This window comes from Nonomuraea sp. CA-218870, from assembly GCF_050936535.1.
Taxonomy (GTDB): domain Bacteria; phylum Actinomycetota; class Actinomycetes; order Streptosporangiales; family Streptosporangiaceae; genus Nonomuraea; species Nonomuraea corallina.
The window spans coordinates 943,312-998,679 of sequence record NZ_JBNJMN010000001.1; the positions used below are offsets into that span (position 1 = coordinate 943,312).

The window sequence follows — 55,368 nt, forward strand, 5'->3', positions numbered from 1 at the left end:
GCCGCCGCGGCGAAACGGCGGAGCGCCGGCATTGATCTTTGTGGTACGCAGCGATCTGGCGTATCCACAAGAAACAAGAGAGGCCGCCTCCGATCTTCGGAAGCGGCCTTTCTGCCTGCGGCAATACTGTCGGGGTGGCGGGATTTGAACCCACGACCTCTTCGTCCCGAACGAAGCGCGCTGCCAAGCTGCGCTACACCCCGGTGCACGTCGTCCTGCACGTGCGTGGAAAGTCTAGCCGACTTCGGGGGTGCTTGTGACCACTCGGGTGGTCTCAGCGCCGGGGCACGAGGGTGAGCAGGGACGCCTCCGGGAAGCAGGCGAAGCGGGCCGGGGCGTACGGGGAGGTGCCGAGGCCGGCGGAGACGTGCAGCCAGGCGCTGTCGTGGCGGCTGAGGCCTTTGACGCGCTTCCTGTCGATGCCGCAGTTGGTGACCAGGGCGCCGTAGAACGGGATGCAGAGCTGGCCGCCGTGGGTGTGGCCGGCGAGGAGGAGTTGGTAGCCGTCGTCGGCGAAGCGGGTCATGTTGCGCGGCTCTGGGGAGTGCATGACGCCGAGGCGGAGGTCGGCGTCGGCGGGGGCGGGGCCGGCCACGAGGTCGTAGCGGTCGCGGGAGATGTGGGAGTCGTGGATGCCGGCCACGGCCACGTCGAGGTCGCCGACCTTGATGCGGGCGGTGGTGTTGTTCATGTCGAGCCAGCCCTCCGCGGCCATGCCGGCGCCCAGCTCCTCCCAGGGGAGTGACGGGGTGTGCTGGCGGCGCTCGTTGCGTGAGGTGCGCCAGAGGTAGCGCAGGGGGTTCTTCGGCTGGGGCGCGTAGAGGTCGTTGGACCCGTACACGAACAGGCCGGGGCGGCGTAGCAGCGGCTCCAGCGCGTGCAGCAGCGACGTGACGGCGTCGGGGTGGGCGATGGAGTCGCCGGTGTTGACCACCAGGTCGGGCTCCAGCGCGCCCAGCGAGCGCACCCAGTTGATCAGCATGGTGCGGCGCGGGGTCAGGTGCAGGTCGGACAGGTGCAAGATGCGTACGGGACGCTGACCTCGCGCCAGGACCGGCACGTCGAAACGGCGCAACCGGAAGGAGTTGCGCTCCACGACGGACGCGTACGCCACCCCGGCGACGCCGAGCCCGAGCACTGACAGCGGCACTGCGACTGCTTTCCTCACCATCTCATGATGCCTGACATCCGGCACGAGGCGTCCGTGCACGCGGCAAGATGGACCGCATGAGCGGATTGAAAGACAAGTTGAAGGCCGATCTCACGGCCTCGATGAAGAATCGGGACGAGGTCCGGCTGCGGACCATCCGGATGGCTCTGGCGGCGGTGAACGTCGAGGAGGTCGCCGGCAAGGAGGCCAGGGAGCTCTCCGACGCGGAGATCATCAAGGTGCTGACCCGGGAGGCGAAGAAGCGCCGGGAGGCGGCGGAGGCGTTCGGCAACGCCGGGCGCGCCGAGCAGGCTCAGGCGGAGCTCGACGAGCAGGCGGTGCTGGAGGAGTACCTCCCCGCCCAGCTGTCCGACGAGGAGCTGGGCCGGCTGGTGGAGGAGGCCATCGCCGAGACGGGCGCCTCGGGCCCGCAGGCGATGGGCCAGGTGATGAAGGTCGTCAACCCGAAGGTCGCGGGGCGGGCGGAGGGCGGCCGGGTGGCCGCCGCCGTGCGCGCCAGGCTGGCTTCCTGAGCGGTCGCCCTCAGCCGGGGCCGGCCGTCATTCGGCCGGCACCAGGCCCGTCTCGTTCCAGTTGCCCCAGTCGCGGTCGGCGACGTCGCCGCCGCGCCCCCGGCCGCCGCGGTCGCCCCGGTCGGTGCGGTCTCCCCGGTCGGGGTCGAACAGGTCGCGCAGGTCGTCGAAGTCGCGGGGGTCCTTCTCCTTCGGCTTGGGCGCGCACTTGTCGCTGCAGCCGCCGAAGCGGGACCGGTCGGCCGGGTGGAACTTGGCCGCCTCCACGCCCTTGAGCGCAGCGATCATCGATTCCTTCCAGATCGGGCCGGAGATCGACGCGCCGTACACGTACGAGTAGTAGCGGCCGCCGATGGTCACGCCGATCAGGTTGTGGCTGAAGGCGCCGCGCGGGTCGCCGATGCTGACCGCCGAGGACAGGTTGGGCGTGTAGCCGGCGAACCAGGCGGCGGTGTAGTTGTCGGTGGTGCCGGTCTTGCCGGCGGCGTCGCGGCCGATGCCGCCGACCCCGCTCATCGTGCCCTTGGTGAACACGCCGGACAGGATGGCGCTGACGGCGTCGGCGACCTCCTCGTCCAGGACCTGCTCGCACTTGGGCTTGAACCGGGTGACCTCGCCGTTGCGGTCCTTGACCTCGGTGATGGCGAGCGGCTTGCAGTGCTTGCCGCGGGCGCCGAGGGTGGCGTAGGTGTTGGCGACCGTCACCGGGTCGACCTCGTTGATGCCGAGGGTGAAGGTCTCGAACTCGCCGAGCTTCCCGCCGTCGGCCCGCTTGAGGCCCATCTTCTTGGCCGTCTTGACCGTGTCGCAGAGGCCGACGTCCTGCTGCAGCTTCATGAAGAACGTGTTGACCGAGCCCCAGGTGCCGCTCTCCAGCGTCTTGAAGCCGCCGCCGCCCTCGCTGGAGTTGTTGACGGTGTGGGACGGGTCGCCGACGCCGTTGCCCTTGCAGTCCTTGAACGTGCTGTAGCCGGAGGCGCGGTAGCCGTCGGGCGAGGGGAAGCCGTCGCCGAACTTCATGCCCTCGGCCAGCGCCGTGGTCAGCGTGTAGACCTTGGCGGTGGAGCCCTGCTGGAAGCCCCGGCCGCCGCCGTGCGCGGCGTCGGCGACCAGGTTGTAGGACATCTCGTTCTTCTTCTTGGAGTTGCCGAACGTGCGGGAGGCGGCCATGGCCTTGATCTCGCCGGTGCCCGGCACGATCATCGCCTGCGCGGCCACCGGCTTGTCCTTGGGGCTCACGTACTTCTTGATGGCCTTCTCGGCGGCCTTCTGCATCTTCGGGTCGATCGTGGTCTTGATGGTCAGGCCGCCGCGCTGGAGGAGCTTGAGCCGCTCCTCGGCGGTCTTGCCGAAGTCCTCGTTGAGCAGGATCTCGTTCTGCACGTAGAGGCAGAAGTAGGGGTACTTGCTCTCCTCGCAGCCGCCGGGCATCTCGACGTCTTTCCAGCCGAGCTTCTTCTTCTTGGCCTCGTCGGCCTCCGCGCGGGTGATCGCGCCGACCTCGGCCATGCGGTCGAGCACGACGTTGCGCCGCTCCAGCAGCAGGGCTCTGGACTTGGGGCCGACGTTGGGGTCGGTCCTGGCGGGGTTCTGGACCGCGCCGGCGAGGGTGGCGGACTCGGCCAGGGTGAGCTCGCTGGCGGGCTTGTCGAAGAAGCGCCGGGCGGCGGCCTGGATGCCGTGGGCGCCCGCGCCGAAGTAGGCGATGTTGAGGTAGCGCTCGAGGATCTGGTTCTTGGAGTACTTCTGCTCGATCGCCATGGCGTGGCGCAGCTCGTTGAGCTTTCGGGAGACCGTCGTGGCGGTCGCCGCGGCGCGCTCCTCGTCGGTCTCGGCGGCGTTGACCAGCACCTGCTTGACGTACTGCTGGGTGATGGAAGAGCCGCCCTGGGTGACCCCGCCGGTGGTAAGGTTCTTGATCAGAGCGCGGGCGGTGCCCTCGAGGTCGATGGGTCCGTGCTTGTAGAAACGGAAGTCCTCGATCGCGATCAGGGCCTTCTGCATGATCGGGGCGACCTTGTCGAGGCTGACCGACTGGCGGTTCTCGAAGTAGAACTGCGCGATCTGCTTGCCGTCGGCGTCGACGAGTCTCGTGCGTTCGGAGAGCGGCGGCTCCGTGAGCTCTTCGGGCTTGAGGTCCAGGGCCCCGACGGCCGACTTGGCCGAGACGCCCGCTCCGCCCACGGCGGGCAGGGCCACGGCGGCTGCGAGCACGCCCGCGGCCACGCCGGCCACCGTCAACTTGATGACGTTGAGTATCGGCGATGAACGATCTTTGCCCTGAGCTTGCACGGTCCCAAGCCTACGTCGAATGCGTGTCGCTAACGGTAACACGACACCATTTCGCCTTGACTGGCCGGGGTGACTAGTCATTCCCGGTCAACAGTCCAGCGAGAATTTGGTCCTCTGGGGTCTGTCGGCCCGAAGGTCTCCTTGCGTACGTTCTCTCTGCGGCAATTGAATACGGAGGCTCGGCGCCCGCGCCCGTCGGCCCCAAATGACGACTGACCACCTAAGGGGAGTGGGGTCGAAAATGTGGATCACGGATTGGACCTCCCGTGCCGCCTGTCGTGGTGCGGACCCGGACGCGCTGTTCGTCCAAGGGGCTGCACAGAACAGGGCGAAGCTGATCTGTCGAGGATGCCCGGTCCGTACCGAATGCCTCGCCGATGCGCTGGACAACCGCATCGAGTTCGGGGTGTGGGGCGGTATGACCGAGCGCGAACGGCGAGCGCTGCTGCGGCGGCGACCCGATGTCGACTCCTGGCGAGAGCTGCTCGAGTCGGCGAAAGAAGAGTACGAGCGGACCAACGAGCTGATCGCCGGCTGATCGGTCCGGGCGAGTTGCGGTCGGCCGTGAGGCCGGCCGCGCTCTTGTGCGGAGCACTCGCCCTCACGGTGAAGGGCGGTGGCGGGCTCGCGGCTAGCTCTTGGCCATGAGCTCGCCCACCCGGCGCAGGCCGGCCAGGTCGTGCACGTCGTCGGACATCGCGGCGACCTGGGTGACCGGCACTGTCGGGTGCGCGCCGACGAAGTGGTCCTGTTCCCGGTGTCCGCGAGCGGTGAGTTGCATCCTGCCGGTGTGCAGCCGCAGCACGGCGGCGGTCAGCTCATGCTCGCCCCGGGACTCCAGGTCCTCGGCGGCCGCGGCGCTCCGGACTCCCGAGAGCGACGCGGCCGGCGACTCGTGGACCCGGTTGACCACGAGGCCGGCGAGGGGCATCCGCTCCTCGGCCAGCCGCTCCACGAAGTAGGACGCCTCCCGCATGGCGTCGCGCTCCGGCGTGGCGACCACGAGGAAGGCCGTGCCAGGCGCCTGGAGCAGCTTGTACGTCAGGTCGGCGCGCTGCCTGAAGCCGCCGAAGACCGCGTCGAGCGCCGACACGAACGTCTGCAGATCCTTGATCACCTGGGCGCCGAGCAGTTTGTTCAGCGCGCCCGCGACGAGCCCGAACCCGGCGTTGAAGAGCCGGAAGGCGCTGCGTCCTCCGGCCTTGGCCGGGGCGGTGAGCAGCCGGATGAACCGGCCGTCGAGGAAGCGGCCGAGCCGTTCGGGCGCGTCGAGGAAGTCGAGGGCGGAGCGTGACGGCGGGGTGTCGACGATGATCAGGTCCCACTCGTCGGAGCGGCGGAGCTGGCCGAGCTTCTCCATGGCCATGTACTCCTGCGTGCCGGCGAAGCTCGACGACAGCGACTGGTAGAAGGGGTTCGACAGGATCTGGCGGGCCCGTTCCGGGTCGGCGTGCGCCTCGATGATCTCGTCGAACGTGCGCTTCATGTCGAGCATCATCGCGTAGAGCCGGCCGCCGCTCTCGCACTCGACGACGCGGCGTGGAGTGTTGTCGAGCTCGGTCAGCCCCATCGACTGGGCCAGGCGCCGGGCGGGGTCCACCGTGAGCACCACGGCGCACCTGCCGCGTTCGGCGGCGCGCAGGCCGAGCGCGGCGGCGGTGGTGGTCTTGCCGACGCCGCCGGAGCCGCAGCAGACGATGATGCGGGTGCCGCGGTCGTCGAGGATGGCGTCGATGTCGAGGGTGGCGGGCTTTCTCACGCTGCTCCCTGGGTGCGGATGCTCTCGGCCAGCTCGTACAGGCCCGCGAGGTCGACCCCGTCGGCCAGGAGCGGCAGCTCGTAGCTCGGCCGTGAGGCGGCGTCGAGGGTCCGGCGCTCGTCGCCTTCTAGCTCGGCGCGGCGGGCGTGCTCGACGAGCTCCTCGGTGAGCGCCTCGGCCAGGGCCTTGGCGTCGCCTCCTGAGGCGAGGCCGGCGGCCTCCAGGCCGGCGACCAGCTCCGCGGAGTCGAAGCGGCCCTTGACCGCCTGGTCGAGCACGGGTTGGGGGAGCAGCGGCGCGCGCACCATGTTGACGAACACGCCGCCCGGTGGCAGGCCCGCCGCGCGGAGCTCGGCGAGGCCGTCGAGCGTCTCCTGAACGGGCATCTCCTCCAGCAGCGTCACGAAGTGCACCGCCGTCTCCGGGCTCTTGACGACGCCTCGTACGAGGTCGGAGTGGTTCTTGATGGGGCCGACCTTGGCCAGGCCGGCGACCTCCTCGGTGACGTTCAGGAAGCGCGTGATGCGGCCGGTCGGCGGCGCGTCGAGGACCACGGCGTCGTAGACGCGCTTGCCGTTCTTGGCGCGCCTGCGCACGGCCTCGGTGGTCTTGCCGGTGACCAGCACGTCGCGGAAGCCCGGGGCGATGGTGGTGGCGAAGTCGAGCACCCCCATCTTGGTCAGCGCCCGGCCCGCCCTGCGCATGCCGTAGAACATCTCCAGGTATTCGAGCATGGCCTCTTCGGGGTCGACGGCCAGCGCGTACACGTCGCCGCCGCCGGGCGCCACGGCGATGCGGCGCTCCTCGTACGGCAGCGGCGGCAGGTCGAAGATCTGCGCGATGCCCTGGCGGCCCTCCACCTCGACGAGCAGCACCTTGCGGCCGCCCGCGGCGAGCGCGAGCGCCAGCGCGGCGGCCACCGTCGTCTTTCCGGTGCCGCCCTTGCCGGTGACGACGTGGAGTCGCACGCCGTCCCAATCCGTGTCCCCAGAGTCCACGATTCGAGGCTACCGAACGGTTACTTGACGTCAGCCCACGAGAGTCCCGGAGATTGCTCACACTACGCTGATGTCCATGAAGAAATGGGAGTACCTCACGGCTCCAGTGCTGATACACAACACGAAGATGATCCTGGACAACTTCGGCGCCGACGGCTGGGAGCTGGTCCAGATCGTCCAGGGCGCCACGCCCGAGCAGCTGGTCGCCTACTTCAAGCGGGAGAAGCAGTGACACCTGAGCAGAAGATCGCGGATCTCGGGCTGGAGCTGCCCGAGGTGGTGGCGCCGCTGGCCGCGTACGTGCCGACGGTGCGCACCGGGAACCTGGTCTACACCTCGGGTCAGGTGCCCGTGGTGAAAGGCGAGGTGCAGGTCACCGGCAAGCTCGGCGCCGAGGTCGGCGTCGAGGACGGGCAGGCGGCGGCCCGGGTCTGCGCGCTCAACGCGCTGGCGGCGCTGAAGGCCGAGGTCGGTGAGCTGGCCCAGGTCAAGCGGATCGTCAAGGTCGTGGTGTTCGTGGCCAGCGCTCCGGACTTCACCGGGCAGCCGCAGGTCGCCAACGGCGCCAGCGAGCTGCTGGGCGAGGTGTTCGGCGAGGCGGGCAAGCACGCGCGCAGCGCCGTCGGGGTGGCCTCGCTGCCGCTGAACGTCCCGGTCGAGGTGGAGCTCATCGCCGAGGTGTCCTGAAAGCCGGATATGTCACTATGACCGAGTGATGTTCTAGTTGGAGGTCATCGTGGCTGGTCTTCGGTTCTCTCGGGAACACGCCGAGCACATCAGAGACGTGCTGTCCGGGCGTGTCGCCCCGGCCCCCGCGCGGGACGCCGCCACCGTGGCGCTCTTCCGCGCGGGCCGGGGCGGCGGCATCCGGGTCTACCTGCTGCGGCGCAAGGCCACCATGGCCTTCGCCGCCGGCGCTTACGTCTTCCCCGGCGGTTCGGTCGACCCGCGCGACACCGACCAGGCCGTGGCCTGGGCCGGACCGTCGCCCGCCGAATGGGGGCGGGTCTTCCGCGCGGACGAGGCGACGGCCAGGGGCCTGGTGTGCGCGGCCGTGCGCGAGACGTTCGAGGAGTCGGGGGTGCTGCTCGCCGGGCCGGGACCCGCCTCCGTGGTCGCCGACACCCGGGGCGACGACTGGGAGGCCGACCGGCTGGCACTGATCGACAGGACCCTCGCCTTCGCCGACTTCCTCGCAAAGAGGGGCCTGGTGCTCCGCTCCGACCTGCTCAAGCCGTGGGCCCACTGGATCACGCCCGAGGCCGAGACGCGGCGCTTCGACACCCGCTTCTTCGTCGCCGTGCTGCCCGAGGGCCAGCGCACCCGCGACGTGGGCGGCGAGGCCGACCAGGTCGAGTGGCGCCGCCCGGCCGAGGCCCTGTCCATGGCGGACGCCGGGGAGATCTTCCTGATGCCTCCCACGTACCGCACGCTGAGCGAGCTGGCCCGTCACGACAGCGTGGAGTCGGTGCTGGGCGAGGAGCGGGAGATCGTCACCGTGCTGCCGAGGGTCGTGGAGGTCGACGGCGAGTTCCGGCTGGAGTCGGCGTGAGCGGCCTGCACATACCGCTCGACACGCCCGACGGCTCGCGCACCGCGCACGCCGAGAACCTCCTCGCGCCCAACCCGTCGGCCATGACGCTCGACGGCACCAACACATGGGTGATCGGCGGCCGGGAGGTCGTCGTGGTCGACCCGGGGCCCGACGACGAGGCCCACCTGCTCCGGGTCCGCGACCACCTGGGGGAGCGCCGGGTGACGCAGATCCTGCTCACCCACGGGCACGTCGACCACAGCGGCGGCGCCCGGCGGTTCGCCGGGCTGACCGGCGCGCCGGTGCGGGCCCTGGACCCGCGCCACCGGCTGGGCGACGAGGGGCTCGCCGACGGCGACGTGGTCGTCGTGGACGGGCTGGAGATCCACGTGTACGGCACGCCCGGCCACTCGGCGGACTCGCTCTGCTTCTGGCTCCCCGACGACCGGGCCATGCTGACCGGCGACACCGTGCTCGGCCGGGGCACCACGATCATCGCGCAGGACGGCGGCCTGGCCGACTACCTGCACAGCCTGGACCGGCTCAGGGCGGCGGCGGAGAGCCTGGAGGCGCGGGCCCTGCTGCCCGGCCACGGCCCCGTGCTGCCCGACCCGATCGGCGCGCTCGACGGCTACCTCGCGCACCGGCGCGAGCGTCTCGACCAGATCAGGGAGGCGCGCCGGCGGGGCGCGCGCACGCCGCGGGAGATCGTGCGGATCGTGTACGCGGACGTCGACAGGTCGCTCTGGCCCGCGGCCGAGGTGTCGGTGCGGGCCCAGCTGGACTATCTGGAGCGGTTGTAGAGCCGGTCGTGGTCGAGGATGACCACGGCCTTGGCCTCGATGCGCAGCCAGCCGCGCTGCGCGAAGTCGGCCAGGGCCTTGTTGACCGTCTCGCGGGACGCGCCGACGAGCTGGGCCAGCTCCTCCTGGGTGAGGTCGTGGTGGACGCGGATGCCGTCGTCGGTCTTGGCGCCGAACCGCTCGGCCAGGTCGAGCAGCTGCTTGGCCACCCGGCCGGGCACGTCGGTGAACACCAGGTCGGCCAGCACGTCGTTGGTGCGGCGCAGCCGCTGGGCGAGGGCCCGCAGCAGGTGGAGCGCCACCTCGGGGCGGCCGGTCAGCCAGGGACGCAGGTCGTCGTGGCCCAGCCCGGCCAGGCGCACCTCGGTCAGCGCGGTCGCGGTGGCGGTGCGCGGCCTGGGGTCGAACAGCGACAGCTCGCCGAACATCTCGCTCGGCCCCAGCACGCTGAGGACGTTCTCCCGGCCGTCGGGGGAGGTGCGGGAGAGCTTCACCTTGCCTTCGAGGACCACGTAGAGCCGGTCACCGGTCTCGTTCTCGTGGAAGACGGTCTGCCCTTTGGACAGCTGGACCTCGGTGATGCTCGTCCTGAGCGCCGCGGCGCTCTCCCGGTCGAGCGCGGCGAACAGGGGGGCCTTGCCCAGCACGTCTTCGGTGTTCACTCTGCCTCCTCTGCTGCCATTGTGACGCACACCACTCCGGGCGGCGCACCTGGGGAGCAGCTCGTCCCGTGTGTCGCTCAAACTGGACGAACCGCCTGCGAGCTCGAGATGGTCCCCCCACGACGAGCCGTGCGATCCTCCTGCCGAAGTGTATGAACAAAACCGTCAACATGCTTACTCATCCCCCGCGGTAACCCCCACAGTCCGGCACATGAACCGATAAATGGCCTTCAGTCGCCTGAAAGCCGGGTGTTTCCCCCTCCGGCACGCCAAGGGCGGCAGAGGAGGGCGCAAAGGATCGTGTCCGGTGAGCGCGCGCGTGGCCGTACCCTTGCGGCATGGCGACGAACGTGGCGGGCGCCCGCGGACGCAAGCCGGAGACGCGGCTGGGGCTGGTGCGGCGAGCCAGGAAGATGAACCGGATCCTCGCGGAGACCTACCCCGACGCCCACTGCGAGCTCGACTTCACCAACTCGTTCGAGCTCCTGGTCGCCACCGTGCTGTCGGCGCAGACCACCGACGTGCGGGTCAACCTGACCACGCCCGCGCTGTTCGCCAAATACCCGACGCCCGACGACATGGCCGCCGCCGACCCCGAGGACCTGGAGGCCATCATCAAGCCGACCGGGTTCTTCCGGGCGAAGACCCGCTCGCTCATCGGGCTGGCCACCGGCCTGCGTGACCGGTTCGGTGGCGAGGTGCCGCGCAGGATGGACGACCTGGTCACGCTGCCCGGCGTGGGCCGCAAGACCGCCAACGTCGTGCTCGGCAACGCGTTCGGGGTGCCGGGGCTGACCGTCGACACCCACTTCCAGCGGCTGGTGGTGCGCCGCTTCGGGTGGACCGGGGAGACCGACCCTGTCAAGATCGAACTGGTCGTCGGCGAGCTCATCCCCAAGCGGGAGTGGACCGTCTTCTCCCACCGGGTGATCTGGCACGGCCGCCGCATCTGCCACGCCCGCAGGCCCGCCTGCGGCGTCTGCCCGCTGGCGGCGCTCTGCCCCTCGTACGGCACCGGCCCGACCGCCGCCGAGGAGGCGCGCAAGCTGGTGCGTTCCGGACCCTTCTCCTGAGGGGAAGCTCCGTGATCCCCGCGGCGTTGGAGAAGTCGTGACCGAGGTGCCCCACTGGCTCGACCAGCTCGCCGCGAACGCTCCCACGACCCCCGTGCCCGCCCGGCTGCGCCCTCCCGCGCGAGGCGGACGCAAGGCGGCGGTGCTGGCCCTGTTCGGTGACGGCCCCTACGGCACCGACGTGCTGCTCATCCAGCGCAGCATCCGCGGGCGCCGGCATCCCGGCCAGCCGGCGTTCCCCGGCGGCGGCGTCGACCCCGGCGACGACGGCCCGGTCGGCGCGGCGCTGCGCGAGGCCGAGGAGGAGACCGGGCTGGACCCGCGCGGCGTCACCGTGCTCGGCACCATGCCCGAGCTGTACCTCTCACACAGCGACAACCGCGTCACCCCCGTGCTCGGCTGGTGGCACGACCCCTCGGCGGTGCACGCCGCCTCGCCCGACGAGGTCGACTCCGTCGAACGGGTGCCCGTGGGCGAGCTGACCGACCCGGCCAACCGCGTCATGCTCCGCTGGCGTGCCGACCTGGCCGGACCCGCCTTCCGGGTACGCGGGATGCTCGTGTGGGGGTTCACCGCGGCGGTGCTCGACGGACTGCTCCGCGACGGCGGGCTGGAACAGCCGTGGGACCGCGGCCGGATCGAGGAGATCCCGCCCGAGGTGCTCAACCTCGCCGCCCGCGGCTAGCGCCACGCCGGCCGCGACGCGCGGGGCGGTCCTGGCGGAAGACATGCACACTTGACCCAGTCCCTGGTTAGCTTTGAAGCGTGCGCGGTGATCTGCTTGACCTCATATTGATCGGCCTCGTGATCGCTTTTGGGATCTCGGGATACCGGCAGGGCTTCATCATCGGGGTGATGAGCTTCGTCGGGTTCGTGGGCGGGGCCGTCCTGGGAGTGTTCATCGCGCCGCCGATCGCCCGCGCCGTCGTCGACGGCGACACGCCGCAGGCGCTCCTCGCCATCGTGGTCGTCTTCCTGGCGGCGACGATCGGGCAGTTCGCCTCCTCGACCATCGGCGCCGTGGTGCGCTCGCACGTCACGTGGGAGCCCGCCAAGGTGGCCGACGCGGTCGGAGGCACGTTCGCCAGCGCGCTGTCGGTCCTGGTGATCGCCTGGCTGATCGGCTCGTTGATCGTCTCGACCTCGTTCACCCCGCTGGTCGACCAGGTCAAGGGGTCGCTGCTGCTCACCACCGTCGACCAGGCCATCCCGCAGTCGGCGCGCAACTGGCAGCAGCCGTTCAAGAAGTTCATCGACCGCTCCGAGTTCCCGCCGGTCTTCGACGCGATCGGCGCGGGCCAGCTCGTGGACGTCGACCCGGCCCCGCGCAGCATCCTCAAGGGCGCCAGGCTGGAGCGGGCCACCCGGGCCATCGTGAAGGTGCAGGGCAACGCCGAGAGCTGCAACAAGCACATCGAGGGCACCGGTTTCGTCTACGCCCGCGACCGCATCATGACCAACGCGCACGTCGTCGCCGGGGTGACCCGCGACCTGCAGATCGTCGACCACACCGGCAGGCGGCACGCCGCCACGGTGGTCCGCTACAACCCGCGCCGCGACATCGCCGTCCTCCGCGTGCCGGGGCTCAACCTGCCGGCGCTCGCCTTCGACGGCGAGGCCGAGAAGGGCGACAACGCGATCATCGCCGGCTTCCCGAAGGGCCAGGGCTTCACCGCCGAGCCGGCCCGCATCCGCAGCCGCATCAACAACGCCGAGAGCCCCGACATCTACCGCGACACCAACGTCACCCGCTCCGTCTACGCGATCCGCGGCGTGGTGCTGCCGGGCAACTCCGGCGGCCCGCTGCTCACCGTCGACGGCCGCGTGTACGGGGTGATCTTCGCGGCCGCGGTGAGCCAGGAGGAGACCGGCTACGCGCTGACGGCCGACGAGGTCCGTCCGGACGCCGAGCAGGGAAAGAACGACACCAGCCCGGCCGACACCCAGGAATGCGACTGAGCCGCGCTCAGCCCAGGTCGTGCGGCTCCGGCAGCCCGGCCAGGATCTGCTTGATCGCCTCGCCGGCGTCGCTGTCGTCGTGCAGCCCGGACGCCACCCTGCCCACCGCGTCGTACGGGTCCCCGTACGCCTGAACCCGGGCCGCGCCTCGGGCGAACAACGTCAGCGCGCCGCGCCCGTTGCCGCGCTGCAGGTGGGTCAGACCCACGCAGATCTGCGCCAGGCCCTGCCACAGCTCGCGCTCCTCCTCGGGAGCGCACTTCCAGCGCCCCTCGAACACCTCGTGCGCGTTGAACGGCAGGCCCTCGGCCAGGAACAGGCGGCCGTCGGCGAGCGCCTGCCCCGTGGTGGGCGCGTAGTCGTCGGGCACCCTCGGGGTCCCCTCCGAGCCGTACGGCAGCGGCCGGCCGAACGCGTCACGCGGCCGGGCGTTGCGCGGGCGCCCCTCCGGATCTCGGTCTCTCATCGGTCCGGCTCCGGGTCGGCGAGCCAGCCGAGCAGCTCGGTGTCGAACACGTCGGGAATCTCCTCGTGCGGGAAGTGGCCCGCGCCCTCGAACAGCCGCCACCGGTACGGGGCGGCGACGTAGCGGCCCGAGCCCTGGGCGGTGCGCGGCAGCGTGAGCCGGTCGAGCGCCCCGTGCAGCTGCAGGGTCGGCGCCTCGACCTCGGTCCGCATGGTCCTGGCGTAGCGAAGGCCGTCCGGGCGCAGCTGCGAGCGGCCGAACCACCGGTGGTACTCCAGCGCGCAGTGGGACACCGCCGGGATCGAGAACGCCTCGCGGTAGGTGCGCGCCGTCTCCGCGTCCGGCCAGCCGGGCCCGGACCACTCGTCGAGCAGCCTGCCCACGAGCGCGCCGCCCCGGCGGGTCAGCCGGTGCTCCGGCAGCAGCGGGAGCTGGAAGCCGAGCGCCCGGCGGCTCGCCCTGAGCTGGCCGAACGGGTCGGTCAGCAGCGCGCTGCGCAGCCGCAGCGGATGCGGGGCCGACACGGCGACCAGCCGGTGCACGCACTTCGGGTCGAGCACCGCCATAGTCCAGGCCAGCAGCCCGCCCCAGTCGTGGCCGACCACGATCGCCCCGGTCTCACCCAGCGCCCTGATCAGCCCGGCCGCGTCGGCGGCCAGCGTCGGCAGGTCGTAGCCGCGCGGCGGCTTGTCGCTGCCGCCGTAGCCGCGCAGGTCGACCGCGACCGCGCGGTAGCCCGCCGCGGGCAGCGAGGCGAGCTGGTGGCGCCAGGTCCACCAGAACTGCGGGAACCCGTGGAGGAGCAGCACCAGCGGCCCGTCGCCGGCCTCCACGACGTGGAACCGGGTGCCGCCCGCGTGCACGGCGCGGTGCGTCCACGGCCCCTCGATCCGGACGACGGCCTCGTCAGGTGCCATCACTCGTCACCGGCCTCTTGGCTGGGAGCGGTCTGTCGCCCAGCGGGAGCGACGGCTCGTCCGGATGGGAGATCTCCTTGAGCCCTTTCAGCGACCGCGTCGTCCGCTCCATCTTGGTCAGGCCCTTCAGCCTGCGGACCCCGACGAAGACCAGCAAGCCGGCCACGAGCAGGTAGAAGACGGTGACGATGAGGAAGGCGGCCCACATCGGCAGCCACTCGGCGATCACGAACGCGATCGTGAACGAGAGGAGAATCAGGCACAGGTGTGCCATGAAAGCGGCGGCGGCGAACATGCCCCCGGCCATGCCGACCCGCTTGGCGTCGAACCTGAACTCGGCCTTGGCCAGCTCGATCTCCGAACGGACCAGGGTCGAGATGTGATCGGTCGCCCGGGCGACGAGCGAGCCCAGTGATTCTTCCTCGGGAGTCTGCGGCATGAACGTCTCCTATCGGGGCCTGATGGCCGTGTCAATCATCAATCAGCGGGATGCGGGCTCGCGTACCGTACGCGAAACCGGCCCGCCTGCGGACTCGCCTCTCCCGGCGGAACATCACAGGACCTGCCCACCACGCGTCCCGCAATCACTCCCAGCTCTACCCGATCCGAGAACATAGCGCCGCGCCGGTCCGGCACGCGCGCGACCCCCTGTCCCGGATGCCGGGACAGGGGGTCGCGCGCGGGAATCCTAGTCTTCGGCCTTCGCCGACGGGAGCTTCTCCGAGATCAGGTCCATCACCGTGCTGTCGGCCAGCGTCGTGACGTCGCCGATGCTCCGGTTCTCCGCCACGTCGCGCAGCAGGCGTCGCATGATCTTGCCGGAGCGGGTCTTGGGCAGCTCAGGCACCACGAGGATCTGGCGCGGCTTGGCGATCGGGCCCAGCGTCTTGGCGACGTGCGCGCGCAGCTCGGCGCCGATGTCGTCGCTCTCCTCGACCGTGCCGCGCAGGATGACGAACGACACGATGGCCTGGCCGGTCACCGGATCGGTGGCGCCCACGACCGCCGCCTCGGCCACCTTCGGGTGGCTGACCAGCGCGCTCTCCACCTCGGTGGTGGAGATGTTGTGCCCGGAGACGAGCATGACGTCGTCGACGCGGCCCAGCAGCCACAGGTCGCCGTCCTCGTCCTTCTTGGCGCCGTCGCCCGGGAAGTACATCCCGTCGAACCTCGACCAGTACGTGTCGATGTAGCGCTGGTCGTCACCCCAGATCGTGCGGAGCATGGACGGCCACGGTTCGCGGACGACGAGGAAGCCGCCGCCGCCGTTGGGCACGCTGTTGCCCTGGTCGTCGACCACGTCGGCGACGATGCCGGGCAGCGGGCGCATGGCCGCGCCCGGCTTGGCCTCGGTCACGCCGGGCAGCGGGCTGATCATGATCGCGCCGGTCTCGGTCTGCCACCAGGTGTCGACGACCGGGCAGCGGCTGCCGCCGATGTTCTCGCGGTACCAGACGTACGCCTCGGGGTTGATCGGCTCGCCCACCGAGCCGAGGATGCGCAGGCTCGACATGTCGAACTTGGCGGGGATGTCGTCGCCCCACTTCATGAACGTCCGGATGGCGGTCGGCGCGGTGTAGAGGATCGAGATCTCGTACTTCTGCACGATCTCCCAGAAGCGGCCCCGGTGCGGGGTGTCGGGCGTGCCCTCGTAGATGACGCTCGTCGCGCCGTTGGCCAGCGGGCCGTAGACGATGTAGGAGTGGCCGGTCACCCAGCCGATGTCGGCGGTGCACCAGTAGATGTCGGTCTCGGGCTTGAGGTCGAAGACCGCGTCGTGCGTCCAGGCGGTCTGGGTCAGGTAGCCGCCGGTGGTGTGCAGGATGCCCTTCGGCTTGCCGGTGGTGCCGCTGGTGTAGAGGATGTAGAGGGGGTCTTCGGCGCCCTGCGGCTCGGGGGTGTGCTCGGCGCTCTGGCGGTCGACCACGTCGTGCCACCACACGTCCTTGGCGCCGGACTCGACCTCCTGGCCGGTGCGCCGTACCACCAGGACCTTCTCCACCTGCGGGCACTCGGCGACGGCCTCGTCCACGGTCGGCTTGAGCGCCGACGGGTTGCCGCGGCGGTAGCCGCCGTCGGCGGTGATGACGAGCTTGGCGTCGGCGTCGTCGATGCGGCTCTTCAGCGCGGCGGCGCTGAAGCCGCCGAACACCACGGAGTGGACGGCGCCGATGCGCGCGCAGGCCAGCATGCTGATCGGCAGCTCGGGGATCATCGGCATGTAGATGGCCACCCGGTCGCCCTTGCCGACGCCCAGTTCGCGCAGGGCGTTGGCCGCCTTGGAGACCTCTGCCTGCAGCTCGGCGTACGTGATCACACGGGTGTCGCCCTCGGGCTCACCCTCCCAGTAGTAGGCCACCTTGTCGCCGCGACCGGCCTCGACGTGGCGGTCGACGCAGTTGTAGGCGACGTTGAGCTCACCGCCGACGAACCACTTGGCGAAGGGCGGGTTCCACTCCAGGGTGGTGTCCCATCGCTTGGTCCAGGTCAGCCTCTCGGCGGCACGCTCCCAGAACGCGAGGCGGTCGGCGTCGGCCTCGGTGTAGGCGGCGGCGGTCACGTTCGCGGCCGCTGCCAGCTCGGCCGGCGGCGCGAACCGGCGGTTCTCCTGCAGCAGATTGGACAGTGCCTGGGTCTCGTTGCCAGGGGTCTCCGGGGCCACGTTCGCGCTCCTTCTGGGCCGTACTCCGTTGGGTCAAGCACCACTTCACCAGGTCACGACGTGCCCACACAAGAGGTCTAGACAGGTCTGTACCGTTCGTCGCACGAAGCCGACAGCTTGCCGATTCGCTCGACAAAAGCTATTGAAACGTTGTCATTCTGATTCTCTTTCGTGGAACGCGCCAAAGGCGGCTGCTTTATGGGCCCCCCTTGGGAGAGGGCGGCGAGAGCGACCCTCTACCCGCGGGTATGGTCGATATCCGTGAGTGACCCCTTGGCCGTCATCGCGCGGCTTCCCGGCGTGCCCGAGGCCGTCGACGCCGCCCGGGAGGCCGTCGACCGGCTCTACCGCCACCGTGTCCTGCGCCGCGCCAGCCCGGCCGTGTCCACCGAGTCGTCGTTGCGCGGCGCCCGCGCCTCGGCCGCGCTCGCGGGCGCCGACGTCCCGCTCGACGCGCTGCGCAGAGACGAGGCGCACGACCCGGTCGTGCAGGGAGCGCTGCGCGCCTCCGTCGAGCTGGGCCGGCTCGGGCCCACCTGGCGCCAGGCCCCCAGGCAGGTGCTGGCCCGACTGCACACGCTCGCCGCGGCCGGGCTGACCGGCCAGGAGGCCCTGGGCAGGCCCAGGACGGCCGACAACGCCCCCGACCCGCTGGGCCTCGGCCCCGCCCCCTCCGCCGAGGAGACGGCGGCCCGGATGGAGAGCCTCTTCCAGCTGATGGCCGGCGCCACCAAGCCCCCCGCGCTGGTGCTGGCCGCGATCACGCACGCCGAGCTGGCGGTGCTGCGGCCCTTCGGCACGGCCGACGGCCTGGTGGCGCGCGCCGCCGAACGGCTCACGCTGGTGGAGTACGGGCTCGACCCGAAGTCACTGGTGGCCGTCGAGGTGGGGCACCTGGAGCTGCCGTACGCGGAGGGGCTGCGGGCCTACCTGAGCGGCACACCCGAGGGCGTCGCCCAGTGGATACAACAATGTGCCTCTGCGGTAAGCCTGGGAGTGCGGGAAGCCGCCGCCATCTGCGAAGCCATGCAAAGAGGCTGACGACATAGCCGACGGCGCCTCTGTCAAGAGACGCCGTCCGGCGGTGCGTCACACCGGGTTACCAAGCGTGCACCTCAATTCGTCGGAGCGGGTCAAGCCCGTCATGACGCGCCTCCCGCGGCTGGTCGCGCGTGGGTACCCGGCTGACGCACCCGGACATCTCGTCCGTGTCACCTTTCTACGACGGATCCGCCCTGATGGGAACCCCCGCGAGCACGACCTTTACCGGAGGTTGGCCGCGGGTACGGTGTGGCGCTCCGCGCGATGGTTCCCGCGCGTGGTTATCAAGTCGTGACGATCACCGTCTGTGACCTGCTTTATGCGATCGTTATGCGATTGCCAAAAAACTTGGCGCGAATGGCAGATTACGCCTCGACGAATCTCGAGTCGATCGGGCAGCATACGGGTGTATCACCGGAAACTGGAGCGACTCTGTACGGGGTTCTGTTTCCCAGTCCCTTGCCATGCTCTGGTGAAGTGATGAAAGCTTTCTTCTGAAACGGGACCGGCTCTACCCCCCCGGAGCCGGACCGAACAGGCGACCCCCGCTCTCCCCCCGGCGGGGGTCGCCCCATTTCCGGACCTCTCCGGCGCGCTTGTCCACAGCCTGTGCACGCTCCGGGCCCGTCATCCCCAGAACCCCGTTCGCCTCCGCGCGCCCCGGCCCGCCCCGGGCATGGTCGGACCTCCCCGACCCAAGGGAGGCCCGATGAATCGCCCGCTGGTCATCACCGAGGACCGCGACCTGCTCGACGACCTGGTCCGCATCGCCGCCGCGGCCGGCGCACAGCTCGACGTCGCCCACGCCCCCGCGCACGCCCGCCCGTTCTGGGGCCCGGCCCCGCTGGTGGTCGTCGGCGCGGACCTGGCCGACGCCGTCGCCGCCTGCGCCCCGCCGGCCAGGGACCGCGTGTTCCTCGTCACCCGCACCCCCGACGACCCCGACACCTGGCGGCGCTGCGTCGGCGTGGGCGCCCAGACGGTCGTCCCCCTGCCCGACGACGAGCGCCGCCTGGTGGAGGAGCTGGCCGACGCCATGGAGCCGGACCCCAGATCGGGCGTGATCCTGTGCGTGATCGGCGGCCGGGGCGGGGCCGGTGCCAGCGTCCTGTCGGCGTGCCTGGCGCTGCGGGCCTCCCACGACAGGCTCCGCACCCTCCTGGTCGACGCCGACCCGCTGGGAGGCGGCCTGGACGCACTCCTGGGCAGGGAGGAGACCAAGGGGGCCCGCTGGGCCGACCTGGTGGCCCGGCAGGGCCGCGTCAGCGCCTCGGCCCTCCAGGGAGCCCTGCCCTGCTTCGGCGACCTCTCCGTCCTGTCGTTCCACCGGGGCGAGATCCGCCCCATCCCCCGCGAGGCCATGCGCTCGGTCCTCGAAGCGGGCCGCCGGGGCTTCGACCTGGTCGTCGTGGACCTCCCGCGCCACCTCGACACGGCGGCCGCCGAAGCCCTCGGCAGGGCCGCCACCACCCTCCTGGTCGCCACCGCGGACGTCCGCGGCGTCCTCTCCGCCGCCCAGGTCCTGCGCCGGGCCGCCGAGCACACCTCCGACATCCGCGCCGTCATCCGCCCCGGAGTCCTCGACCCCGACACGGCGGCCGCCTCCCTGGCCATCCCCGCCGCCGCCCGCCTGCCCGACCACCCCCGCCTGACGGCCACACTCAACCGCGGCGAGCTTCCCCGGCTCGGCCCCCGCACCGCCCTCGGCGCCCTCTGCGCCACCCTCCTGCACGACATCCTCCCGGCCTGACCCCGCGGCGATCCGGTGAGCCGCTCACCCGTCCAGCTCAGTCCCAGAATCGAGGCCCCCGTGCCCCATCAGGTGACCCCCGAACTCGTGGAAGCCGTCCGCGTACGCCTCGCCAGAGCGGGCGCCGAACCCACCGCCGCGCAGGTGGCCGTCGCGCTCCGCGCCGAACGCGCCGTCTACGGCGACGCCGAGATCCTCGCCGTCGCCCGCGCCCTGTGCGCCGACCTCATCGGCGCCGGCCCCCTGGAGCCGCTCCTGGCCGCGCCCGACGTGACGGACGTCCTGGTCAACGGCCCCCGCGAAGTCTGGGTCGACGACGGCCATGGCCTGCGTCTCACCCCGATCACCTTCACCGACGACGCCGCGGTCCGCCGACTCGCCCAGCGCCTGGCCGCCGCGGCGGGCCGCCGGCTCGACGACGCCTCCCCGTACGTCGACGCCCGCCTGGCGGGGGGCGTCCGCCTCCACGCGATCCTGCCCCCGATCGCCTCGGGAGGCACCTGCGTCTCGCTGCGCCTGCCGCCCCGGCGCACGTTCACGCTGCCGGACCTGGTGACGGCCGGCACCATCACACCCGCCGCCGTCCCCATCCTCACGACCCTGGTCACGACCAGACGGGCCTTCCTGATCTCGGGCGGCACGGGCACCGGCAAGACGACCCTCCTGTCCGCCCTGCTGTCCCTGGCCGACCCCGGCGAACGCCTCCTCCTGGTCGAGGACTCCGCCGAACTCCGCCCCCTCCACCCCCACGTGGTCCGCCTGGAGTCCAGACCCGCCAACCTGGAGGGGGCGGGCGGCGTGGGCCTGAGAGACCTCGTCCGCCAGGCCCTGCGCATGCGACCCGACCGGCTGGTGGTCGGCGAGGTCAGGGGAGCGGAGGTGGTCAACCTCCTCGCGGCCCTGAACACCGGTCACGAGGGCGGCTGCGGCACCCTGCACGCCAACACGGCGGCCGACGTCCCGCCCCGGCTGGAGGCCCTGGGGTGCGCCGCGGGCCTCAGCAGACAAGCCGTCCACAGCCAGCTGGCCGCCGCCCTGGACGTCGTCATCCACCTCACCCGCAGCCGCGTCGACGGCAAACGCCGCGTCTCCGAGATCCGCCTGCTGGCCCGGACCGCCGACGGCCTCGTCGAGGCGATCCCCGCCGTGACGTTCACCCCTGAGGGCCACGCCCGCCCCGGACCCGCCTTCGCCTCTCTGACCGGCGACACCCCGCCCTCCAGCCGGCCCACACCGCCTCCGACCCGCCGATCCGCCCCTCCCGCCCGCCACCCGGATACGACCTCCGGCATGGCTCCGAGTGCGGTCCCCGGCGCGGCCGGCCGCGAGCCGTCATGAGCCTGATGGCCGCCGCCCTTTTCACCGCTCTCGCCGTCTGGCTGTGGACCGGTCCCGACGCCGGGGCCCTGCGACTCGGCCGGCTCACCCGCCGCCAGGACGAACGCGGTCCACGCGCCCTGAAGACCCTTGTCGCCCGCCCGGACAGGTCACGCCGCGCGGACGCCTGGCGCCGGGCGTCGATCGAGCTGTGCCATGCCATGACCGCCGAACTGTCGGCGGGCCGTACCTCGGGGGAGGCCCTGACCAGAGCGCTCACCGCGGTCGACTTCCCCGACCCCGACGCGCTGCGCCCCGTGTCGGCCGCGGCCAGAGACGGCGGGGACGTGGCCGCCGCCCTCCTCCAGGCCGCCCCGGAGGAGGGCGGTGAGGGACTGCGCCGCCTCGCCGCCTGCTGGGAGGTCAGTCTGACGGCCGGTGCCGGCCTGAGCGCCCTCGTGGACCGCGTCGCCACGACCCTGCGCGCTTCTCAGACGCACCGCCAGGACGTGGCGGCCCAGCTGGCAGGCCCTCGGACCACGGCCAGGATGCTGGCCGTGCTCCCGGCCCTGGGGCTCCTGATGGTCGGCGCTCTGGGCATGCGCCCGCTGGCCTTCCTGCTGGGCGGCCTCCCGGGCCTGCTCTGCCTCACGGCCGGCCTCTCCCTGGACGCCTGCGGCCTCTGGTGGACCCATCGCATGGCGACCCGGGCAGCGAATCCCTGATCCTCACGGACCCGTCCACCACCCCGATCCGTACATCTCGGGGCCCGGTTTTCGCGCGCCCCCGCCTCATCCCCAGTCACCCGAAGGGCTTCCCATGCTCGCCCTCGCCTCCGTCCTCTGCGCCGCCTTGTCGGCCTACCTGTGGATCTCGCCCAGCACCCCTGCTCACCGCCTGGCCCGCCTGCTGCCCGAGCCGTCCTTCGTTCATTCCACACCTGCCTTGCTCGACGAGCAGGGCGGCTCCCATCCCTCGCCCTCGCCCGTCTGGCTCGACGGCAAGGCGGAGGCCCGGCGCCAACTCTCCAGCCGCACCGTCATCCCGTCCCTGGGCGTCGGAGTGATCGTCGCCCTGCTGGTCGGCGGCGTCCCCGGCCTTCTGATGGCTCTCCTGGTCACACCGGCCACCGCCGCGGTCCTCCATCGCAGGGATCCGCCGGAGCTCCGGCGTGACCGCGACCGGATCGCCGCCGACCTGCCGTTCGCCGCCGATCTCATGGCAGCCTGCCTGCTGGCGGGCCGGCCCATCAGCGCCGCCACCGACATCGCCGCCACAGCGATCAGTGGTCCACTCGGGCTCCGGCTCGCCTGGGTGTCGGCCCAGCTCAAGCTCGGCGCCGACCCCGAACCCACCTGGAATCACCTGTCCCGCGATCCTGCCACCGCTCAACTCGCGCGGGCGATGATCCGAGCAGCCCAGAGCGGCGCGCCCGTGGCCGATGTCCTGACCCGTCTGGCGGACGATGCCCGCGAAGCGTCGAGAGCGGCCTCTGCCGCCGCGGCGCGCAGCGTGGGGGTCAAAGCGGTGGCGCCCCTGGGCCTCTGTTTCCTCCCAGCCTTCGTCTTCCTCGGCATCATCCCCGTGATCGCCGGCCTCGCCGGCACGATCGTCCTGCCTTGACGTGCCCGCACCCGCCCGGCCTTCCGGACTGCCCGCACCTGCCTTGGCTTCCGTTCACCAGGACACACGCCTGTTGGGTTCCGGACTCAAGGGCGCTTCGTCCACAACCTGTGGCACCACCCACCCGCTTGTCCCCAGAACGACGCTCGGTCTCCTGGCCCCGAACCCGTGCGAGCGAACCTGGGACCCGCAACGCCGGACACCCGGCCGACCTTCCTGGAGGCACGATGCAGTACGTCAACACCCTGTCCTTCCGCGCCCGCTGCCGCCGCTGGTGGTCACTCAGGCAGGCTCGTTCGAGCGGGGCCGCGCGCGACAGGGGCATGTCCACCGCCGAGTACGCGGTGGGCACGATCGCGGCCTGTGCCTTCGCCGCTCTGCTCTTCAAGGTGGTGAGCAGCCCCGAAGTTCAGCAGATGCTGTCGTCCCTGATAGACCGGGCGCTCAACACCAACGGATGACCACGCGCCGGCGGCCGTCCAAAGGCTCCGTGACCGCTGAGACGGCCGCGATGCTCCCCGCTCTCATGGTCGTCCTCGCGGCGGCGCTGTGGGCCATCCAGGCCGTCGGAGCGCACCTCGAATGCGTGGACGCCGCCCGCGCCGCCGCTCGTGCCGCGGCCAGGGGCGAGAGCCTCGATCAGGTACGAGACCTCGCCCGTTCCGCCACCCACTCCCGAGCCGAGGTGACAGTGGACCGCACCCCAGACCTCACAACCGTGCACATCTCCCTCGCCGTCCGGCCACCCTGGGGCCCCGCGCTGCCCGCCGTACGGGTCACCGCTTCCGCCACCGCCGCCACCGAATCCTGATCTGGAGGCTCAGATGCCACGCCACGACCGAGGGTCGGCGACACTGTGGGGCGTCGCCCTCATGGGCTTGCTGATGACCGTGGCCCTGGCCTTCGCCACGGCCGGCTCCGTACGTGTCGCACGCCACCGGGCGCACGACGCCGCCGACCTCAGCGCGCTGGCCGCTGCCGAGCTGGCGCTCGTGGACCCTGAAGGCGCCTGCGCCAGGGCGGCGGCCCTGGCGCGGCAGAACGGCGCCGACCTGTCGAGCTGCGCCATCACCGGCGCGGTGGCGGACGTGCGGACATCACTCACGATCTCACTCCCCGGCTTCGGCGCCCGCACCGTGACGGGCCGTTCGCGCGCCGGCCCCGCACAGGCCGGCCCCGCCAAGCCGACGTATGCCCTGGACGGAAGACGCACCAGTTCCTGGCGGCACCGGCACCGAGCTGCAACGGCGTGAGGATCGCATCACCGAGCTGATCGCCGGACATGGGATCTCAGGCGTGCCGCTCTTCATCTCCGGAACGTTGTCGAGATGTGCCGAGGCCCGATCCAGGCTCAAGCCGGAGCCCTGGGAGGGCCATCAGGCTGGAGGACATCCGGCCCCGTGGGTCGTGTCGAGGAAGACGCGAAGCAGCCGGGCCAGGTCGCGCTGGGTCCTCGGCGGACATGCCGCTGAAGATGTCCTCGCTGATCTGACGTTGCAGGTCGGCGATCTGGTCGATCGCGGGCGGGTGCGGGCGCTGACCCGAGATCCGTCGGGCGCCCCGGGCAAGGCGATGGCCGCGCGGGGTGTGGAGGTCGTCGCCGGAGACATGGCGGACCAGGAATCGCTGAAGCAGGCACTGAAGGACGCGGGCAGGCCGGGCCGCATGCGCGCATTCCACGGGTGCTGCTGCGGGCGATGGGCAAGGAGGCGCGGATGCTTTTCTGGTTCGAAGAGTCCGGATACAACGCCGACATCCCGGCCCTGCGCAAGCAGCATCCCGGCCTGCTCACGTTCGAAACCCGGCTCGCCCAGACCAGTGGGCTGGAGTCGGCATGACCTGGTCACGGGGCGGACACCGTAGTCGGCGACCTGAACGAACCCCTGACCATCAGAAAATCACAAACGACCAGAAATCACCGTCAACACCTACGAGTCACTGTCGAAGTCGTCGGCATCAGATCGGCGCCCGCTGGATGGGGCAGGTCATGCAGCGGGCGCCACCTCGCCCCTTGCCCAGCTCGAAGCCCTCGATCTCGATCACCTCGACCCCCCGGGCCCGCAACTGCCGGTTGGTGAACTGGTTCTTGTGGTAGCCGATCACCACGCCGGGGGAGAGCGCGAAGAAGTTGTTGCCCGAGTCCCACTGCTCGCGGGCCTGCTGGTAGTCGTCACCCCCGGTGGGGATCAGCTCCAGTTCGCGGATCTCCAGGGCGTCCGCCACCGCCTCGGCGAAGCCGGCGTCCATGTGGACGTCGAGAGTGCCCGGCTTGTCCGCGGGACGAAGCGAGTACGTGACGGCCGTGTCCAGGAACGGCGGATAGACCGCCGCCTTGTTCACGTCCAGGAAGGTGAACACGGTGTCCAGATGCATGTACGTACGCCGTTTGGGGATCTCGACGGCGATCACCCGGTCGACCGAGCCCTTGCCGAACAGCGACAGCGCGATGTGCTCCACGGTGCGCGGGTTGGTCCGCTCGCTCAGGCCGATCACGACCGTGCGGTTGCCGATGGGCATCATGTCGCCGCCCTCCATGGTGGCGGAGCCGTAGTCCTCCTCGTCGAACCGCGATTCCTCACCGCGTTCGGGATACCAGAACGCGAACTCCTCCCGGGCGAACATGGGGTGATAGTGGTAGATCGTGCTCTGGTTCATCGTCTCCAGCCGGCGGGCGTGGTAGTACATCGGGTTGAGCGACACCCCGCCGTAGAGCCAGGCGGCCGGGTCACGCTGATAGAGGGAGTTCGGCAAGGGCGGCAGCATGAAGTCCTCCGGCCGCGCCGAGGCCGCCACCAGGGAGCTCCCCTCCAGCCCGGTGACCCCGTACTCCTGCTTGGTCAGCCCGCCGATGAGGTGGGCGGCCAGTTTCTCGCCGCTCCATCCCACCAGCGTCTCCCGGACGCCGTCCACGAGCGCCGGGCCGACGGTCAGATGGGTCACGGCCTGTTCGACGGCGCGCTGCTTGGCCTCGAAGCTGCCGTCCAGCGCCTGTGCGAGCAGCTCCTGGTGGTAGAAGACCTCGACGCCGTGCTCGCGCATGACGTCGACGAACGCGTCGTGCTCCCGCTGCGCGTGCTCCACCCAGATGATGTCGTCGAAGAGCAGCCGGTCACGGTTGGCCGGGGTGAGCCGCCGGAGGCTCAGCTCCGGCCGGTGCACGATGACCTTGCGCAGCGTGCCCACCTCAGAGTGGACGCCGAGCAGCTGATCGGTCATGGTTCCTTCCTCCTTGACGAGTCAGATGGTGAGCCGGCCGGTCGCCAGGCCGGTGAGGCCGACGAGGGTGCCGGCGACCGCGACGGCCGACAGTGCCGGCTCGACCCTGGAGAGGGGGCGTCTGCCCCGTTCGCGCCTGGTGATGACGAACAGGACCGTGCCGGGAGCGTAGATGACGCACGCGAGCAGGAGAAACTCGTGCCCGGCCGTGTCGTCACCGAGGACGTGCGGGCGGTGCCGGTCTCCGTGGTGGTCATGGCGGTCAACTTCATTTCCGCCACGCCCTGGCGCGATATCGCGTGTCTCGCATCCTTTGCCGAAGTATGTCCCCGGTGGGACAGCCGCGGATGCCGGCACCGGCGCCAAGACGCCGGGATCGCGTGGCGCGGCCGCCATCCCAGGTCAAGGGCGGAGCAGTGTGGCCAGGAGGCGGAGCGCGCCTTGTTTGTCCAGCGGTTCGTTGCCGTTGCCGCACTTGGGCGACTGGATGCACGAAGGACACCCGCGCTCGCACTCACAGGAGTCGATGGCCTCGCGTGTGGCCGTGAGCCATTCCCGGGCACGCGTGTAGCCGCGCTCGGCGATGCCGGCGCCGCCCTGGTGGCCGTCGTAGACGAAGACCGTGAGCAGGCCGGTGTCCGCGTGCAGTTCCGTCGACACGCCGCCGATGTCCCAGCGGTCGCAGGTGGCGAAGAGGGGGAGCAGCCCGATGGCGGCATGCTCGGCGGCGTGAGCGCACCCGCCCAGGTCGAAGCCCTCCTCGGCCAGCGGGGCGACCTCGGCCGCGGGGAGCGTCCACCAGACGGCGCGGGTGCGCAGGGTGCGCGGCGGCAGGTCCAGGGGTTCGTCGCCGAGCATCTCGCCCGACTGCGTCCGGCGCTTGAGGTAGGAGACGACCTGACGGGTGACCTCGACCTCGCCGAAGTGGAGGGTGCCGGGGCCGAGCGGCTGGGAGCGCAGGGTGGACAGGACCGAGATGTCGGTGATGTCCCTGGCGAATGTGGAGTAGTCGGGTGTCGCGGCGGCGACCAGCGCCACGCCGGCCTCCAGATCCAGCTCCTCCACGAGGAACGTCTCGCCCTGATGGAGATACACCGCGCCGGTGTGCACTGTCGTGTGGGCCGACGGCTCGTCCACGCTCCCGAGCAGGCGGCCGGTGGCGGACTCGACGACGTGGATCGGGGCTCCGCCGCCCCCGCGGATGTCGGCCAGGTCGGTGGCGCGTTCCCGCCTGGTCCAGTACCAACCGGCCGGGCGGCGGCGCAGCAGGCCCTCGGCGACGAGCGCTTCGAGCACGCCGGGCGCGGCGTCGCCGAACACCGGGAGATCCCGCTCGGTGAGCGGGATCTCCGCGGCGGCGGCACACAGGTGCGGGCCGAGCACGTACGGATTGTCCGGGTCCAGCACGATGGCCTCGACCGGCCGGCCGAACAGGGCCTGCGGGTGGTGGACGATGTAGGTGTCCAACGGGTCGTCACGGGCGATGAGCACGGCCAGCGCGTCCTGGCCCTCGCGCCCCGCCCGACCGGCCTGCTGCCAGAGCGAGGCGCGGGTGCCCGGCCAGCCGGCGATCAGCACGGCGTCCAGGCCCGACACGTCGACCCCGAGTTCCAGGGCGTTGGTGGTGGCCAGGCCCATCAGGGCGCCGGAGCGCAGCGCCTTCTCCAGCAGCCTGCGGTCCTCCGCCAGATAGCCGGCCCGGTACGCGGCCACCTTCTCGGGCAGCCCCTCCCACCCCTCGTCCTCGGGCAGCGCCCATGACAGGGATCCCGGCGCCGCACCGGTGCGCGCCGGGGACGAGTCGTCACCGGCGTCACGCGGGAGGGCGTCCGGGGGCTCTGGGCCGTGGCTGCGCGGGCGGCGCGGGGCCTGATCACGTGCGAGGTCGTGGCCGGGGGGAGTGCTGTGGGCGGACAGGGAGAAGGCGACGTCGGCGAGTTTGGCGCGGGCCTGGAGCGCCACCGTCTCGGCGCCGCGGCGGCTGCGGACGAAGGCCAGGGTGCGGACGTCGGCCAGCACCAAGTCCGCGAGCAGGTCGGCGGCCTCGGCCGTGGCGGTGCGGCGCACCGGGGCGCCCTTCTCGCCTCTCAGTTCCGTCAGCGGCGGCTCCCACAACGCGATGGTGGTCGAACCCTTGGGCGAGGCGTCCTCCGTCACCTCGTCCACGTCGAGCCCGGTCAGCCTCTTGGCGAACACGCCGGGCTCGCTGGCCGTGGCCGAGGCCAGCAGGTAGGCGGGCGAGGAACCGTACCGAGCGCAGACGCGGCGCAGGCGGCGCAGGATCTGGGCCACGTGGGAGCCGAACACGCCCCGGTAGCCGTGGCACTCGTCCACGATCACCAGCCGCAGCCGGCGGAAGTACAGCGACCACTGGGCGTGCCTGGGCAGGATGCTCCGGTGCAGCATGTCCGGGTTGGTGAGCACGTAGTTGGCGTGCTTGCGCACCCAGGTGCGTTCGTCGAAGGGGGTGTCACCGTCGAAACAGGCGGCTCTGACCTGGGTGATGCGCAGGTCGCGGATGCCGCGGAGCTGGTCGGCGGCCAGGGCCTTGGTCGGTGTGAGATACAGCACGGTGCCGCCGTCGAGGCAGGCGCTGACCGCCGGCGTGAGGTACGCCAGAGACTTCCCGGAGGCGGTGCCTGTGGAAATGATCACGTTTCGGCCACGATAGACCAGGTCGGCGGCCTCGTACTGGTGATGCCAAAGCCCAGGGACGCCCTGGTTCGCCAAGCGCGTAACAAGGACTTCAGGGGCCCAGTTGGGCCATCCCACTTGACCCGCCTGACGTGCTGGAACATGCTCCACATGGGTGACACGCTCGTGACGTGCGGGAACGCCGAGCAGGTGCTGGAGGAGTGGACCTGGTCGGTGTGGGGAGGAAGCGGAGGAAGTCACTGTTTCCAGTCTGCATACGTGGGCAAAGTCGCCGGGAATCGTGATTTCGTATAGACACAAGCCAGACGCGTGGTTGAATGCCGCGCGTCAGGGTCCGACAGTCGGGAGCCCCGCTCCAGACTGCCAGGCCCGCAAGGGTACTTTCGCAGGCGAGGCGCTGGAGGATCTGTGGATCTGAAGTTGGATCACCGCACCGAAGACCGACTCACCATCGTGGAGGTCGAAGGTGAGATCGACGTTTACACGGCGCCGAGATTGCGTGAGCTCCTCATCGATCTGGTGAACAAGGGCAACTTCCACCTTCTGGTCAACATGGAGAAGGTCGACTTCCTGGACTCGACGGGTCTGGGCGTCCTGGTGGGCGGGCTCAAGCGGGTCCGCGCCCACGACGGCTCTCTCGAACTGGTCTGCACTCAGGAGCGCATCCTGAAGATCTTCCGGATCACCGGTCTGACCAAGGTCTTCGGGATCTACGCTTCGGTCGACGAGGCCAAGGAAGCTCACGGCAAAGACAAGTAGATGGCCACCGTCGAGCTGACGTTCAGCGCTCTTCCCGCCCACGTACGCACGGCGCGCCTGGTGGCCACGGCCATCGCCCGGCGCACCGGCGTGGCGGAGTCGTTGCTGGACGAGGTCCGGCTCGCCGTGGGTGAGGCGTGTTCCCGGGCGGTCGAGGCGCATCGCGCCCACTGTCCGGGCGAGCCCATCCGCATCGAGCTGAAGGACGACTCGGGGCGCTTCGAGGTCACGGTCAGCGACCAGGCGCCCAGTGACGAGACCAAGCAGGAGCAGCCTCTCGACCTGGGAATGCTGTCCGACTCGTTCATGTCCGGCTTCGGAATCGCGGTGATCGCGGGACTGGCCGACGACGTGGAAGTGTTCCCGAGTCCCAAGGGCATGCGGATCCGCATGAGCTGGCCCGCCGCCACCAACGGGCATTTCCGCTGACACGCCCTCCCCGCCGCCGGTATGCGCCCCCGGGTTTCCGGCCGTCGTCCTGACCGAAGTGAGAGCCCTCGGGCCTGACCTTCGGTCGGGCCCGAGGGGCGTGAGCGCTGCCGGTCTCGACCGATGGTGAGGCCCGCCGGCTCCGAGCGTGGCCGAGGGTTCGGTTATGGTGCCGGACCGTCGGCTCTGGTCCGCGATGAGCGGGTGCGGGCGGGGGCCGACGGGCTCGACTCTCCCACCGTCATGGTCGCGACAGCGGATTGCCTCAACGAGGGTGCCGCCAGGTGCGGGGCTCTCCGAATCTCGCCGGGTGACAGCGTCCAGGGCGTCTCGGGTACGGCGGAACAGCCGGCCGAGCCGTGCCGTGTCATCGCCCGCGCCGCCCGGTCCGGCCATGAGCGCGATCGCACGCCTCCCGGGGCCGCGCGTCCTCCTGATGGAGTCGTAAGGCCGGCGCGGCGGCAGGCACCTGTCACCGGCCATCCGTCCCTCGCGTCGTCCCGTACGGGCCCGGAGTGGCGTTCCGGGCATCGGTGACGGTATTTCGGTTGGTCCTTTCAGGGCCTCAGTCACGACCGTAAACCTCAGGAAATATCGCCTGTCAATTCGCAAATCACCCCGTTGTCAGCGGCTTACTGACCAGACGCGCAATTGCCCGCCCCTAGAGCCTTCATATCTGCGTATCCCCTGCGTAGACTCCCGGCACCGGCCAAGGTGATCCGGCGAAACCGCGGATTCAACCGGAAGCGGCACCCACAACCCGGATGGTGCCGCACCGCCCGCCTACATTGCAGCGCCACCCGGGCAGGACGACCGGTCTTGCCGAGGAGAACGATGTCTAGGCACATGCTGGCACTGGAGCCAGCGTCCAATCTGACCCTAAGCGGAAACAATCTCACCATCGTGATCGTGGTCGCCGCGGTCGCACTTATCGCGCTGGCCGTCGCAGGCGGTCTGGTGCGCGAAGTGCTCGCCGCCGACCAGGGCACGGAGCGCATGCAGAACATCGCCCGTGCCGTTCAGGAGGGGGCCGCGGCGTATCTGACGCGGCAGTTCCGCACCCTGGCGATCTTCGTCGTGATCATTCCCTTCCTGTTGCTTCTCCTACCGGGCGAAACCGACGTACGGATCGGACGCTCGATCTTCTTCGTCGTCGGCGCGGTGTTCTCCGCGCTGACCGGATTCATGGGCATGTGGCTGGCCGTGCGCGGCAACGTCCGCGTGGCCGCCGCCGCCAGGGAGTCGGGCGAGAAGCGCGCCATGCGCATCGCCTTCCGTACGGGCGGCGTCGCCGGCATGTTCACCGTCGGCCTGGGCCTCCTGGGCGCGGCCGTGGTCGTCTTCCTCTACCAGGGCGACGCGCCCGGCGTGCTGGAGGGCTTCGGCTTCGGCGCCGCGCTGCTCGCCATGTTCATGCGGGTCGGCGGCGGCATCTTCACCAAGGCCGCCGACGTCGGCGCCGACCTGGTCGGCAAGGTCGAGCAGGGCATCCCCGAGGACGACCCGCGCAACGCCGCCACCATCGCCGACAACGTCGGCGACAACGTGGGCGACTGCGCGGGCATGGCGGCCGACCTGTTCGAGTCGTACGCGGTCATGCTGGTCGCGAGCCTCATCCTGGGCCGGGTGGCCTTCGGCGAGCAGGGTCTGATCTTCCCGCTCATCGTGCCCATGATCGGCGTCCTGACCGCGATCATCGGCATCTTCGTCACCCGCCTGCGCGACAAGGACCGCAACGGCATGGCGGCCATCAACCGCAGCTTCTTCATCTCGGCCGGCATCTCCGCGGTCCTGGTCGCGGTGGCGGCCCTGTGGTACCTGCCGAGCAGCTTCGACGGCCTGACCGGCGCGGCCGTGCAGTCCGACGCCGACCCGCGGGTCATCGCCATCGGCGCGGTGCTGATCGGTCTGGTCCTGGCCAGCGCGATCCAGCTGCTCACCGGCTACTTCACCGAGACGAACCGGCGTCCGGTCCGCGAGATCGGCGAGAGCTCCCGTACCGGCCCGGCGACCGTCATCCTGGCCGGCATCAGCGTCGGCCTGGAGTCGGCGGTCTACTCGGCTCTGATCATCGGCGCGGCGGTGTACGGGGCGTTCCTGCTCGGCTTCGGCAACGTGACGGTGGCGCTGTTCGCGGTGGCCCTGGCCGGCACCGGCCTGCTGACCACGGTCGGCGTCATCGTCTCGATGGACACCTTCGGCCCGGTCTCCGACAACGCCCAGGGCATCGCCGAGATGTCCGGCGACGTCGAGGGCGAGGGCGCCCGCGTCCTGACCAGCCTGGACGCCGTCGGCAACACCACCAAGGCCATCACCAAGGGCATCGCCATCGCGACCGCCGTGCTGGCCGCCACGGCCCTGTTCGGCGCGTTCCGCACCGCCGTCGAGAGCGAGCTGCCGACGGGCAGCGTGTTCAGCCTCGGCATCGACGCGCCGAACGTGCTGGTCGGCCTGATCATCGGCGCGGCCGTGGTGTTCCTGTTCTCCGGGCTGGCCATCATGGCGGTCGGCCGGGCGGCGATGCGGGTGGTCTTCGAGGTACGGGAGCAGTTCCGCAGCAAGCCGGGCATCATGAACGGCACCGAGACGCCCGAGTACGGCCGCGTGGTCGACATCTGCACCCGCGACTCGCTCCGTGAGCTGGCCACGCCGGGCCTGCTGGCGGTCATGACGCCGATCGCGGTGGGCTTCGCCCTCGGGTACGCGCCGCTCGGCGCGTTCCTGGCGGGCGCCATCGCCGCCGGCACGCTGATGGCCGTCTTCCTGTCCAACTCCGGCGGCGCCTGGGACAACGCCAAGAAGCTGGTCGAGGACGGTCACCACGGAGGCAAGGGCTCCGAGGCGCACGCGGCCACGGTCATCGGCGACACCGTCGGCGACCCGTTCAAGGACACCGCCGGTCCGGCCATCAACCCGCTGATCAAGGTGATGAACCTGGTCGCGCTGCTGGTGGCGCCGGCCGTGGTGCTGTGGGCGGACAACGTCGCGCTGCGCGTCATCGTCACGGTGGTCGCGGTGGGCGTGGTCGTCGGCGCCATCATCATCTCCAAGCGCCGCTCGGTCACCGACGAGCCGGCCAACGACGGCAACCACCGCGACAGGGAGCCTGTCGCGTCCTGACACCGATCCGCGCGACGCCCGCCTCTCGCCCGTCGAGAGGCGGGCGTCGCCGTGTGGACGACGCGCCCCCAAGGGGGCGGGCTCTGGAGTGTTTGAGGAGCGGGATCTCGGGGACTGCGTTCGCGGGCGGGTTCGCGGAGGGGGATACGCGCGATGGTCGGCGGCGATGGGAAACTGTGCTGATGGAAGAAAAGCCGCCGTCCGGCGGGAAGACCCTGGCTCTCATCCTGCTGGCGATGCTGGCCATCATGGCGGTGATCGCGGCGCTGGCCGTCTGGGCGTCGAGAGGATGACCGGGGTGCGCACGCTGATCCTGCTCCGCCACGCCAAGGCGGCGAACCAGACGCTCGCGATGCCCGACAAGGACCGCCCGCTGACCGACCGCGGCGAGCGTGACGCCGAGCGGGCCGGTGAGGAGCTGCGGATTCTCGGGCTGACGCCCGAGGTGGTGCTCTGCTCGCCGGCCCGGCGCGCCCGGCGCACCGCCGAGCTCGCCTTCCCCGGCGTCCAGGCGAGGTACGAGCCGGCGATCTACCAGGCCTACCCGGAGGAGCTGCTGGAGCGGCTGCGCCTGCAGGATCCCGACCACGCCACGGTGGCGCTGTGCGGCCACAACCCGGCCGTGCACGAGCTGGCGCTGACGCTCACGGGCGGCGACTACGGTTTCGGGCCCGGCACCTTCGTGGTGATCAGGTGCGCGGTGCCGTGGGCCGAGCTGTCGTCGGGCCTGGGCGAGCTGATCACACGCTGGGACCCGAAGCTCGACTGACGAGCAGGGCGTCCTCGGCGTCGGCCGCCTCCACCTCGTCGCGGGAGATGCCGAGCAGGTAGAGGATGGAGTCGAGGTAGGGCGTGTTGACGGCGGTGTCGGCCGCCTGGCGCACGACCGGCTTGGCGTTGAACGCGATGCCCAGCCCGGCCGCGGCGATCATGTCGAGGTCGTTGGCCCCGTCGCCGATGGCCACGGTCTGGCTGATCGGCAGCCCCGCCTCGCGGGCGAACCTCTCCAGCGCGCGCGCCTTGCCGGGCCGGTCGACGATCTCGCCGACGAGCCGCCCGGTCAGCCTGCCGTCGACGACCTCCAGCACGTTGGCCGCCGAGTAGTCGATGCCGAGATCCTCGACGAGCGCGTCGGTGATCTGGGTGAAGCCGCCGCTGACGATGGCGAAGCGGTAGTCGAGCCGCTTGAGCGTACGCACGAGCGTGCGGGCGCCGGGGGTGAGCACGACCGCCTCGCGCACCTGCTCGAACACCTCGGCGGGCAGCCCTTCGAGCAGGGCGACCCGGCGGCGCAGCGACTCGGCGAAGTCGAGCTCGCCGCGCATGGCCTCCTCGGTGACCCGGGCGACCTCGTCGAGGCAGCCGGCGTGCTCGGCCAGCAGCTCGATCACCTCGCCCTGGATGAGCGTGGAGTCGACGTCCATCACGATGAGCCGCTTGGCCCGCCGGGACAGCCCGGTGCGCTGCACGGCCACGTCCACCTGCTGGGCGGCGGCCTCGGCGGCGAGCTGGACGCGCAGCTCGTCCGGGTTGGCGCCGGAGACGGACAGCTCGATGCAGGTGACCGGCCACTGGGCGAGCCGCTCGATGCGGTCGATGTTGGCCCCGGCGGCGGCGATGCGGCCGGCGATGCCGGCGATGGCGGCGGGCTGGAGCGTGGTGCCGAGGACGCTGACCGACAGGCGGCCGCGGCGGCGGCGCTCCTTGGCCAGGGAGCCGGTGGACAGCTCCACCTCCATGCCGAGGTCCTCGGCGGTGCGCTCGACGGCGGTCCACATGGCGCCGAGCGTGCTGCCGGTGCCGGTGGACGGCCCTCCGGCGTAGGCGACCAGGACGCCGAGCGTGAGCCGGCCCCGGATGACGACCTGCTCGATGTCGGCCACGGTCACGGGGAAGCCCGAGAGGACGCTGAACAGGCGCGAGGTCACGCCTGGCCGGTCCGGGCCGTTGAAGGTGATCAGGAGGGTGCGCTGGTCCACATTCAGCCACGGTACTGCGCCCGCTCGGATGCCCGCGCCGCAGGTCCGCAATTAGCTCCGCAAGATCAGATGGGCGTCGCCGAACTCGTGCCACAGGTACCCCTCACGCAGCGCCGCCTCGTACGCGGCGCGGAGCGGACGCTCGCCGGCGACGGCGGCCAGCATCATCAGGTGGCTGGAGCGCGGTTCGTGCAGGCCGGTGAGGAGTCCCGTGACGGCCCGCACCCCCGTGGCGGGCGTCACGACGTGGCCGGTCCAGCCTTGGGACGCGGTCACCCGGCCGCCGGCGGCGGCGGTCTCCAGCGCGCGCACCACGGTGGTCCCGGCGGCCACCACCCGGGCGCCGCCGGCGAGCGCCAGGTCCACCAGGCGGGCCGTGCTCTCCGGGACCGCGTAGCGTTCCGCGTACGGCGGCTCGTCCTTCTCCGGCGAGGCCACCCCCGTGTGCAGGGTGATCGGCGCGACACCGATGCCGCGCGCCACCAGCGCCGTGACGAGCTCCGCGGTGAACGGCCGCGCGGCGCTGGGCATCTCCGCGCTGCCCGGCACGGTCGCGAACACCGTCTGGTACGCCTCGATCGGCCAGTCCCTGGTCACGTAGGAGTACCGGATGGGTACCCCGTGCCCGCGCAGGTACGTCTCCACGTCCCGGTCGAGCTCGGCCCGCCACAGCCGGGGCGTCTCGCGGCCGAGGAGGCGCAGCGTGGCCCGTCCCGGCAGCGGCAGCCACTCGCCGGGCGCGCCGCCGTCGTACGGCTCGCTGGCGGTGGCCGTACGGCGGCGCAGCTCGACCAGCCAGGAGCCGTCGGGCCGCGCGGTGGAGAAGTGCACCGCGAGCCGGTCCAGCCGGACGGCGGCGGGGAGCGTCGCCGAGTTGTTGACCACGATCAGGTCGCCCGGTTCGAGCAGGGCGGGCAGGTCGGTGAAGCGGTGGTGCGCCGGTTCCCGGTCGCCCGCCGAGACCAGCAGGCGGACCCCGTCCCTGGCGAGGCCGCGCGCCTCGGGCGGCTCCTGGGCGGACAGCGCGGGCGGCAGGGCGAAGTCGAGCGCGGCGGTCATTGGAGGCTCACCCGGCCGCTGGCCGGACGGGAGCGGACGAGGTCGTGCAGGGCGGCGGCGACCTTGGCCGGGTCGGTGGCGGCGGCGGCCTCGTCCGCGCCGACGGCGTCGGCCAGCATCCGGGTGTCCATCTCACCCGGGTCGGCCCACCAGACCGCCAGGTCGGGCTCCTCGGCCGCGAGCACGTTCGACACCTGCTCCAGCGCCGCCTTGGTGGCCCCGTACCCGCCCCATCCCTCGTACGCGCCGGTGGCGGCGTCGGAGGTGACGTTGACGACGGCGCCGCGCGTGGCGCGCAGCGCCGGGAGCGTGGCCTGGATGAGCGCCAGCGGCGCGGTGACGTTCGTCTCCAGCAGCTGCCGGAACGTCTCCAGCGGGTAGGCGGCCAGCCGCGGCAGCGGCGTGGCCCCGAGCGCGCTGGCGTTGTTGACCAGGAGGTCCAGCCGGGGCACGGCGTCCGCGAGGCGCCGCACGTGCGCGGGTTCGGTCACGTCGCCGGGGATGGCGGTGGCGCCCAGCTCGGCCGCGGCCCGTGCCAGCTCGTCCGCGCCGCGCGCGGTGAGCACCAGGTCCCAGCCGGCCTCGGCCAGCGACCGCGCGAGCGCGAGGCCGAGTCCGCGGGAGGCGCCGGTGATGAGTGCGGTGTTCGTCATGCTCGCGACGGTAGGAGCGCGGCGGCGCGCGCGCATCGGGCCGCGGTCCTGGCCCCGCCTGGGCCCATCGTCCTAGGACCTGGCCGCCGCCCGGTTCCCGGCTCGCGCCGTCAGTAGAGTGAGGCCGTGACGGCGGAACGCGACGAGATCCTCCAGGCGGTGAGCTCGGCGGTCCTCGCGGTCACCCGCCACCTGTCGGTGCGCGAGGTGCTGCAGGTGATCGTACGTTCGGCGCAGCGGCTGCTGGACGCCCGCTACGCCGCGCTGGGCGTGCCCGACGACGACGGCTCGTTCGCGGAGTTCGTCGCCGAGGGCATCACCGACAGGCAGTGGGAGGCGATCGGGCCCATCCCGCGCCAGCACGGCATGCTGGGCGCGATGCTCCGCGAGGGCGCCCCGGTGCGCCTGCCCGACCTGCGCGCCGACCCCCGGTTCGAATACTGGCCGAAGGCGCACCCGGTGATGAAGGACTTCCTCGGCGTCCCGATCACCGACGGCGGCGAGGTGCTCGGCATCATCTTCCTGGCCAACAAGCGCACCGGCGACGGCTTCACCGGAGCCGACCAGGACCTGCTCCAGGTGTTCGCGGCGCACGCCGCGATCGCGCTGGCCAACGCCCGGCTGTACGAGCGGGGCCGCGAGCTGGCCATGCTGGAGGAGCGCCACCGGGTGGCCCGCGAGCTGCACGACGCCGTCACCCAGAAGCTGTTCTCGCTGAGGTTGAGCGCCCAGGCCGCGGGCGCCCTGATCGAGTCGGCCCCTGCCAGGGCGGCGGCCGAGCTGGAGCGGGTGCAGCGGCTGGCGGGGGAGGCGCTGGGCGAGCTGCGCGCGGTGATCGTCGAGTTGCGGCCCGCCGAGCTCGACCGTCACGGGCTGGCCGAGACGCTCCGCAAGCACGTGCGGATGCTCGACCGCCTGCAGCCCGCGCGGGTCGCGTTCGAGGCGGACGCGCTGCCGCCGCTGACGTCCGCGGTGGAGGTGGCCGTGTTCAGGGTGGCTCAGGAGGCGCTGCACAACGCGCTGCGCCACGCGGAGGCCGGCCGGGTGGCCGTGCGGCTGTCACACGTGGGCGGCACTCTGGTCCTGGCCGTGGAGGACGACGGCACGGGGTTCGAGCCGGGCCCGTCGCGCGGGCTCGGGCTGGTGTCGATGAAGGAACGGGCGGAGTCGGTCGGCGGGCGGATGACCGTCAGCTCCGCGCCCGGCGAGGGGACGACCGTGCGTGTGGAGGTGGGCGTGTGATCCGGGTGCTGATCGCCGACGATCATCCGGTGGTGCGGCAGGGGCTGCGGACCTTCCTCGACCTGCAGGACGACATCACGGTCGTGGGCGAGGCGGGCGACGGCGCGCGGGCCGTCGAGCTGGTCCGCGAGCTCGCGCCCGACGTGCTGCTGCTCGACCTGAGGATGCCGGTGCTCGACGGGCTCGGCACGCTCGGCGAGCTGACCGGCGCCGCCACCCGGGTGCTCGTGCTGACCTCGGTGGGCGACAAGGCCGACGTGAGCCCCGCGATGCGGGCGGGCGCGTCCGGCTTCCTCTACAAGGACGTCGACCCCGTCGCGCTGGTGCGGGCGGTGCGTGCCGTGCACGGCGGGCAGGTGCTGCTCGCGCCGGAGGCGGCCGAGGCGATGCTCGCGGGTGACGGCGTGGCGCCCGCCGGGGCTTCGCTCGTGCCGCTGACCGACCGGGAGCGCGAGGTGCTCAAGCTGATCGCCGCCGGTCGGTCCAACCGGGAGATCGCCCGCCGCCTCGCGGTCGCCGAGAAGACGGTCAAGACCCATGTGTCCAACGTGCTGATGAAGCTCGGCGTGCAGGACCGCACCCAGGCCGCGCTCTACGCCGTACGCAACGGCCTGGCCTGACCGCTCAGGGGTTGCCGACCGGCTCGAAGATGGCGTGGTGGGCCGCGACGATCGCGCGCCGTACGGCCCGGTCCAGGTCGCGCAGGGCCGCGCCGCTGGAGGCGATCTCGCCGGAGGTGAGCCCGCGCTCCTCGGCCAGGCGCAGCACCGCGCCCAGCCGGGTGGCCAGCGCCGACACCCGGTGGGCGCGCGCCGGGTAGCCGGGGGCCAGCTCCCCGCCGCGGTCGGCCACGCGCCGGGGCCGCTCCTGCGCCGGGCCGCCCGCGTCGGCCAGCGCCTGCGTCGCCTCCCGCATCGCCTCCGACAGCTCGCGCTCGGCCTCCGCCACCGACGGCAGGTCCTGCCGTACCGGCCCGGCCTCGTGCGCCTCCCACTTGACGCCCACGTACGAGGAACCGCGCAGATCGAGCGAGGGCACCAGCCCGACGCGCGTGTCGTCCAGCACGGCGACGGCGGCCTGCCCGGCGTCCACCGCGGCCGAGTTGAACGCCGGCGGCCCCGACAGCCCCAGCGGGTCACCGGGCGCCGGAAGCGCCAGACGGAAGCCGCTCAACCCCGCCGAACGAAGATTGACCAGGTATTTACGGAGCGGAACCTCGCCCACGACGGCGGGGCCGCCGACCTCTTCTACGTGGTCGGCCGCCTCATCCAGGCCGATGTGGCCGGTGAGCCAGGCGTTACCCCAGGCGACTAGCACAGGACAGATAGGCGATTCAGGGCGCACCGATCCACGATAAGCGCTCGCCCTGCAATAGGTTTGTCCCCAGGGTTTACTCCTCAAGGAGGGATCGGGGATGGGTGGTCAGGTGCTGCGGTTCCAGGACGTCGCCTACAGGCGCGACGGGGCGACCCTGCTGCGCGGCATCGACTGGACGGTGGAGGAGGACGAACGCTGGGTCGTCCTCGGGCCCAACGGTGCGGGCAAGACGACGTTGCTGCAGCTCGCGGCCACGTTGCTGTTCCCGAGCGACGGGTCGCTGGAGGTGCTGGGCGAGCGGGTCGGCGTGGCCGACGTGTTCGACCTGCGGCCACGCATCGGGCTGTGCAGCTCGGCGCTGGCCGAGCGCATCCCGCCGGAGGAGAAGGTCATCGACCTGGTCCTGACCGCCTCCTACGCGCTGCTCGGCCGGTGGACGGAGGAGTACGACTCCGACGACGTCACCCGCGCCGTGGAGCTGATCGACATGATGGGCGCGGCCCACCTGATCAGGCGGCGGTTCGCCTCGCTGTCGGAGGGGGAGCGCAAGCGGGTGCAGATCGCCCGCGCGCTCATGCCGGACCCGGAGATGCTGCTGCTCGACGAGCCGGCCGCCGGCCTCGACGTGGGCGCCCGCGAGGACCTGGTGCGGCGGCTGTCCGTGCTGGCCGACGACTTCCGGTCGCCGGCGCTGGTCCTGGTGACCCATCACGTGGAGGAGATCCCGGCCGGGTTCACCCACGGCCTGATGCTGCGTCACGGCGCGATCGTGGCCCAGGGGCCGCTGGAGCACGTCATGACGGCCGACAACCTGTCGCAGACGTTCGGGGTGCCGCTGGGGCTGGAGCGCAGCGCCGAGGGCCGCTGGTACGTGCGCCCCTTCTAGCCGCCGCCGGCGGCCGGGACGAAATATCATGCAGCGTCGGGCCCGTCGATCCCCGGAGCGTTGCCATGTCGGTGGAGCAGCTCATCGTCGTCCTCGTCGTGGTCGCGGCGGTGGGCCTCGGGGTGGCGCGGGCGATCAGGATCATCCCGCAGGCCACGGCGGCGATCGTGGAGCGCCTGGGGCGCTACCACCGCACCCTCGCCCCCGGGCTCAACCTGGTGGTGCCGTTCGCCGACCGCATCAAGGACCTGATCGACCTGCGCGAACAGGTGGTGTCCTTCCCGCCGCAGCCGGTGATCACCTCCGACAACCTGGTCGTCTCCATCGACACCGTCATCTACTTCCAGGTGACCAACCCGAAGGCGGCCACGTACGAGATCGCGAACTTCCTGACCGGCGTCGAGCAGCTCACCGTCACCACCCTGCGCAACGTCGTCGGCGGCATGGACCTGGAGCGCACGCTGACCTCCCGTGAGGAGATCAACACCGAGCTGCGCGGCGCGCTCGACGAGGCCACCGGCAAGTGGGGCATCCGGGTCAACCGGGTGGAGCTCAAGTCCGTCGACCCGCCGGCCTCGATCCAGGACTCGATGGAGAAGCAGATGCGCGCCGACCGTGACAAGCGAGCCGCCGTGCTCACCGCAGAGGGGCAGCGCCAGGCGGCCATCCTGGCGGCCGAGGGGGAGCAGCGGGCGGCGGTCTTACGGGCCAGGGGCGACGCGGAGGCGGCGGTGCTGCGCGCCCAGGCCGAGGCCGAGGCCCAGGCGATGCGCGCCAAGGGACAGGCCGACGCGATCGGCATGGTGTTCAAGGCCATCCACGAGGGCAAGCCGGACCAGCACCTGCTGGCCTACCAGTACCTGCAGACCCTGCCCGAGATCGCCAGGGGCGACGCAAACAAGGTCTGGATAGTCCCCTCGGAGATGGGGAAGGCGCTGGAGAACCTCGGCGGCCTGTTCAGCCCCCCGAAACCGCCCGCCCCCGACGCGTAGCGCGTCCGCCACCCCGGGAGCGAGGCCGCCCGGTCAGGCCCCCTAGGCTCGGCTGTCGACGCGTACGGGGAAGGGGTCGGGGTGACGGTCTGGGAAGCGCTCGCCGTGTGGCTCGCAGGCGTGGCCGCCGGGGCGATCAACGCGGTGGTCGGCTCGGGGAGTTTGATCACCTTCCCCACCCTCGTGGCCGTCGGCGTCGACCCGATCGTGGCGAACGTGTCCAACAACATCGGCCTGGTCCCCGGCTCGGTCACCGGCGCGTACGGCTACCGCGCGGAGCTGCGCGGGCAGCGCGACCGGCTGGTCAGGCTCGCCTTCGGGTCGGCGCTCGGCTCGCTGGCCGGCGGGATCCTGCTGCTCTACCTGGACCCGGACGTCTTCCAGGTGGTCGTCCCGGTGCTCATCGGGCTGGCCTGCGTCCTGGTGGTCATCCAGCCCTGGCTCAACGCCCGGCTGGCCGCCCGGCGTGAGCACGCGCACCCGCACGGCGGCCCGGTCCTGTGGCTGAGCGTGTTCGGGGCGGGCGTCTACGGGGGTTACTTCGGCGCCGCCCAGGGGGTGCTGCTCATCGGGCTGCTCGGCAGCTTCCTCGACGAGCACCTGCAGCGGGTGAACGCGGCCAAGAACGTGCTCTCGCTGGTGGTCAACTTCACCGCCGCCGTGCTGTTCGTGTTCGTCGCGGAGGTCGACTGGTGGGCGGTGCCGGCCGTGGCGCTGGGCGCGATGATCGGGGGCTTCCTGGGGGCGAAGGTCGGCCGCCGCATCCCGGCGCCGCTGCTGCGGGTGGTCATCGTGGCGGTGGGAATCGTGGCGATTATCAAACTGGTGTACGGATAAATTTCCGACTTTCTGGGTATAAATCGGGACATGAAGGGTGATCGCGTGGAGATCGTCATCGACGCGGGCGGCACCCCGCGCACCTACGAGATCGTCGCCACCCGTGCGGGCCGCCGCGTCGAGGTGGCCACCCGGCGGGGGCTCGTCGAGGTGAGCGAGGTGACCCGGAGCGGCACCCCCGTCAGGACCGCCCGGTTCATGTCCAGCCGCATCCTCGCCCTCGTCGAGCACCCCGCCGACGAGAAGTCCTGACAGCCGGAGAGGGTCGCCGGCCGGCCGGCGGTCCTAACGGAAGTCCGCCTCGTGGTCGCGCACCCATGAGCGGAACGGCAGCGCCGGCCTGCCCAAGAGCTTCTCCACCACGTCCGTGACCTCCTCGGGGGAGTCCACGAAGCTCCGCCAGCCCGCCAGCGCGCTGTCCACGAAGCCGGCGTCGCCCCAGGCCGCCAGCAGGTGCTCGCGCGCCTCCTCGGGCGGCAGCTCCTCCCAGCGGACCTCGCGGCCGATCACCTCGCCGATGGTCCGTACCTGCTCGGCCTGGGTGAGCAGGCCGGGCCCGCTGATCGGGTAGGCCGCGCCGCCGTGCCCGGCCGAGGTCAGCACGTGCACCCCCACCGCCGCGATGTCCTTCTCGTGGATGAGGGCGCGCGCCGCCTGCCCGTACGGCCAGCGCACCACGCCTGTCCTGATCTGGTCGGCCCAGATCAGGGTGTTGGCCGCGAAGCCGCTCGGCCGCAGGAACGTCCAGCTCATCCCGGAGGCGCGGATCAGCCGCTCCAGCTCCTGGTGGAAGATCGGCGGGCCGCCGCCGTCGGGTACGTTCGCCGAGAGGTAGACCACCCGCCGGGCCTTCGCGGCCAGCGCCTCGACCACCGGCTCGGCGGTCCGCGCGGCGAAGCCCGGCCACACCAGGAACGCCGTCTCCACGCCCGCGAGGGCGGGCTCCAGCGTCTCGGGTCTGGTCAGGTCACCCGCGACCACCTCCACCTCGTCGGGGAGCCGCGCCCTGGCCGGGTCGCGCACCAGGGCGCGCACGTCCAGGCCGGCCCGCGCCAGTTCGTTCACCACATGTCCGCCGACGTTGCCGGTCGCGCCGGTCACCAGAATCTTGCTCATGAGGCGACCGTAGAACCTCAAGTCGACTTCAGGTCAACCTCGGCCGCACCTGGATCGTGCCGTCCTTGCGGACGCGGGTCTCGAACGTCGGCACCGGCGCCGTGGCCGGCCCGTGCCTGACCGAGCCGTCTTCCAGCCGGAACGTGCTGCCGTGCCAGGGGCACCGCACGCACGCCTCGCCGTCCACCTCGACCAGCCTGCCCTGGTGGAGCGGCCCCGCCAAGTGCGGGCAGGTGTCCACCAGCACGGTCGCGTTCTCGCCGCGGCGCAGCACGAACAGCGAGATGTAGCCGAGCCGCCGCGACACCGGACGGCCGTCCGGCAGGTCCTTCAACAGGCACAGGTCGTGCCAGCCCAACGGCACCAGATGGGAGACCTGGGGCGCGTGGTTGGCCCCCGCCGACATCCGATAGGCCAGGTGGCCGCCCAGGTAGCCGCCGAACCCGCCCGCTACCAGCCCGGCGTACGACAGCGCTCGCCCGGCCCGCTCACTCCCGCGCACCCGGGCCAGCAGCGACCCGGAGAACAGCCCGAGCGCGAGCACGTTCGACGCCATGTGCACGAACCCGACGCGCTGCTGCTCCCGGTGCAGCGACGACCAGTCGGTCAGGCCGGCGGCGGCCGTGGGCAGGGCGTTGACGATGCCGGTGGCCAGCAGCAGCCGCACCGCGCGCGGGTCGGCCTTCACCAGGTCGAGGAGCGTGGCCGACATCCAGCAGCCCAGGCTCACGGAGGCCAGGGGCGGGTGTGCCGGTTTGCCCGTCGGCACTCCGTGCAACAGGTCCCGCACGAAGCCCTGGGGGACGCGCTCGCGCACCGTCTTCGCCAGCGCTCGGATCGGCCGGTCCATGGCCGTGGCCTTGCCCAGCCGTTCGGTGAGGTCCACTGGTCCGGCGAAACGCCTCAAGTTCCGACGTCTAGCCCGTACTGTCTCTTTCACGACAAGTCCCCTACCCCAGGGGTGCGGACGTCACTCGGATAGGTGACCCTTCGCGACCGACTCCTCGACGAGGGCGCGCGCGTACGCCCCGAGCGACGGCGCGCCTTCCTCGATGAGCCTGACCTTCTCCATCACCTGGGCCGCGGTCACCTTGAACAGCCGCCAGGTGCCGCCCTCGGTGTGGTGGTTGGCCAGGATCGGCGCGAACCGGTCGAGCGCCCTGGCGAAGCGCGCCTCGGGCGTCTCGCGCTCCTCGAACTCCTCCCACAGCCTCCGCAGCCGCGCCCCCTGCTCGCCGGGCAGCAGCGCGAAGATCCGGTCGGCCGCCGCGCGCTCGGCCTCCGTCTGCGCGGCCACCGCCACCGGGTCGTAGACGAACGTGTCGCCGGCGTCGATCTCGACCAGGTCGTGCACGAGCAGCATGGCGACGACGCGCTGGAGGTCGGTGCCGGGCGGCGCGTGCTCGCCCAGCACCATCGCCAGCGTGGCCACGTACCAGGAGTGCTCCGCGTCGTTCTCCCGCCGGGAACCGTCCATCAGCAGGTTGCGGCGGATGATCCGCTTCAACTTGTCGATCTCTACGGCGAAGGCGATCTGGTCGGTCAGGCGGTCCTCTGCTGGCTCGAAAGTCACGCGCGACACCTTAATGTGCGCTGATCACCCGGGTAGGGGAAATAGTGACCGGAACCCCATTGAACACCGCGTTCCCCGACGGAACGTCCACCGCCGTCTCGTCCGTCAGCGCGTTCGCGCTCACCCCCGCGTGCTTGGCCGCCACCGCCTGCGAGCTGCCCTGGTGCCCCCAGCCGTGCGGCAGGCTGACGACGCCGGGCATGATCGTTTCGGTGGGCTCCAGCGGCACGGTCAGCTCGCCCTTGGCGGAGCGGACCACGGCCTCGCGGTCGAGCCCGAGCCTGGCCACGTCCGCCGGGTTGATCTGGAGGGTGCAGGTGTTGCTGCCGCCCACCAGCGGGGCCACGTTGTGCAGCCAGCTGTTGTTGGAGCGCAGGTGACGCCGCCCGATCAGGACCATCTCCGGAGGCTCGGCGTCGAGCCCGGCGCGCAGCCGTTCCACGTCCTCCAGGAGCAGCGGCGGCGCCAGCTCGACGACGCCCGAGGCGGTCCTGAGCACCTCCGGCAGCCGCGGCTCCAGCGGGCCGAGGTCGAGCCCGTGCGGATGGTCGAGCAGCTTGCGCAGCGACAGGTCGCCCCCGGCCGCCCACTCGCCGTAGGGGCCCAGCTTGAGCATGAGGTCCAGCCGCCGCTCGGCGCCCGTGTCGCCCTCCAGCAGGGCGCGCAGCTCGGCGACGTCCCGGCCCTCGACCCCGGAGCCGGGCGTCTCGACGGCCTTGGCCAGCATCTGACCGATCACGAACTCGTCCAGGTCGCCGTCCGCGCCTGAGGCGATCATGGTGAGCCTGGCCAGGATCTGCGCCTCCGACGGCTGCCCGTCCAGCGGCAGCAGCGGCGGCGAGTAGCGCGCGTAGTTGCGCACCGCGAAGCCCAGCAGCGCGAAGTCGTAGTGTCCCGACTGCAGCACCCGCGGCGGGGGCAGGATGACGTGGGCGTGCTTGGTGGTCTCGTTCAGGTACGGGTCCACGCTCACCATGAAGTCGAGCCCGGCCAGCGCCCGGTCCAGCCGGTCGCCGTGCGGGGCCGACAGCACCGGGTTGCCCGCCACCGTGACCAGGAGTCTGATCTGCCCCTCGCCCGGCGTCTCGATCTCGTCGGCGAGCGTGGCGACCGGCAGCTCGCCGTTCGCCTCGGGCAGGCCGCGCACCCGGCTCTTCCAGCGCCCCACCCGGTACGGTCCGCGCCGCCCGGCGAACTCGGTGGCGGGCTTGGGGAACATCACCCCGCCCGGCCGGTCCAGGTTGCCGGTCAGCGTGTTCACCACGTCCACCAGCCACTGGGCGAGCGTGCCGAACTCGGCCGTGCAGGTGCCGATCCGCGCGTACACGGCGGCCCGGCCGGCCGCCGCCAGCTCCCGCGCGAGCCGTACGATCACCTCGGCCGGCACGCCGGTGCGGCGGGCCACCACGTCCGGCGGGAAGTGCTTGGCCGACTCGCGCACCTCGTCGAGCCCGTTGACCGGGTGGGCGAGCGTGACCAGGTCCTCGGCGAAGAGCGTGTGGACGATGCCGAACAGCAGGTAGGCGTCCGTGCCGGGGCGTACGAACACGTGCTCGTCGGCGAGCTCGGCAGTCCGGGTGCGGCGCGGGTCGACCACGACGAGCCGCCCGCCGCGCCGGCGCAGCGCCTTGAGCCTGCCGGGGAAGTCGGGGGCGGTGCACAGCGAGCCGTTGGACTCCAGCGGGTTGGCGCCCAGCATCAGCAGGTAGTCGGCGCGGTCCAGGTCGGGGACCGGGATGGCCAGCGGGTGGCCGAACATCAGCCCGCTGGCCACGTGCTTGGGCATCTGGTCGACGCTGCTGGCGGAGAAGACGTTGCGGGTGCCGAGCGCCTTGATCAGCGGCCCGTTGTAGAGGGCGCCCGCCATCGTGTGCGCGTTCGGGTTGCCCAGGTAGACGGCGGCCGACCGGCGGCCGTGCGCGGCGGTCACCTCGGCGAGCCCCCGCTCCACCGCGGCGAACGCCTCGTCCCAGCCCGCCTCCCGCCACCGCCCGCCCTCCCGGATCAGCGGCCTGCGCAGCCGGTCGGGGTCCTCGTCCAGCTTGCCGAGGCTGGCGCCCTTCGGGCAGATGAACCCCTTGCTGAACGGATCGTCGCGGTCGCCGCGGACGCTGGTCACGTGGCCGCCGTCGTCGAGCGTCAGCGTCAGGCCGCAGACGGCTTCACACAGCGGGCAGGTCCGATGCACGGTCGACGTCATCACGACTCCTGGGTTCGTCAGCTGAACTCATCTTGACGCGTACGGAGGACATGGGGAAGCCCCGGAGCCCCCGCGGTCTCCGGGGCTTTTCCTAGGGAGGCGCGGGTCCCTAGGTCTTCAGCCCAGCGGCTGCGGAATCAGCTGCCGGGACAGATCAGGCGGCTCCTCGAGGTCGTGGCGGAGCGAGATCCAGGCCCGCCGGCCGTAGAGCCGGTCGAGCCCGGGGGAGAGGCTCCCGGGGATCTCGTCCCGCCTGACGATCTCGACGATCACCAGGTTGGCGCGGGTGCGGTGCCGGTAGACGGTGACGGCCCTGGCCCAGCAGGCCGCCGCGATCTCCTCGGCGTAGGCCTCGAACTCCTCGGCGCAGATGCCGGCCCTGGTCAGGATCAGGGCCTTCTCGCCCGTGGTGGCCGGGGTGATCCACAGCACGAGCGGGATGCGGCCCCTGCGGGTGTGCATGGTGGTCTCCAGACAGACCCGCTGCAGCCGGTGACGGGACACCACGCACCAGAAGTGAGAAACGGCCCAGCTGCGGCCGAACCGGGTCGCGGCGGGCACTGAGACGGCGGTGCCGGCCAGGACGAACGGCAGCCAGCCGCCCTGCTGGATGGCGTCCAGCAGGGCCGGCACGAGCAGCGCGAGGCCGGTGACGATGAGCAGTTCGGTGCGCATCCGCCAGAGCCGGGTGATAGGCCCGGAACCGGCCGGGGCGGGCAGATCCTCGTATCCGGGGTAGATCTGGTTGCGCGGGTTCCTGGGCATCAGGACACCTCCTCGGGCACCCGTGGCACGATCCGGTCGAATCGTGGGTCGCGGTAGCGGCGGGAGCCGAAGCCGGTCCTGGTGACCGACCAGCCCCGGCGGTGGGCGAACTCGTCGAACTCCATGCAGATTTCGCGGTCGGCCCAGGCGAGCAGTCCTTGGAAGCGGGTGAGCATCCGGGACTTGCGCCGGCTGAGTCCCTTGGTACCTTGTGAGTGCATAGAAGACCCCTTTCGCGGCAAATCAGAGGTGGCTTCTTACGCCGGACTGCGGGCCGGTGACCTGCTCGCCGCTGGGTGGCAGCCCAGGTGCGGCGGGTCGGGTGCTCCGGCCTCGGTCCGGCTCGGTGTGCTCTTTCGAGCGACGATCGCGGCGATGACTCTCAGCTGAGTGCGAGATCCTTCCGGCAGACGGCCTCCCTGTGTTCGGTCTCCATGGACGGGACGGCGCCGTTGCCGGGTGCGCGGCCTGACCGGCCGCGGGTGGTCGTGGGCGGGAAGCTCGTCCCGGCGGGTCGCGCGATGTCCATCACGACCTCCTCGCCTCCGGAGCTCCTCCTGGTCCCGATGGTCCTCCCGGCAGTCAACCGCTGCAAGGCCTTGAGCAAGAAAGATTCTTCTTTCTTCGAAATCGTCTTTCGAATTGCCGTGCAACTTGCATGCGGTGGATGACCTTCGGCATGGACGGGGTGCCCGCAGGAGATCATTTGGTATGCCCCCTTCCCCCACAGGAGCTTTGCTTGCTTCACACCGTCTCTCCGTGAAAGCCTTCTGGCAAGCCCAAATGAAGGTACGCGTGCAACTTGCAGTGTAAGATTGGTAGAACGGCCCAAGACCGCGGGCTTGAAACGGTTCCCTCCGGCTACACCTTCATTCCCGGCAAGGAGAGTCGACGGTGCCACCGACGCAGGGCAGTCCGACTGTCCGCAGGCTCAGACTCGGTCAGGAGCTCCGGCTGCTCCGCGAGCGACGCAAGATCACCGGCGCCAGGGCCGCCAAGGAGCTCGGCTGGTCACCCAGCAAGGTCTCGCGCATCGAAGGCGCCAAGACGATGCCCAGCGCCGACGACATCAAGGCGATGGGGAAGCTCTACCGGCTCGACGAAGCCAAACTTGACGAACTCTTCGGCCTGTTGCGGGATGCGGATCAGCGGGGCTGGTGGGAAGATTACGAAGACGCCCTGCCGGAGGAGTACACAAGATTCCTCGGGCTGGAGGCAGAGGCCACCGTCCAGCGCAACTGGGAACCCCAGATCGTGCCCGGCCTCTTCCAAACCGAGGATTACGCCCGAGAGGTCATCCTGGCCGTCCGCGGCATCTCGCGCATCACCCACAGTGGAGTGAGGAGCAGGGTCGAGGCCCGCCTCGACCGCCAGCAGCGTGTCCTGCACCGCTCCGACCCCTGTGAGATGCGCTTCGTGCTGGACGAGCCGGCCCTGATGCGCCGTTTCGGCGAGCCCTCGGTGATGCGGGCGCAGATGGAGCATCTCCTGGAGCTGTCCCTTCTGCCTCACGTCAGCGTTCAGGTGCTGCCCACCGACGCGCTGCACCCGGTCAGCACGGGAGCGTTCATTCACCTGAAGTTCACGGACTTCGACGATGTGGTCTATCTGGAGCAGCTTTATACTGCTCACTTCGTCGAGGACCTCGAGCGGGTAGCGGGGTACGAGTCGGCTTTCGAGAACATCAGGATGCAGGCGTTGGACGAGGACGAATCACGCGTGCTCATCCAACGCAAGGCGATGATGTGGCGAGGCTGAGCAACGAACATCGGAACAAAAGGGGCAATGGCGCCCCTTCGCCCATTTGGGGAGAAAATGTCTATCCACCACCAGACGGCGGCCTGGCAGAAGAGCAGCTTCTGCAACGGAGCCAGCAGCTGCGTTGAGGTCGCCCCCCTCGCCGACGGAAACGTCGCGCTGAGGGACAGCAAGGAGCAGGACGGACCCGTCCTGGTCTTCACCCCGTCGGAGTGGGCCGCGTTCACGGCCGGCGTCCGGGACGGAGAGTTCGACCTGGAGGCCCTTTCGGCCAGCGCGTGAAAAACGGCCCTGGCAGGTTGGTGACGCAACCGGACAGGGCCGTTAGACGGAGGCTGGTCACAGCCCCGGTTTTCCCCGCCCGCCCAGCGGGCGCAAGATCCCCGCCCATCATGACGCACCGCGGCCCCCTTGATCAACAAACCGCGACAGCCCTCTTCCGTACGCAGGACCCCCGCCTGCTTCAGCGCCTCACGGATCCCTTCGCCTCCACCGCGTGACGCCAGGAGTGTCCACGGCCGCCCCCCGCGCCTGGATGGACAGACCATGGCCCGTCAGTGAGAAACCCACCGTCGCCCGCTGCCTGAGAGGCCGCGCCTGGCGCGCCTGTCGCGTCAGGGTGATCGGCGACTTCGATCGCCGCAGCAGGGGCGTCCGTCTTTGTGATCTTATTCAGGGGCTAAGTCCGATTTCTTGTCGTTTGATGTCAAACGAGGGTCACTACGCGGCAATAGTCAGGACATGGCATGCTCGATCCCTGAAAGTCCCGATCGAGCTGGATGGCGCCCCCGATGAACCTCCCCCGCGCACTCTCGGCACTGGCCGTCGTGGCCTCCGTCGCCGCCTGCTCGGCCTTCGGCTCTGAGACGCCCGAGCGGCAGCGGCAGGCGGCCGCCACCACCTCGGCCGAGCCCACGGCCCCCGCCACCCCGGAGCGCGAGCCGTACACCATCGCCTTCGGCGGGGACGTGCACTTCGAGGGCTTCCTGCGGGCGCGGCTGGACAACCCGCGCACCGCGCTCGGCCCGATCGCCTCGGTGCTGCGCAAGGCGGACCTGGCCATGATCAACCTGGAGACCGCCATCACCACGGGCGGCACCCCCGCGCCCGGCAAGCAGTACACGTTCCGGGCGCCCGCGAGCGCGATAACCGCGCTCAAGGCCGCCGGCGTGGACGTCGCCTCGATGGCCAACAACCACGGCATGGACTACATGGAGACCGGCCTGGCGGACTCGCTCGCCGCGGTCAAGAAGGCCCGCTTCCCGATGGTGGGCATCGGGGCGGACGAGGCGCAGGCGTACAAGCCGTTCAGGAAGACGGTGAACGGCAACCGGGTCGCGATCATCGGCGCGACCCAGGTGCTGGACGCCGAGTTCATCGACTCCTGGACCGCCACCCCCGACAAGGGCGGCCTCGCGTCGGCCAAGAACGAGGCCCGCCTGATCAGGGCGGTACGGCAGGCGCGCAAGAGCTCCGACACCGTCATCGTGCACCTGCACTGGGGCACCGAGATGCAGAAGTGCCCCAACCCGGCGCAGCTCTCCCTGGCCCCCAAGCTGGTCAAGGCCGGCGCCGACGTGGTGGTGGGCGGGCACGCGCACATCCTGCTGGGCGCCGGGTACCTCGACAACGCCTACATCAGCTACGGCCTCGGCAACTTCGTCTTCTACAACTCCAACCCCGCCACCACGGGCCGCACCGGCGTGCTGACCCTCACCATCAACGGCCGCAAGATCCTCAAGGACCGGTGGACCCCCGCCACCATCCAGAACGGCGTGCCGGTCCCGATGACCGGCGCCGCGCGGACGCAGGCCGTGGCCGACTGGAAGGCGCTGCGTTCCTGCACCGGGCTGGCCGCCCGGCCCTGAGGCGATCCGGGGAAGGCGGTCGGTTCGTCAACGCTGTCCGGGATCTCCCCATCCGCACTCCATGGGCCGGCCGAGCTCACCGGATTCCCGGGAAATCCGGTCAATCGTGGGTAACGATCTGGTCTGGCGGGGGAAGATGATGGCGTGTCCATGCCGCAACCAGAAGATGACTGTGCGTCGCCGAAGGCGCTGCGCCGGCAGCCCACGCAGCGCCGCAGTGCCCGGCGGGTCGAGCGGATGCTCGACGCCTGCGCCCACCTGCTCGACGAGATCGGCTACGAGGCGCTCTCCACGACCCGGATCGCCGACCGGGCGGGTGTCGCGATCGGCTCGGTCTATCAGTTCTTCCCCGACAAGCGGGCCATCACCCAGGAGCTGACCCGGCGCAACGTGGAGCTGTTCGTCTCCAGGGTGGGCCGCCGGTTCATGGAGGAGGACTACCGGGGCTGGTGGGACGCCGTCGACGCGATCATCGACGAGTACGTCGCCATGCACCGCACGGTGCCGGGCTTCAGGAGCCTCCAGTTCGGCGACGTGGTCGACCTCAACCTGCTCGACTCCGACTCCGACAACAACACCGTGATCGCGGGCCGGCTGCGCGGGCTGCTGCTCAAGGAGTTCGGGCTGGCCGACTGCCACGAGCTCGACGTCGCCGTGGTGGTGGCGGTCGAGGCCGGCGACGCGGTGCTCAAGCTGGCCTTCCGCCGCGACCCCGACGGCTCGGAGGAGATCATCGACGCGGCCAGGCAACTCGTGCGCGGATTCCTGTCGCGTCAGCTCAGGTCCTACACGCCGCGGCCCGACTAGCGGATCCGCTCCCAGGCCTCGAGGAACTCCGGCAGCCAGTGCGGCTCGTGGGGCCGCGCGCACTCCTCGGGGAACGACACCGGCCGGACGGCGTGCTCTCTCGCGCGTAGCTCGTCCTCCAGGGCCCGCAGTCTCCGCTCGGCCGCATCGACCCCTTCCAGCCGGGCCGAAACGTAGCCGGCGACCCCGGGGCCCACGGCCGACAGCACCACCGCGACCGCCAGCGCGGACGTCATCTGCCTGGACCCGCTCATCCCAGCCCCTTCCGCTCTCGGGCGCGAAGTGACCGGTATATGCCCCATTACCTGTGAAGATATGCGCCTCGTGAGCAACTGGTGACGAATCGTGGTGGCCTCATCCGCCATCGCCGATGCTTATTGAGCGGGCAAAACCGCACGGCTCTCGGTAGTCTCGCGTTGTGGCGCATGTGACCCGTGAGCACCTTGATCGCCTGCTTGAGCAGGCGCTGCTGGCCGACGACCACGGCTCGCTGGCCGGCAGGCTGTACGACGTCGCGCTCGATTACTCCAGCGGCGACGTGTCGAGAGCGTCCATCCTGGTTCAGGCGGCCGAGGAGTGGCGCGCGGCCGGTCAGCCGGCCCGCGCGCTGGAGTGCTTCCAGCGCGCGGTCGAAGACGGTGGAGAGACGGGCATCGACCCGCGTGCCGGCATCGCCGACACGCTGTTCGAGCTCGACCGGCACGACGAGGCGAGGGAGGTCATCGAGACGGTCCGCGCCGAAGGGGACGTCTCGGCGGCGACCGCCCACAGCATCGCCGAGACCCTCGTCGCCTACGGCGACCTGGAGGCCGGCCACGAGTGGGTGACCCAGGCCCTGCTGACCTGCGCGAGCGACGACCCGGAGCGGATGTCGATGCTGCGCACCCGCTACCGCATCAGGCTCGACCTGGGCCTGCCCGAGGACGAGATCGACGCCCTCGTCTCCTGACGGGCCGGGCTCAGCGCAGGGAGAGCCCGCCCAGCAGGCGCGTGACGCCGTCGAGGGAGCGGCCCGGGATGTCCGCCCGGTCCAGCTCCGTCGCCACGCGCGGCACCGCGCGGTCCACGATCTCGTCCCTGGTCTGGTGGACCGGGCCGGTGAGGTCGATCGGGGTGTCCGCGGGGCGCGGCCGTCCGTCCGAGGGCAGGGGAGCGCGCCCGGTCCCGGAGACCGCCGGCGGGGCGGCTTCGGGCAGCACCGGAAGGGCGGGCAGCTTGAGCAGGCCGGTCACGTCCGCCACCGGCTCGCTCGTCACCGGCTCGCTCGCCACCGGCGGCATGGCCGAGGTGGCCACGAACCCGCCCAGGTCCGACAGCCCGTGCTCGGACCGCGGGGCGACCAGACCGGTCAAGTTGATGCGCTCGGCCATCCTGACCGCGTTCAGAGCCAGGTGGGTGCTCTCCGACCCGAGCAGCGGGCCGGCGCCGTCGCTCAGCCGCGCCTTGGCCAGCTCGTCGCAGAGCGCCGCCGCGGGCGAGCCCACGCGGGCCCGCGCGGCCAGGCAGTCGTCCGCGGCCGAGGGGCCGGCCCCCAGCCAGCTGACCCCCGCGGTCAGAGTGACCATGGCCAGAATCCTTCGGATGTTCCGCGTAGGCACTTCTCGTCCCCCTGATCGTTCTCGGTGACTGACGAACGCGAAGCTAGTCAGGCAGGCGAGAGCGGGGAGGCGGCTTGCCGGAAGGCTGGCCCGTTCCTTAAGGACCCGAACCTCAAGGAACGGACCCGCAGATGACCCGCCGGGGAACGGCGAACGCCCGGAGGCTGGGCCTCCGGGCGTTGGCGCGTGTCCGGCGGGATTTCCGCGGGTGTACGGCGGGTGCTCAGGCCCGCTGGACGGTCAGCTCGTCGTCGCCGAGGTCGACCAGGACCTTGTCGCCGTCGACGATCTCGCTGGACAGCACCGCCCTGGCCAGCTTGTCGCCGATCGCCGACTGGACCAGGCGGCGCAGCGGGCGCGCCCCGTACATCGGGTCGTAGCCCGTCAGGGCCAGCCACTCGCGGGCCGCAGGTGTGACGTCCAGGGTCAGCCTGCGGTCCGCCAGCCGCTGGGCGAGCCGGTCGACCTGCAGGTCCACGATCTGCGCCAGCTCCTCGGTGCCGAGCGCGTCGAACAGGATCACGTCGTCCAGCCGGTTGAGGAACTCCGGCTTGAACGCGCTGCGCACCGCGCCCATCACGGCCTCGCGCTTGGCGCCGTTCTCCAGCGTCGGGTCGACGAGATACTGGGAGCCGAGGTTGGACGTGAGGATCAGGATCGTGTTCCGGAAGTCGACCGTGCGGCCCTGGCCGTCGGTCAGCCGGCCGTCGTCGAGCACCTGGAGCAGGATGTCGAAGACCTCCGGGTGGGCCTTCTCCACCTCGTCCAGCAGCACCACGGTGTACGGGCGACGCCGGACGGCCTCGGTGAGCTGGCCGCCCTCCTCGTAGCCGACGTAGCCGGGGGGCGCGCCGACGAGCCGGGCGACGCTGTGCTTCTCGGAGTACTCGCTCATGTCGATGCGGGTCATCGCCCGCTCGTCGTCGAACAGGAACTCCGCCAGCGCCTTGGCCAGCTCTGTCTTGCCGACACCGGTCGGGCCGAGGAACAGGAACGAGCCTGTCGGCCGGTCGGGGTCGGCGATGCCGGCCCGGCTGCGCCGGACCGCGTCGGACGCCGCCCGCACGGCCTCGTGCTGGCCGATGAGGCGCTTGCCCAGCTCCTCCTCCATGCGCAGCAGCTTCGCCGTCTCCCCCTCCAGCAGGCGGCCCGCAGGGATGCCGGTCCAGGACGAGATGACCTCGGCGATGTCGTCGGGGCCGACCTCCTCCTTGACCATGGCGTTCTCGGGCGGGGCGGCCTCGGAGGCGGCCTTCAGCGCCTGCTCCAGGCGCGGCACCTCGGCATACATGATGCGGGAGGCGGTCTCGAAGTCGCCGTCGCGCTGCGCCCGCTCGGCGGTGCCGCGCGCCTCGTCGAGCTGCTTCTTCAGCTCGCCGACCTTGTTGAGGCCGGCCTTCTCGTGCTCCCAGCGGCCGACCAGGGCGTTCAGCTCCTCCTGACGGTCGGCCAGCTCCTGGCGCAGGCGCTCCAGGCGCTGGACGGAGGCCTCGTCGGTCTCCTTGGACAGCGCCAGCTCCTCCATCTTCATCCGGTCGACGGCCCGCTGGAGCTGGTCAATCTCGACCGGACGGGAGTCGATCTCCATCCGCAGCCGGGAGGCGGCCTCGTCGACCAGGTCGATGGCCTTGTCCGGCAGGAAACGGCTGGTGATGTAGCGGTCGGACAGCGCGGCGGCGGAGACGAGGGCGCTGTCGGCGATCTGCACCTGGTGGTGGGCCTCGTAGCGGCCCTTCAGCCCGCGCAGGATCGCGATGGTGTCCTCGACCGTGGGCTCGCCCACGTACACCTGCTGGAAGCGGCGCTCCAGCGCCGGGTCCTTCTCGATGCGCTCGCGGTACTCGTCGAGCGTGGTCGCGCCGATCATCCGCAGCTCGCCGCGGGCCAGCATCGGCTTGAGCATGTTGCCCGCGTCCATGGCGCCCTCGGCGGCGCCCGCGCCGACGACGGTGTGGAGCTCGTCGATGAAGGTCACGACCTGGCCGTCGCTCTCCTTGATC

At 71.2% G+C, this 55,368-nt stretch carries 58 protein-coding genes, 1 tRNA gene and 1 pseudogene (1 of these 60 only partly in view); 34 read left to right on the forward strand and 26 right to left on the reverse strand.

The annotated features are described in order from the left end of the window. Positions 1–129: 129 nt before the first annotated feature. Together ACQEUU_RS04710 and ACQEUU_RS04715 are read right to left on the reverse strand one after the other, a co-directional pair. Positions 130–203: transfer RNA gene (locus tag ACQEUU_RS04710), tRNA-Pro, on the reverse strand. Between the two features lie 71 nt (positions 204–274). After that, on the reverse strand, positions 275–1,171 hold the full coding sequence (locus ACQEUU_RS04715; RefSeq protein WP_433060782.1) for a metallophosphoesterase: 897 nt from the start codon (positions 1,169–1,171) through the stop codon (positions 275–277). Between the two features lie 56 nt (positions 1,172–1,227). Here ACQEUU_RS04715 and ACQEUU_RS04720 point away from each other — a divergent pair, with 56 nt between their 5' ends. Beyond that, positions 1,228–1,683: a GatB/YqeY domain-containing protein gene (locus ACQEUU_RS04720; protein WP_270154436.1), complete on the forward strand. Its 456-nt coding sequence runs from the start codon at positions 1,228–1,230 to the stop codon at positions 1,681–1,683. 27 nt (positions 1,684–1,710) lie between these two features. Here ACQEUU_RS04720 and ACQEUU_RS04725 read toward each other — a convergent pair whose 3' ends face one another. Further along, positions 1,711–3,918: a transglycosylase domain-containing protein gene (locus ACQEUU_RS04725; protein ID WP_433071734.1), complete on the reverse strand. Its 2,208-nt coding sequence runs from the start codon at positions 3,916–3,918 to the stop codon at positions 1,711–1,713. Positions 3,919–4,216: 298 nt separating this feature from the next. Between ACQEUU_RS04725 and ACQEUU_RS04730 the strand changes: the two genes are divergently transcribed. Beyond that, the gene (locus tag ACQEUU_RS04730; RefSeq protein ID WP_148036282.1) at positions 4,217–4,513 is read left to right on the forward strand and encodes a WhiB family transcriptional regulator; all 297 of its coding nucleotides are present in this window, start codon (positions 4,217–4,219) and stop codon (positions 4,511–4,513) included. 93 nt (positions 4,514–4,606) lie between these two features. Here the strand turns inward: ACQEUU_RS04730 and ACQEUU_RS04735 are convergent, their stop codons facing one another. Both ACQEUU_RS04735 and ACQEUU_RS04740 read right to left on the reverse strand, forming a co-directional pair. Then, on the reverse strand, positions 4,607–5,734 hold the full coding sequence (locus ACQEUU_RS04735) for an ArsA family ATPase (RefSeq protein ID WP_433060786.1): 1,128 nt from the start codon (positions 5,732–5,734) through the stop codon (positions 4,607–4,609). After that, positions 5,731–6,732 carry an ArsA-related P-loop ATPase gene (locus ACQEUU_RS04740; RefSeq protein WP_433060788.1) on the reverse strand — a complete coding sequence of 334 codons (1,002 nt, stop codon included), beginning with the start codon at positions 6,730–6,732 and terminating at the stop codon, positions 5,731–5,733. The genes ACQEUU_RS04735 and ACQEUU_RS04740 overlap by 4 nt, the downstream gene beginning before the upstream one ends. Before the next feature lie 76 nt (positions 6,733–6,808). Between ACQEUU_RS04740 and ACQEUU_RS04745 the strand changes: the two genes are divergently transcribed. The 4 genes from ACQEUU_RS04745 to ACQEUU_RS04760 are packed head-to-tail and all read left to right on the forward strand — an operon-like array spanning position 6,809 to position 9,069. Beyond that, positions 6,809–6,964, forward strand: a complete 156-nt coding sequence (locus ACQEUU_RS04745) for a DUF4177 domain-containing protein (RefSeq protein WP_148438127.1) — start codon at positions 6,809–6,811, stop codon at positions 6,962–6,964. Beyond that, a complete protein-coding gene (locus ACQEUU_RS04750; protein WP_433060791.1) occupies positions 6,961–7,419 on the forward strand; it encodes a RidA family protein in 459 nt (152 codons plus the stop codon). Before ACQEUU_RS04745 ends, ACQEUU_RS04750 begins: the two co-directional genes overlap by 4 nt. A 49-nt stretch (positions 7,420–7,468) precedes the next feature. Continuing rightward, positions 7,469–8,284: an NUDIX hydrolase gene (locus ACQEUU_RS04755; protein ID WP_433060794.1), complete on the forward strand. Its 816-nt coding sequence runs from the start codon at positions 7,469–7,471 to the stop codon at positions 8,282–8,284. Then, positions 8,281–9,069: an MBL fold metallo-hydrolase gene (locus tag ACQEUU_RS04760; RefSeq protein ID WP_433060797.1), complete on the forward strand. Its 789-nt coding sequence runs from the start codon at positions 8,281–8,283 to the stop codon at positions 9,067–9,069. Before ACQEUU_RS04755 ends, ACQEUU_RS04760 begins: the two co-directional genes overlap by 4 nt. Here ACQEUU_RS04760 and ACQEUU_RS04765 read toward each other — a convergent pair. Then, positions 9,051–9,731 (reverse strand): Crp/Fnr family transcriptional regulator, encoded by a 681-nt coding sequence (locus ACQEUU_RS04765; protein WP_433060799.1) that lies wholly within the window; start codon positions 9,729–9,731, stop codon positions 9,051–9,053. The genes ACQEUU_RS04760 and ACQEUU_RS04765 overlap by 19 nt on opposite strands. A gap of 338 nt (positions 9,732–10,069) precedes the next feature. On the opposite strand from ACQEUU_RS04765, the gene nth reads away from it, so the two are divergent. The 3 genes from nth to ACQEUU_RS04780 all read left to right on the forward strand — a co-directional run bounded on the left by nth (position 10,070) and on the right by ACQEUU_RS04780 (position 12,763). Then, complete coding sequence (gene nth / locus ACQEUU_RS04770; protein ID WP_433060802.1) at positions 10,070–10,804, forward strand: endonuclease III; 735 nt, start codon at positions 10,070–10,072, stop codon at positions 10,802–10,804. A 37-nt stretch (positions 10,805–10,841) separates the two neighbouring features. Next, positions 10,842–11,489: an NUDIX hydrolase gene (locus ACQEUU_RS04775; protein WP_433060804.1), complete on the forward strand. Its 648-nt coding sequence runs from the start codon at positions 10,842–10,844 to the stop codon at positions 11,487–11,489. An 80-nt stretch (positions 11,490–11,569) separates the two neighbouring features. After that, a complete protein-coding gene (locus ACQEUU_RS04780) occupies positions 11,570–12,763 on the forward strand; it encodes a MarP family serine protease (RefSeq protein ID WP_433060807.1) in 1,194 nt (397 codons plus the stop codon). A gap of 7 nt (positions 12,764–12,770) precedes the next feature. Here ACQEUU_RS04780 and ACQEUU_RS04785 read toward each other — a convergent pair whose 3' ends face one another. The 4 genes from ACQEUU_RS04785 to acs all read right to left on the reverse strand — a co-directional run bounded on the left by ACQEUU_RS04785 (position 12,771) and on the right by acs (position 16,808). Then, a complete protein-coding gene (locus ACQEUU_RS04785) occupies positions 12,771–13,229 on the reverse strand; it encodes a DUF309 domain-containing protein (RefSeq protein ID WP_433060810.1) in 459 nt (152 codons plus the stop codon). Then, positions 13,226–14,146, reverse strand: a complete 921-nt coding sequence (locus ACQEUU_RS04790; protein ID WP_433060812.1) for an alpha/beta fold hydrolase — start codon at positions 14,144–14,146, stop codon at positions 13,226–13,228. Before ACQEUU_RS04790 ends, ACQEUU_RS04785 begins: the two co-directional genes overlap by 4 nt. Further along, entirely contained in the window at positions 14,136–14,585 is a 450-nt protein-coding gene (locus ACQEUU_RS04795) for a phage holin family protein (protein WP_433060815.1), read from the reverse strand. Before ACQEUU_RS04795 ends, ACQEUU_RS04790 begins: the two co-directional genes overlap by 11 nt. 249 nt (positions 14,586–14,834) lie before the next feature. Continuing rightward, positions 14,835–16,808 (reverse strand): acetate--CoA ligase, encoded by a 1,974-nt coding sequence (gene acs, locus ACQEUU_RS04800; RefSeq protein WP_433060818.1) that lies wholly within the window; start codon positions 16,806–16,808, stop codon positions 14,835–14,837. 261 nt (positions 16,809–17,069) lie between these two features. Between acs and ACQEUU_RS04805 the strand changes: the two genes are divergently transcribed. The 10 genes and pseudogenes from ACQEUU_RS04805 to ACQEUU_RS04850 all read left to right on the forward strand — a co-directional run bounded on the left by ACQEUU_RS04805 (position 17,070) and on the right by ACQEUU_RS04850 (position 24,377). Next, positions 17,070–17,849, forward strand: a complete 780-nt coding sequence (locus tag ACQEUU_RS04805; RefSeq protein ID WP_433060821.1) for an oxidoreductase — start codon at positions 17,070–17,072, stop codon at positions 17,847–17,849. A gap of 709 nt (positions 17,850–18,558) precedes the next feature. Beyond that, the gene (gene ssd / locus ACQEUU_RS04810) at positions 18,559–19,599 is read left to right on the forward strand and encodes a septum site-determining protein Ssd (protein ID WP_433060823.1); all 1,041 of its coding nucleotides are present in this window, start codon (positions 18,559–18,561) and stop codon (positions 19,597–19,599) included. Between the two features lie 60 nt (positions 19,600–19,659). After that, positions 19,660–20,937: a TadA family conjugal transfer-associated ATPase gene (locus ACQEUU_RS04815; RefSeq protein WP_433060825.1), complete on the forward strand. Its 1,278-nt coding sequence runs from the start codon at positions 19,660–19,662 to the stop codon at positions 20,935–20,937. 5 nt (positions 20,938–20,942) lie between these two features. After that, positions 20,943–21,641, forward strand: coding sequence for a type II secretion system F family protein (locus ACQEUU_RS04820; protein ID WP_433060827.1), 699 nt, complete (start codon positions 20,943–20,945; stop codon positions 21,639–21,641). Positions 21,642–21,735: 94 nt separating this feature from the next. Beyond that, positions 21,736–22,539 (forward strand): type II secretion system F family protein, encoded by an 804-nt coding sequence (locus ACQEUU_RS04825; RefSeq protein WP_433060830.1) that lies wholly within the window; start codon positions 21,736–21,738, stop codon positions 22,537–22,539. A 227-nt stretch (positions 22,540–22,766) separates the two neighbouring features. Next, a complete protein-coding gene (locus tag ACQEUU_RS04830) occupies positions 22,767–23,000 on the forward strand; it encodes a DUF4244 domain-containing protein (protein WP_433060833.1) in 234 nt (77 codons plus the stop codon). 29 nt (positions 23,001–23,029) lie between these two features. After that, positions 23,030–23,350 (forward strand): TadE family type IV pilus minor pilin, encoded by a 321-nt coding sequence (locus ACQEUU_RS04835; protein WP_433060835.1) that lies wholly within the window; start codon positions 23,030–23,032, stop codon positions 23,348–23,350. A 13-nt stretch (positions 23,351–23,363) separates the two neighbouring features. Next, on the forward strand, positions 23,364–23,792 hold the full coding sequence (locus ACQEUU_RS04840) for an Rv3654c family TadE-like protein (RefSeq protein WP_433060838.1): 429 nt from the start codon (positions 23,364–23,366) through the stop codon (positions 23,790–23,792). Continuing rightward, positions 23,731–24,177 (forward strand): annotated as a pseudogene (locus ACQEUU_RS04845) (NmrA family NAD(P)-binding protein); the annotation flags it as partial. The gene ACQEUU_RS04840 and the pseudogene ACQEUU_RS04845, both read left to right, overlap by 62 nt. A gap of 77 nt (positions 24,178–24,254) precedes the next feature. Beyond that, a complete protein-coding gene (locus tag ACQEUU_RS04850; RefSeq protein ID WP_433072023.1) occupies positions 24,255–24,377 on the forward strand; it encodes a hypothetical protein in 123 nt (40 codons plus the stop codon). Positions 24,378–24,495: 118 nt separating this feature from the next. On the opposite strand, the gene ACQEUU_RS04855 is transcribed toward ACQEUU_RS04850, so the two are convergent. Beyond that, positions 24,496–25,755 (reverse strand): arginine deiminase, encoded by a 1,260-nt coding sequence (locus tag ACQEUU_RS04855; RefSeq protein WP_433060840.1) that lies wholly within the window; start codon positions 25,753–25,755, stop codon positions 24,496–24,498. Positions 25,756–26,157: 402 nt separating this feature from the next. After that, positions 26,158–28,410: a Zn-binding domain-containing protein gene (locus tag ACQEUU_RS04860; protein ID WP_433060843.1), complete on the reverse strand. Its 2,253-nt coding sequence runs from the start codon at positions 28,408–28,410 to the stop codon at positions 26,158–26,160. 408 nt (positions 28,411–28,818) lie between these two features. Between ACQEUU_RS04860 and ACQEUU_RS04865 the strand changes: the two genes are divergently transcribed. The 4 genes from ACQEUU_RS04865 (at position 28,819) to ACQEUU_RS04880 (ending at position 33,487) form a co-directional block, all read left to right on the forward strand. Then, positions 28,819–29,169: an STAS domain-containing protein gene (locus ACQEUU_RS04865; RefSeq protein ID WP_043629845.1), complete on the forward strand. Its 351-nt coding sequence runs from the start codon at positions 28,819–28,821 to the stop codon at positions 29,167–29,169. After that, a complete protein-coding gene (locus ACQEUU_RS04870; RefSeq protein ID WP_270157561.1) occupies positions 29,170–29,598 on the forward strand; it encodes an ATP-binding protein in 429 nt (142 codons plus the stop codon). Positions 29,599–30,444: 846 nt separating this feature from the next. After that, positions 30,445–32,718 (forward strand): sodium-translocating pyrophosphatase, encoded by a 2,274-nt coding sequence (locus ACQEUU_RS04875; RefSeq protein ID WP_433071735.1) that lies wholly within the window; start codon positions 30,445–30,447, stop codon positions 32,716–32,718. A 298-nt stretch (positions 32,719–33,016) separates the two neighbouring features. Continuing rightward, positions 33,017–33,487 (forward strand): SixA phosphatase family protein, encoded by a 471-nt coding sequence (locus ACQEUU_RS04880; RefSeq protein ID WP_433060848.1) that lies wholly within the window; start codon positions 33,017–33,019, stop codon positions 33,485–33,487. Here the strand turns inward: ACQEUU_RS04880 and serB are convergent. From serB to ACQEUU_RS04895, 3 genes are read right to left on the reverse strand one after another with little or no spacing between them, the layout of a single operon-like run. Next, positions 33,459–34,697, reverse strand: a complete 1,239-nt coding sequence (gene serB / locus ACQEUU_RS04885; protein WP_433060851.1) for a phosphoserine phosphatase SerB — start codon at positions 34,695–34,697, stop codon at positions 33,459–33,461. The genes ACQEUU_RS04880 and serB overlap by 29 nt on opposite strands. Before the next feature lie 51 nt (positions 34,698–34,748). Beyond that, positions 34,749–35,756 (reverse strand): S-adenosylmethionine:tRNA ribosyltransferase-isomerase, encoded by a 1,008-nt coding sequence (locus ACQEUU_RS04890; protein ID WP_433060854.1) that lies wholly within the window; start codon positions 35,754–35,756, stop codon positions 34,749–34,751. Further along, the gene (locus ACQEUU_RS04895) at positions 35,753–36,409 is read right to left on the reverse strand and encodes an SDR family NAD(P)-dependent oxidoreductase (RefSeq protein ID WP_433060856.1); all 657 of its coding nucleotides are present in this window, start codon (positions 36,407–36,409) and stop codon (positions 35,753–35,755) included. The genes ACQEUU_RS04890 and ACQEUU_RS04895 overlap by 4 nt, the downstream gene beginning before the upstream one ends. Positions 36,410–36,535: 126 nt before the next feature. Here ACQEUU_RS04895 and ACQEUU_RS04900 point away from each other — a divergent pair, with 126 nt between their 5' ends. Beyond that, positions 36,536–37,651, forward strand: coding sequence for a GAF domain-containing sensor histidine kinase (locus ACQEUU_RS04900; RefSeq protein ID WP_433060858.1), 1,116 nt, complete (start codon positions 36,536–36,538; stop codon positions 37,649–37,651). Next, positions 37,648–38,271, forward strand: coding sequence for a response regulator (locus ACQEUU_RS04905; RefSeq protein WP_433060862.1), 624 nt, complete (start codon positions 37,648–37,650; stop codon positions 38,269–38,271). The genes ACQEUU_RS04900 and ACQEUU_RS04905 overlap by 4 nt, the downstream gene beginning before the upstream one ends. A gap of 4 nt (positions 38,272–38,275) precedes the next feature. On the opposite strand, the gene ACQEUU_RS04910 is transcribed toward ACQEUU_RS04905, so the two are convergent. Beyond that, entirely contained in the window at positions 38,276–38,968 is a 693-nt protein-coding gene (locus tag ACQEUU_RS04910) for a hypothetical protein (RefSeq protein WP_433060865.1), read from the reverse strand. A gap of 97 nt (positions 38,969–39,065) precedes the next feature. Here ACQEUU_RS04910 and ACQEUU_RS04915 point away from each other — a divergent pair, with 97 nt between their 5' ends. The 4 genes from ACQEUU_RS04915 (at position 39,066) to ACQEUU_RS04930 (ending at position 41,935) form a co-directional block, all read left to right on the forward strand. Beyond that, positions 39,066–39,854 (forward strand): ABC transporter ATP-binding protein, encoded by a 789-nt coding sequence (locus ACQEUU_RS04915; protein ID WP_270158142.1) that lies wholly within the window; start codon positions 39,066–39,068, stop codon positions 39,852–39,854. A 65-nt stretch (positions 39,855–39,919) separates the two neighbouring features. After that, on the forward strand, positions 39,920–40,846 hold the full coding sequence (locus tag ACQEUU_RS04920; RefSeq protein ID WP_433060868.1) for an SPFH domain-containing protein: 927 nt from the start codon (positions 39,920–39,922) through the stop codon (positions 40,844–40,846). Between the two features lie 81 nt (positions 40,847–40,927). Beyond that, on the forward strand, positions 40,928–41,683 hold the full coding sequence (locus tag ACQEUU_RS04925) for a sulfite exporter TauE/SafE family protein (protein ID WP_433060871.1): 756 nt from the start codon (positions 40,928–40,930) through the stop codon (positions 41,681–41,683). 30 nt (positions 41,684–41,713) lie between these two features. Then, on the forward strand, positions 41,714–41,935 hold the full coding sequence (locus ACQEUU_RS04930) for a hypothetical protein (RefSeq protein ID WP_433060873.1): 222 nt from the start codon (positions 41,714–41,716) through the stop codon (positions 41,933–41,935). A gap of 33 nt (positions 41,936–41,968) precedes the next feature. On the opposite strand, the gene ACQEUU_RS04935 is transcribed toward ACQEUU_RS04930, so the two are convergent. From ACQEUU_RS04935 to ACQEUU_RS04965, 7 genes are all read right to left on the reverse strand, one after another. Then, positions 41,969–42,799: an NAD(P)H-binding protein gene (locus ACQEUU_RS04935; RefSeq protein WP_433060876.1), complete on the reverse strand. Its 831-nt coding sequence runs from the start codon at positions 42,797–42,799 to the stop codon at positions 41,969–41,971. A 28-nt stretch (positions 42,800–42,827) separates the two neighbouring features. Continuing rightward, positions 42,828–43,706 (reverse strand): Rieske 2Fe-2S domain-containing protein, encoded by an 879-nt coding sequence (locus tag ACQEUU_RS04940; protein ID WP_433060880.1) that lies wholly within the window; start codon positions 43,704–43,706, stop codon positions 42,828–42,830. Between the two features lie 63 nt (positions 43,707–43,769). Continuing rightward, on the reverse strand, positions 43,770–44,381 hold the full coding sequence (locus ACQEUU_RS04945) for an HD domain-containing protein (RefSeq protein WP_433060883.1): 612 nt from the start codon (positions 44,379–44,381) through the stop codon (positions 43,770–43,772). Position 44,382: 1 nt separating this feature from the next. After that, positions 44,383–46,572: a molybdopterin-dependent oxidoreductase gene (locus ACQEUU_RS04950; RefSeq protein WP_433060886.1), complete on the reverse strand. Its 2,190-nt coding sequence runs from the start codon at positions 46,570–46,572 to the stop codon at positions 44,383–44,385. Positions 46,573–46,689: 117 nt separating this feature from the next. Next, positions 46,690–47,337, reverse strand: a complete 648-nt coding sequence (locus ACQEUU_RS04955; protein WP_433060888.1) for a hypothetical protein — start codon at positions 47,335–47,337, stop codon at positions 46,690–46,692. After that, the gene (locus ACQEUU_RS04960) at positions 47,337–47,558 is read right to left on the reverse strand and encodes a hypothetical protein (protein ID WP_270158150.1); all 222 of its coding nucleotides are present in this window, start codon (positions 47,556–47,558) and stop codon (positions 47,337–47,339) included. The genes ACQEUU_RS04955 and ACQEUU_RS04960 overlap by 1 nt, the downstream gene beginning before the upstream one ends. 161 nt (positions 47,559–47,719) lie before the next feature. Continuing rightward, positions 47,720–47,866, reverse strand: a complete 147-nt coding sequence (locus ACQEUU_RS04965; protein WP_433060891.1) for a hypothetical protein — start codon at positions 47,864–47,866, stop codon at positions 47,720–47,722. A 365-nt stretch (positions 47,867–48,231) separates the two neighbouring features. Between ACQEUU_RS04965 and ACQEUU_RS04970 the strand changes: the two genes are divergently transcribed. The 4 genes from ACQEUU_RS04970 (at position 48,232) to ACQEUU_RS04985 (ending at position 51,770) form a co-directional block, all read left to right on the forward strand. Continuing rightward, a complete protein-coding gene (locus tag ACQEUU_RS04970; protein ID WP_433060893.1) occupies positions 48,232–49,095 on the forward strand; it encodes a helix-turn-helix domain-containing protein in 864 nt (287 codons plus the stop codon). Positions 49,096–49,152: 57 nt separating this feature from the next. Then, complete coding sequence (locus ACQEUU_RS04975; RefSeq protein WP_433060896.1) at positions 49,153–49,377, forward strand: DUF397 domain-containing protein; 225 nt, start codon at positions 49,153–49,155, stop codon at positions 49,375–49,377. 509 nt (positions 49,378–49,886) lie between these two features. Beyond that, complete coding sequence (locus ACQEUU_RS04980; RefSeq protein WP_433060898.1) at positions 49,887–50,963, forward strand: CapA family protein; 1,077 nt, start codon at positions 49,887–49,889, stop codon at positions 50,961–50,963. A 150-nt stretch (positions 50,964–51,113) separates the two neighbouring features. After that, the gene (locus ACQEUU_RS04985) at positions 51,114–51,770 is read left to right on the forward strand and encodes a TetR family transcriptional regulator (RefSeq protein ID WP_433071737.1); all 657 of its coding nucleotides are present in this window, start codon (positions 51,114–51,116) and stop codon (positions 51,768–51,770) included. Here the strand turns inward: ACQEUU_RS04985 and ACQEUU_RS04990 are convergent. Then, positions 51,767–52,024, reverse strand: coding sequence for a hypothetical protein (locus tag ACQEUU_RS04990; protein ID WP_433060901.1), 258 nt, complete (start codon positions 52,022–52,024; stop codon positions 51,767–51,769). The two genes, ACQEUU_RS04985 and ACQEUU_RS04990, sit on opposite strands and share 4 nt — an antisense overlap. 164 nt (positions 52,025–52,188) lie before the next feature. Here ACQEUU_RS04990 and ACQEUU_RS04995 point away from each other — a divergent pair, with 164 nt between their 5' ends. Then, on the forward strand, positions 52,189–52,719 hold the full coding sequence (locus ACQEUU_RS04995) for a tetratricopeptide repeat protein (protein ID WP_433060903.1): 531 nt from the start codon (positions 52,189–52,191) through the stop codon (positions 52,717–52,719). A gap of 10 nt (positions 52,720–52,729) precedes the next feature. On the opposite strand, the gene ACQEUU_RS05000 is transcribed toward ACQEUU_RS04995, so the two are convergent. Together ACQEUU_RS05000 and clpB are read right to left on the reverse strand one after the other, a co-directional pair. Further along, the gene (locus tag ACQEUU_RS05000; protein ID WP_433060906.1) at positions 52,730–53,335 is read right to left on the reverse strand and encodes a hypothetical protein; all 606 of its coding nucleotides are present in this window, start codon (positions 53,333–53,335) and stop codon (positions 52,730–52,732) included. 256 nt (positions 53,336–53,591) lie between these two features. After that, a protein-coding gene (clpB, locus tag ACQEUU_RS05005) for an ATP-dependent chaperone ClpB (RefSeq protein WP_433060909.1) crosses the window boundary here: on the reverse strand, positions 53,592–55,368 show its 3' portion. The gene runs 794 nt beyond the window's last position; 1,777 of the gene's 2,571 nt are visible here — the last part of the coding sequence; its start codon lies off the right edge, out of view — the gene reads right to left on this strand; it ends in the stop codon at positions 53,592–53,594.

Coding starts and splice junctions, on each gene's coding strand:
- ACQEUU_RS04720 (WP_270154436.1), top strand. CDS start 1,228: ATGAGCGGATTGAAAGACAAGTTGAAGGCCGATCTCACGGCCTCGATG.
- ACQEUU_RS04950 (WP_433060886.1), bottom strand. CDS start 46,572: ATGACGTCGACCGTGCATCGGACCTGCCCGCTGTGTGAAGCCGTCTGC.
- ACQEUU_RS04830 (WP_433060833.1), top strand. CDS start 22,767: ATGCAGTACGTCAACACCCTGTCCTTCCGCGCCCGCTGCCGCCGCTGG.
- ACQEUU_RS04990 (WP_433060901.1), bottom strand. CDS start 52,024: ATGAGCGGGTCCAGGCAGATGACGTCCGCGCTGGCGGTCGCGGTGGTG.
- ACQEUU_RS04875 (WP_433071735.1), top strand. CDS start 30,445: ATGCTGGCACTGGAGCCAGCGTCCAATCTGACCCTAAGCGGAAACAAT.
- ACQEUU_RS04785 (WP_433060810.1), bottom strand. CDS start 13,229: ATGAGAGACCGAGATCCGGAGGGGCGCCCGCGCAACGCCCGGCCGCGT.
- ACQEUU_RS05000 (WP_433060906.1), bottom strand. CDS start 53,335: ATGGTCACTCTGACCGCGGGGGTCAGCTGGCTGGGGGCCGGCCCCTCG.
- ACQEUU_RS04935 (WP_433060876.1), bottom strand. CDS start 42,799: ATGAGCAAGATTCTGGTGACCGGCGCGACCGGCAACGTCGGCGGACAT.
- ACQEUU_RS04975 (WP_433060896.1), top strand. CDS start 49,153: ATGTCTATCCACCACCAGACGGCGGCCTGGCAGAAGAGCAGCTTCTGC.
- ACQEUU_RS04870 (WP_270157561.1), top strand. CDS start 29,170: ATGGCCACCGTCGAGCTGACGTTCAGCGCTCTTCCCGCCCACGTACGC.
- ACQEUU_RS04960 (WP_270158150.1), bottom strand. CDS start 47,558: ATGCACTCACAAGGTACCAAGGGACTCAGCCGGCGCAAGTCCCGGATG.
- ACQEUU_RS04730 (WP_148036282.1), top strand. CDS start 4,217: ATGTGGATCACGGATTGGACCTCCCGTGCCGCCTGTCGTGGTGCGGAC.
- ACQEUU_RS04985 (WP_433071737.1), top strand. CDS start 51,114: ATGCCGCAACCAGAAGATGACTGTGCGTCGCCGAAGGCGCTGCGCCGG.
- ACQEUU_RS04890 (WP_433060854.1), bottom strand. CDS start 35,756: ATGACCGCCGCGCTCGACTTCGCCCTGCCGCCCGCGCTGTCCGCCCAG.
- ACQEUU_RS04895 (WP_433060856.1), bottom strand. CDS start 36,409: ATGACGAACACCGCACTCATCACCGGCGCCTCCCGCGGACTCGGCCTC.
- ACQEUU_RS04715 (WP_433060782.1), bottom strand. CDS start 1,171: ATGGTGAGGAAAGCAGTCGCAGTGCCGCTGTCAGTGCTCGGGCTCGGC.
- ssd (WP_433060823.1), top strand. CDS start 18,559: ATGAATCGCCCGCTGGTCATCACCGAGGACCGCGACCTGCTCGACGAC.
- ACQEUU_RS04825 (WP_433060830.1), top strand. CDS start 21,736: ATGCTCGCCCTCGCCTCCGTCCTCTGCGCCGCCTTGTCGGCCTACCTG.
- ACQEUU_RS04840 (WP_433060838.1), top strand. CDS start 23,364: ATGCCACGCCACGACCGAGGGTCGGCGACACTGTGGGGCGTCGCCCTC.
- ACQEUU_RS04745 (WP_148438127.1), top strand. CDS start 6,809: ATGAAGAAATGGGAGTACCTCACGGCTCCAGTGCTGATACACAACACG.
- ACQEUU_RS04795 (WP_433060815.1), bottom strand. CDS start 14,585: ATGCCGCAGACTCCCGAGGAAGAATCACTGGGCTCGCTCGTCGCCCGG.
- ACQEUU_RS04820 (WP_433060827.1), top strand. CDS start 20,943: ATGGCCGCCGCCCTTTTCACCGCTCTCGCCGTCTGGCTGTGGACCGGT.
- ACQEUU_RS04965 (WP_433060891.1), bottom strand. CDS start 47,866: ATGGACATCGCGCGACCCGCCGGGACGAGCTTCCCGCCCACGACCACC.
- nth (WP_433060802.1), top strand. CDS start 10,070: ATGGCGACGAACGTGGCGGGCGCCCGCGGACGCAAGCCGGAGACGCGG.
- ACQEUU_RS04855 (WP_433060840.1), bottom strand. CDS start 25,755: ATGACCGATCAGCTGCTCGGCGTCCACTCTGAGGTGGGCACGCTGCGC.
- ACQEUU_RS04850 (WP_433072023.1), top strand. CDS start 24,255: ATGCTTTTCTGGTTCGAAGAGTCCGGATACAACGCCGACATCCCGGCC.
- ACQEUU_RS04980 (WP_433060898.1), top strand. CDS start 49,887: ATGAACCTCCCCCGCGCACTCTCGGCACTGGCCGTCGTGGCCTCCGTC.
- ACQEUU_RS04915 (WP_270158142.1), top strand. CDS start 39,066: ATGGGTGGTCAGGTGCTGCGGTTCCAGGACGTCGCCTACAGGCGCGAC.
- ACQEUU_RS04930 (WP_433060873.1), top strand. CDS start 41,714: ATGAAGGGTGATCGCGTGGAGATCGTCATCGACGCGGGCGGCACCCCG.
- ACQEUU_RS04955 (WP_433060888.1), bottom strand. CDS start 47,337: ATGCCCAGGAACCCGCGCAACCAGATCTACCCCGGATACGAGGATCTG.
- ACQEUU_RS04920 (WP_433060868.1), top strand. CDS start 39,920: ATGTCGGTGGAGCAGCTCATCGTCGTCCTCGTCGTGGTCGCGGCGGTG.
- ACQEUU_RS04790 (WP_433060812.1), bottom strand. CDS start 14,146: ATGGCACCTGACGAGGCCGTCGTCCGGATCGAGGGGCCGTGGACGCAC.